This window comes from Paenibacillus canaveralius (genome assembly GCF_047238265.1).
Classification (GTDB): domain Bacteria; phylum Bacillota; class Bacilli; order Paenibacillales; family NBRC-103111; genus Paenibacillus_F.
The window spans coordinates 2,155,828-2,213,498 of the sequence record NZ_JBDFMM010000001.1 but is presented as its reverse complement, the minus strand read 5'-3'; the positions used below and the strand labels follow the sequence as shown (position 1 = coordinate 2,213,498).

The window sequence follows — 57,671 nt, the reverse complement described above, 5'->3', positions numbered from 1 at the left end:
GGAGCGTTTTCGCAAGCCCGGCATATCCTCCCTGCACATACCAGATGCCGTGGGCATGCTCCGAGTAAGGCACAAGCGAATACAGGGCCGATGTGTCTGCTGGATTGCCCCCGATGTACAAGGTTTGGAACGAATACGCCTGACGGAGGCGCGGATCGCGGAAAAATCTGGCGGCATCCCGGCTTACGCTGAGATAGGCCCGCATCCGGAGAAGCTCCGTCGTGTTTTTTATCGTAAAAAAGTCGCGCTTGCGCAGGAACGACTTTTCCAGAAACGCGGCCCGTCCCCTTTCGAAGCGGACCTTCATTTCTTTCATATAGGCCCGGTACCCGTCCGCTTCGCCCGGAAACAAGCGCTCGATTTCATCGATCTGGCGCGCTTCTTCCCGCCATTTCGTGAACACCGTTCCGTCCGCAAAATGAATGCGGTACAGCGGATCGCACGGGATTAGCGGAACCCTTCCGGCAGGGACGCCCGCCTCTTCCAGAATGCCGCGGATCATATCCGGCAGCAGGACGATAGTCGGCCCTTGGTCGATCTTGTAGGTTCCGTTTCCTTCGTACGCCAGGCGCCCGCCCAGAACCGGCTCCCGCTCGTAAAGCGAAACTTCGTGCCCGCGCCCGGCGGCATACAAAGCGGCGGTCATTCCCCCGATGCCGCCGCCAACGATGATCGTGCGGTTGCGCTCTCTCATCGTCATACCTCCCGCGCCCCGGCTGTCCGGCGGAAGCGCTCCGCCGCCGTATATTTGGCGGCGATGCCCCTGGCCGTGATGCGGGCCGACTCCATAATCGTCGGCAGTCCGCTGCCGGGATGCGTGCCGCCTCCGACCAGCCAGCAGCCTTCCGCTTCCTCGAAGCGGTTGTGAGGGCGCAAATACATCATCTGGCTGAGATTATGCGCAAGGTTGAACGTCGCGCCTTCGTAGACATGATGCTGCCGCTCCCAGTCCAGCGGGGTGATCATTTTTTCGCCGACGATATGCGACGACACCCCCGCGAACCCCGCCTGTTTTTCCAGCTTCGACAGAAGCAGCTCACGGAAGCCGTCTTTCTCCGCTTCCCAGTCGATGCCGCTCGTGTTGTTCGGAACCGGAGCCAGAACGTAAAGTCCACTGCAGCCGGCAGGCGCCAGGGTCGGGTCGGTGACCGCGGGGTTCTGCACGTAAACGGACGGATCTTCCGACAAAATTTTGGACGTGGCGATTTCATGAACGTTCCGCTTGTAATCTTCCGCGAACAGAATCGTATGATGCGCTCCTTCATATACTTTGTCCAAGGCGAGATACATCATAAAAGTCGAGCAGGAATACGACTTCTTCCCGAGACGGCGGGGCGTGTACTTTTTCAAAACACCGGGTTCAAAAAGCGTGTTCATCGCCTGGGCGAAATCCGCATTCACGATAACCTCGTCGGCCTCCACCTTTTCACCGTCCGCCAGTTCGATCCCCGTTGTCCGTCCGTTTTTCACCAGTACCCGCTTGACCGCACAATCCGTATGGATTTCTCCGCCGTATTCTTCCACGACCCGGGCCATCGCCCTTGAAATTTCGCTGACTCCGCCGATCGGATGATAAATGCCGTAGGCATGCTCAATATAAGAAAGAATCGTAAAGGCACCGGGACATTCCCATGGCGACATGCCCAAATACTTGGCCTGGAAAGTAAAAGCGAGCCGCAGCCGCTCATCCGTAAAATAAGAAGCCAGACACTGATAAAGAGACTTATGAACCGTCAGCTTCGGCAGCGCTTTAAGAAAACGGGGATGTAAATAATGAAGCAGCGAATCGTGCTTGTTCTGCAAAATAGGAGAAAGCGCCTTCAGTTTCGCTCCCTCCTCGCGCATAAACCGGTCGTATCCGGGCCCGTTTCCAGGAAAAATACGTTCGATCTGCTCCACCATCGTATCCCGGTCCCTATGAGCGTAAAATTCGGTTTCTCCGAACACGAGCCGGTACATCGGATCGATGGCCTTAAGCCGGACATAATCGTGAACGCTGCGCCCGGCATCTTCGAAAAGTTCTTCCAGAATATACGGCATATTTAAAAAAGTCGGTCCCCGGTCAAACCGGTAATCCCCGAGTGTGAGGGATGAGTTTCGTCCCCCGACGTCAGGCCGGCTTTCAAACACGCTCACTTTGTAGCCCTGACTTGCCAGAAGCATAGCGGCGCTGAGACCTCCCGGTCCCGCTCCGACAACGGCTATATGCCTGCTTTTCATCTTGTAAACGACCTCCTCTGTCTAACGTTTGGGCGGGCAAGTGGACTCGAAAATATTTTTATGTATAATGTTAGTATAATGTATTCCGTCATTTTTGAAAACAATTGAGCTTGTTTGTACAATGTTTGTTATATGTATGAGCTTTTAAAACTTCCATCTTGAGGTGATCCTGTTGCACGCTGCCGACCTGGAAAACGCTTACCAATACTGTGAAAGTATCGTCCGCAAGCATTCCTCCAGCTTCTACCGGGCCTTCTCTATTTTGCCCGAGAGCAAACGGAAGGCAGTTTGGGCCGTCTATGCCTTCTGCCGTACCGTTGACGATATCGTCGATGAAACGCCCGAGGATGCCGGGAAGATGCTGGGTGAATTTGAGCAATCTTTCAACCGGCTGCTGGAAGGGAACCCCGACAAGGGGCCCGGCTGGACCGCGCTTGCCGATGTATTCGGCCGCTATCCGATGGAGCCCGGGCCGTTCCGGGATATGATTGAGGGACAGCGCCAGGATCTGACCAAATTCCGCTACGGCAGCATGCAGGAGCTGGAGCGGTACTGTTATCTGGTCGCCGGCACGGTCGGGCTGATGCTGCTCCCCATCCTTACGGACCGGATTACGCCGGTACTCCGCGACAAAGCGATCCGGCTGGGCGTCGCGATGCAGATCACCAATATTTTGCGCGACGTCGCGGAAGACTACGGCCGGGGCCGTGTCTATCTCCCGGAAGAGCTGATGACGCGCTTCGGCTATCGTGCGGAGAACATTACGGCGGGCATGACCGCTCCGGGATGGCGTCCCCTGTTCGAGCACCTGGCCCGCCGGGCCGAACAAGACTACAGGGAAGGCTTATCCGCCCACCCGTATTACCCGCGCGACAGCCGGGCCTCTCTCTCGGCCGCCGGACTCATCTACCGAGAGATCCTGGTGCAGGCCGGAATGCGCGGCGGCGACGTGTTCAGCGGCCGCATACGCGTGTCGGGAAAGCGCAAGACGGCGATTCTGCTTACTCTCCTGCTTCAGCGCGGGACCTGGAGGAAGCCTCAGCTCCTACCGGGATCGGAGAGCAGCCTCACATGCTGAAGCCGCTTCTGTACGTCTACGCGTTCTGGTTTCTGTGCGGCTTCGTTCTGCTGCTCGCGGATCTGCTGCCTCCTTGGCTGGAGTGGGCCAACAGCGTCTACCTGATGCTCGGCGGAATCGCGGCGCTGCTCTGGGTGCGCCGGGAAGCAGGCAGTCGCCGGATGCTTCTTTTCCTCGTCCTTTGCGGCGGCTTGTCGTTCTTCTCCGAATGGTTCGGTTCTCATACCGGCCTGTGGTTCGGCCGTTATTCGTATACGGACCGTTTTGCCCCGCTTCTTTTCGGGGTCCCGCTGGCGATTCCGATGGCTTGGTGCATGATACTCGCCATCGCCAAATGGTTCGTCCGCGGCGGGGGAATACGCGCAGCCGCGGCCGCGGGCGGAATCGCGGCGATGATCGACCTCGTGCTCGATCCCGTTGCCGTACGGCAGCGGTACTGGGTGTGGGCCGATCCGGGAGCGCTGTCTTTCCACGGCGTGCCCTGGACCAACTTCGCCTGCTGGTGGATCACCGCCTCCCTGATTTACGCGTGCTGCATGCGCTGGAAGCTGCCCCGGCGCCGCCGGGAGCTTCTTTCGCCAGGCCGGACGACGGGCCGCCTAACCGCTCTAATACGTACCGCCGATGTCCAGGCCGCCGCCCCGCTCCTTCTATTCGTTACGCTTGAGCTTCTGTTTCTCGCTCTCGGCAGTTCATTCGGGCTCTGGCCGGCCGTTTTAATCAACGGAAGCGGAGCCGCTTTGCTTCTGCTGTGGAGATACGCCGCCACAGAACGGGCAGCCGGCGGAAGCCCGCAAGACCCGCCGGATCTTTTTGTTCATCCGCGTTCCTGACTGAAAGGGGAGAAACACCATGATTGTTTCGCTCATTGGCGCCGTCACGCTCTTTTTCACCGTATGGCTCCTGTGGAACATAAAGCAGTGGCCGAAGGTACGGGCGGGCGTTCCCGAGGCTTTTCCGCGGGTGTCCATCCTGGTGCCGGCACGCAACGAGGAGCGCGGCATCGTAAGATGCGTCGAAAGCCTCGCCGCCCAGAACTATCCCGACTTCGAAATCCTCGTCCTCGACGACCGCTCCGAAGACCGCACGCCTGCGCTGCTCGCCGGGCTTGCCCGGCGCCACCGGCATATTCGCGTGCTGCACGGCAGGAAGCTTCCCGAGGGCTGGGTCGGGAAAGTTCACGCCTGCCATCAGCTTTACGAAGCGTCGTCCGGGAGCTGGCTGCTTTTCGTCGACGCGGACACGGTACATACGCCTGACATGCTCCGTTCGGTCCTGCATACGGCTTTTATGCGGGAAGCCTCGTTCGTTACGGGCTTTCCGCGCGTTCTGTCCGCACATGCTTTCGGATGGCTGATCCTGCCGATGCTGCATTTTATTATCGCGCTCCATCTGCCCGTCCGCTTCGTAGCGCGTTCCCGGGATGACCGTTTTATGGCGGCTCACGGCGCTTTTATGCTTTTTTCCAGAGAAGCTTACGAGAAGATAGGCGGACACGCCGCTTTTAAGACGGAAATGGTTGAGGACATGGCCTTGGCGCGTGCCGTGAAGAAAGCGGGCTTTCAAGCGGACCTGCTTGATATAACGCCCGTGACCTCCTGCGAGATGTACGAATCGCCGCGCGATGTGGTGGAAGGGTTCACCAAAAATATTTTCCTGGGCGTCGGCCGCTCCTCCGCGGCGCTTCTTGCCCTGCTTTTTTTGTACGGGTCGCTTTATGTATGGCCGCTGTTCGGCGCCCTTTTCGCTTTTGCCCAGGGAAACCCGTATGAAGGAATCTTCTGGGCGGGGATTTACCTGCTGGGGGTCCTCCAGAAACGGACGGTCGATCACCGGTTCGGCACGAAAGGCCCGTGGCACTGGTTCCTGCCTCTTTCATTCGCGGGTCTGGGTTATATCGCGCTTCGCTCCTGGTATATCGGAATAACAAGACGGGGCTATTCTTGGAAAGGCAGGGTTTACAGATGAATCGCACACCCCAAGGTGTCATAATCGGGGGCGGAATCGGAGGGCTTGTCGCTTCGATCAAACTTGCTTCCTTAGGATACAAGATTACACTGCTTGAAAAAAACGCCTCTCTCGGAGGCAAGCTCCAGGCCCACGCTTACGGCCCTTATTCGTTTGATTTCGGGCCTTCTACCATGACGATGCCCTGGATCTTCAAACGGCTTTATACCGAGTGCGGCGAGCAGCAGGATCCTGCGCTCCAGTTCGTCAAACTTGACGTGAACTCCCGCAATTTTTTCCGGGACGGGTCCGTAATCGATTTGTCGGCGGACCCCCATTTTATGGAGGAACAGCTGAAATCTTTCTCCGCCCGCAACCGTCAGGGCTTTAAAAACTACCTGCGTGAAGTGGAACGGATTTACCAGATCGCGGAACGGCAGTTTTTCTCACGGCCCTTTACGAGATGGAGCGATTATGTGTCGCCCGCGCTCGGAATTTCCCTGCTCGGCGTCCGTCCTTTTACAACGATGAACAAATTCCACGAGACTTTTTTTGACGATCCCCGTCTGCTGGCCATGATGAACCGTTACGCGACTTACGTCGGCTCTTCCCCATACCGGACTCCGGCGACATTGTCGATGATCGCTTACCTGGAGCTGTTAAAAGGGGTCTATTACGTTCAGGGCGGCAACTACAAGCTGATCGAAGCGCTGGAAAGGCTGGCACGCAAAAAAGGAGTGGACATCAGAACGTCCATTCCGGTCGGGCATATCTCTGTGCGGGGCGGAAAAGTGCAGGGCGTGGAAACTCCCGGCAGTTTCGTTCCGGCTCAGTTTGTCGTATCGAATAACGATTATTACGCCACGCAAATAAACCTGATTCCGGATGAGTTCCGCAGTATCCCGGGAAGCATTTTCTTGGGTCAAACGTCGTCGGGCTTGTCCTCTTCGGGCTTTCTTATGCTCCTCGGCGTGCGTAAAATGTTTCCGCAGCTTCATCACCACAACCTGTTTTTTCCGGACCGGTATGAAACCGAATTTACCGAGCTTTTCGAGGACGCCGTCTGGCCGCGCAACCCGGCTCTTTACGTGTGCAACTCCTCTTATACGGAACCGCAGCGGGCCCGTCAGGGCAGAGGAAGCAATCTGTATATTCTTGCCAATGTTCCGGCCGCCGTTCCCGGCAGACTCGGAAGCCATCGTTCGGAACTCGCCTCCGTGGCGGATTTGTACAGAAGCCGTCTGACCGGCCTCCTGGAGAGACAGTGGGGCCTGCAGGGATTGTCCGCGGACACGGAAGTCGAACGCGTCTTCCATCCGGGAGACATTGCCGAAATGAGCGGTTCCATGTACGGTGCCCTCTACGGGCGGGCGTCCCACGGGCTGAAACCGACCTTCTTCCGGCCGTCCATCGCGGACCGCCGGATTGAAGGCCTTTATTATGCGGGCGGAACCACACATCCCGGAGGAGGAACGCCGATGGTCGCGCTAAGCGGTATGCTGGCGGCAGAGGCCGTATCACGCAATTACCCGGTTCTTGAAGGTTACGCGAGATCGGACGAATCGTCATAATCGTAGCGGATGCCATCCCCAGCGGCGGTTGTGAAGGCGCTCTGCTCCTGCAGAGCCTGCATGGAACTAAGCTGGAGCTTATGAAGCACCTCGCGGTATTCCTCGGCTTTCGTCTCCTTCGTCTCGCTGCGGATGGCAAGCTGAAGGGCTCTTTCAATCACAATGATATCCTGGCTTGTAAAGTTCATGTTCAGCACCCCCATTTTGTTAAAAAGAAGCTGTACTAGCATGCCCTGTTTTTTCCTCTGTCATACGCAGGTTTGTTTAGAATTCGCCGTTTGCGTCCAAATAAAGAGGTGTACCGTTTTTTGATATCGTCACTCAAAAGACAGGAGGAATGGTCATGCCGGAACATCGTTTCGACGTACAAAATGAGCGTCATGCCGCCTATGACATCAATCCGATCTTTCTTAACCGCTGGTCGTCGCGGGCTTTTCTCGAAAAGGAAATCTCGGACGACATTCTGATGAGCCTGTTCGAAGCGGCCCGCTGGGCCCCGTCCGCCAGCAATCTTCAGCCATGGCGTTATATTGTCGCACGTACGGACGAAGAGAAACGGGTATTCGCCGAATTTATTTCCCCTTCCAACAAATCCTGGTGCCTGAAAGCGCCCGTGCTGGCTCTCCTGCTTTCCCACACGCCTTCCCCTGCCGGAGGGGTGAACGGTTCCCATGCGTTCGACGCGGGTGCTTCCTGGAGTTATCTGGCACTGGAGGCGGTCCGTCAAGGGCTGATTTCCCACGCCATGGCCGGTTTTGACAGGGAAAGTGCCCGCCGGCTGCTTGGTGTCCCTGACGATTACGATATCCATACCGTTATCGCCATCGGCTATCACGGCAACACGGACACTCTCTCCGAACAGCATCTGCAGCGCGAGCAGCCGTCGGGACGGCGCGGGCTTGACGAGTTGTTATATGCGGGAAAATTCGGAAACTCTTTTGAATAAGTTCAAACCTCAGGCCGGTCTTCAAAGTCTGGGACCTCTCTTTTATACATAGGGAGGCTCCCAGGCTTTTTTCGTCCATCCCAAATGTTCGGACAGCACTTTCATTTCTCTATCCAGCGTCACATCTATGCCGAACGGCAGCTTGTGCTCATGCCAAAATCTCACTTCGCGCCATTTCACCACATATCCTTCCTCGTGCGTATCCCAGCTTACATGGCTGCTCTGCGCAAAAGCCAGAAATGCCCGGACACCTTCGGCAGCCATCGCCGCCTCGACAACCGGATGCGACCGGTCCTTGACGTAGGTATCTTTCAAAACGATTCTCGCTCCCCGCACCGTTCCGCTGTGAAAGCTGTCTTCCGTTTCCGCCGCAAACTGCCAGCTTCTCCAGGTCAAACCCGGGACCAGCAGCAGCGGACCGGATGCTCCGAACCGGTCTTTCACATACCCGCTCAACCGGCGGAAAAGAATCCGCTTATGAATCCATCTCGCGATTACATAAAAGAAACTTGCCGCATATACGGCGGCCATCCACAATCCCGGATTTACGGCTCCCGCCGCCCACAGCAGTGCCCCGCCTCCATGCAGCGCCAAGAGAAACGGATCGGTAAGAGGCAGAATATCTAGATGGAGCCAGCGAGAGGAAAAAGGCCTTAAACACTGCACGCCGTATGCGTTCAGCAAATCCAGCCCGACGTGAAGTATTACGGCCGCGGCCGCCCAGCCGAAGAGCAGAACGTAATGGTCCCACGTGCCGAAAACAGCGGCGGCCAGAGCGCTCAGCAAAGCGGGCCAGACCAGCAGGGCAGGCAGCGAATGCGTGATTCCACGATGATGCTTGAGGTAGACGGCATACCCTTTGAGGCGGGCGACCGTATCCAAATCCGGCGCATGCGAACCCGCTACGGTTGCGGCCAGCACCGCCTGAAGAAGCAGCGGATTTTGCGCGACTTCCGGCTGCAGTGCGGCCAATCCCGCCAGCGTGACTCCGAAAAGCAGATGACTGCCCGTATCCATGCTTATACCCTCCCTGGACTGCTGAACTCGGGACATCGGGCTGCGGGGCTTTTTGCAGCAGTGTCAGCGGCCGAAGTTACTGCGGAGGCCCACGCTGCAAGATTCTCCAAACCGCCGATTCACGGCGTGATCGAATGCCCGCCCGGACCATGGCATTCTCCGCATGGCACTCTTCGCATGGCACCGTTATGGCACCCTGATGGCACCGTTATGACACCGCCGGCACGCCGGCAGGAGCATCGGCAAGTACGGCTCCCGTTGTTTAACCGGGACTCCCGTTCAGCGAAGCGGACAGCCGCCTGTCATGCGTAGTCGCCGCCTCGTACGGCCGTTAAGCCTCCATCCCGCCGCTTGCCTCCCGGCGCCCGATCCCCTGGGTTCAGCCTAGCAAGCCCGCGTCATTGGAACGTTAGCAGAAGATGAAGATTTTATGAATACGCTCTGCGCCAAAAGCGAATCGTAGGAGATGGAAAGGAGGGATACCGATGGCCAAAAAAGATAACCGCGGGGATAATGCCGTTCATCTGAAAAACAGCATCCGGAACACGGAAGCCCGCCTTCATGAATCTCAGGAATATTTGGACGAGCATGCGGACGAAATTTCCGCAACGGAACAAGCGACGCTCGAAGCCAAGAACGAACGCCGCCGCCAAAGCGTGAGCAGCTTCAAAAGCGAACTTCAGGACGAAGCTAAGTTCGATACGACCGAGTGATTCCGGCACCCGCCGGTGGAGCGGAAGTAACCAGCGGCTCATGAAAAAGCTAACGCATAGAAAAAAGTCCCGGCTGGTGTGATCCCGCCGGGACTTTTTTCTATGCGTTTGTGTCTTGCGGGCCCGGACAGCCCGCCTCAGCTCTGCTTGCGCGGAACAACGTGGCTGTAGAAGTCTTCGGCCAGCCACGAATCCGGATGAATCGCTCTCGCTTCCTCCAGAAGACGATCGGCTCCCTCCCCTTGATAGCGCGAGGAGATGTGCGTCATGATCAGCGCGCCGACGCCGCCTTCCGAGGCCGTACGCGCCGCCTGTTCCGTCGTCGAATGGTCGTACGCCGCGGCAAGGTCTTCCCGCTCCGCTCCGAACGTCGCCTCGTGAACGAGCACATCGGCGCCCTCCGCCAGCAGGGCCGAATTGCCGCACGGCTTCGTGTCGCCGAGAATCGTCACCGTCCGGCCCTTGATCGAAGGCCCGACGAAATCGCTTCCGCGCAGCTCTCGGCCGTCCTCCAGCTTGACCGTCTGGCCCTGTTTCAGACGCCCGTAAAGCGGCCCGGCGGTGATGCCCAGCTCGTGCAGCTTCTCCTGCTGGAGCTTGCCCGGAAGGTCTTTCTCGACGACGCGGAAGCCGAAGCACTCGATCCGGTGCTCCAGGGGCGCGGCCTCGACCCGGAACGTCTCGTCTTCGAAGACAATTCCGCCTTCGGACGGGATTTCCCGGATAGCCAGCTCATAGTCGAGATGAACCTGGCTCAGCTGCAGGGACATGTCCACATACGCTTTAATGCCCTTGGGTCCGTAAATCGTAAAAGGCGTATCCCCGCCTTGATAAGAACGGCTGCTCAGAAGTCCCGGCAGGCCGAATATATGATCGCCGTGAAGATGCGTTACGAACAGCTTCTCTGACTTGCTCAGCTTGACGGGCGATCTCAAGATCTGATGCTGCGTTCCTTCCCCGCAGTCAAAAAACCAGATGCTCCCCCGCTCCGGCAGCAAATTCAGCACAATGGATGTCACATTACGGTGTCTGGCAGGCATGCCTGCGCCCGTTCCGAGAAAATACAATTCCACGACCCTGTTCCTCGTTTCTGCAGATGTCAGTTCCCTGCTTTTTAACATGCTATAAAAATTCGTTCCGGAAGTCAAACGGCCCCGTGTTCCGCGGAAAAGCTCCTCTAAAGTCTCCCCGTGATTCTTTCGCGAAAAGTAATTCCGTCCGGGACTGGGTTCCCCCGATTCCCTTCGCCCTGCTTCCCGCTTCCGATCCGCAAGAGGGCAAAAAAGACGGTTCTTCTCGGAAGAACCGTCCTGCTTTTCGCAGCCTGCCGGCCGAACCGGTGTTCAGCCGTCTGTTTATTCTTATATTTATAATCATTTTGCGGGCGGGACGAAACGTTAAACTTTATCGACGTTAAAATACCGCGCTTGAGGATGGGAGAACACGATGGCCGATACGGACGCCTCAGGCTCCATCATGCAGCCTTCGGTCAGCTCGATTCCGATATCCTCCGGCTTCATGAGCTCAAACAGCGGCTCCTGATCCTCCAGATTCGGACAAGCCGGATAACCGAACGAGAACCGCTGGCCGGTATACTTCGCCCCGAAACGCTCCTGCATCGTCATTTCCGCACTATCCGGAATGCCCCACACGTCGCGCATAATATGATGCACGCGCTCCGCGAAACCTTCCGCGACTTCGAGAGCGGTCGACTGCAGCGCATGGGAGCGAAGATAATCGCCCTGCTCGCGCCATTCGCGCGCCAGCTCGCTCACGCCCTGCCCCGCCGTGACGACGAGGAAGCCGATGTAATCCATAACGCCGCTGTCTACCGGCTTGAGGTAATCGGCCAGACACAGGAACGGCTCCGTTCCCTGACGCGGGAAGGTGAACCGCTTGAGCACTTTCGTCGTGTCCGCGGGATCGTAGACGACGACATCGTTTCCGTCCCCTTGGGCCGGGAAGAACCGGTACATCCCCTGGGCGCGGATGATGCCGTTCTTCTGCGCTTCGTACAGGATGGTGTCCACGGTGTCTTTCAGCTGCAAGGCCTTCGGGTCCTGCTCGGCGATGAGCTTATCGACCTTGCCTTTCAGACCGAGGTGATGCCCGAGGAGCATCTGCATGTTCACGTACGGCATGAGATGGCCGATCGGATAATCCCGCAGAACGTGGCGGTCCAGATCCGGCGGCACCGCCACCGGCAGTGTGCGGTCAACCGTGGACGAGAACACGCGCGTCAGCACCGGCATTTCCGTCCCTTCCTTGCGGCCGGCTTCCATCACATCGGAATCTTTGGCTTCCCGAAGTTCCTGGACAAGACGCTCCCGCTGCACGGGGTCGCTCAATTTGTTCGCGATGTCGAGACCGTCCATCGCGTCTTTCGCATACAGCACGAGGCCGTCATACTCCGGCGAGATGCGCGTCTTGGTGAACTTCCGCGTCAGAGCGGCGCCGCCCACCATGATCGGAACGTCGATTCCCGCGGTGCGCAAATCCTGCGCCGTGACAATCATCTGCTGGGCCGACTTCACAAGCAGACCCGAGAGACCGATTGCATCCGGCTTTTCTTTGCGGAAAGCCTCGATCAGCTGCTCCGGCGGAACCTTGATGCCGAGGTTCACGATCTGGTAGCCGTTGTTGGATAAAATAATTTCCACGAGGTTTTTGCCGATATCGTGGACGTCGCCTTTTACGGTGGCCAGAATGATTTTTCCTTTCACCGCAGACTCGTTCTTCTCCATAAACTGCTCCAGATAAGCCACGGACGCTTTCATCACTTCCGCGCTTTGAAGCACTTCCGCAACGATCAGCTCATTGTTGTTGAACAGGCGTCCGACTTCCGCCATGCCTTCCATAAGCGGACCGTTGATCACTTCCAGCGGGGAGTATTTCTGAAGCGCCTGCTCCAGATCGGGAAGAAGCCCTTCCTTCGTTCCCTCGACCACGTAAGAGGCCAGCCGCTCTTCGAGCGAAAGGGTCGAGATCTTTTCCTTCTTCTCAACCTTCTTTACCCGGAAATGAGCCACAAATTCGGCCAAAGTCTCGTCGTTCGTCTCATAAATGAGCCGCTCGGCAAGCGTTCTTTCCTCTTCGGGGATAGACGCGTAACGCTCCAGCTTCTCCGTGTTCACGATGGCGTAATCCAGGCCCGCTTTCGTGCAGTGGTACAAGTAAACGGCATTCAGCACCTCGCGACCGGCTTCGGGAAGACCGAACGAAACGTTGCTGAGACCGAGAATGGTTTTGGTTTGGGGCATCGCTTCTTTGATAAGCCGGATGCCTTCGATCGTTTCTTTGGCGGAACCGATATACTGCTGGTCTCCGGTACCGACCGGGAATACGAGCGGGTCGAAAATGATATCTTCGGCGTTCATTCCGTACTTGTGTACGAGCAGATCGTGAGAACGCTGCGCGACTTCCAGCTTGTCTTCGCGCGTAATCGCCTGGCCGCGCTCGTCGATCGTACCGACTACCGCCGCCGCACCGTAGCGGTGAATAAGCGGAAGCACCTTCTCGAACTTCTCTTCCCCGTCCTCCAGGTTAATGGAGTTGATGATCGCTTTGCCCTGCGAATGCTTCAGCCCCAGCTCGATGACACGCGTATCCGTCGAGTCGATCATGAGCGGAACCTTGATTTTTTTAACGACAAGCTCCAGGAACTTGGTCATGTCTTCCGTCTCGTCCCGGTCCGGGTCCTGCAGACAGACGTCGATGACGTGGGCGCCGCCCTTAACCTGGGCACGGGCGATCTCGGAAGCTTCTTCATACTTGCCTTCGGCAATCAGACGCTTGAACTTCCGGGAACCGAGCACGTTCGTGCGCTCGCCGACCATGTAAGGGCGGTTCTCCGGCTCGATGTATACCGTTTCGATACCGGACACGGCCGAGGGGTGCGTCCCAAGTTCGGTACGCGGTTTGTAAGCGCTCAGCGTTTCGGCCAGCGCACGGATATGAGCGGGAGTCGTGCCGCAGCAGCCCCCTGCGATGTTCAGCCAGCCCTGCTCGGCAAAAGCGGCCATTTTCTTGGCCAGGGATTCGGGCGACTCATGATAATGACCGTTCTCGTCGGGAAGACCCGCATTCGGATAACAAGAGATATACGTGCCCGCAAGCCCGGACAAGGTACGGATATGATCCCGCATGAATTCCGGTCCCGTCGCGCAGTTCAGACCGATCGAAATCGGATTGAGATGCTCCAGGGAAATATAGAAAGATTCGATATTTTGTCCGGCCAGCGTCGTGCCCATCGGCTCGATCGTACCGGAAATCATAATCGGCAGTTCGATACCCGTCGTCTTAAAAGCCCGCTGAATCGCGATTCCGCCCGCTTTTACGTTAAGCGTATCCTGGGAAGTTTCCAGCAGGATGGCGTCGACGCCCGATTCGATCAAGGCGACTGTCTGCTCGTAGTAGCTCTCTTCAAGCTCCTCGAACGTAACGCCTCCGGTTACCGAAAGCGTCTTCGTCGTAGGTCCGAGTGCGCCGGCGACATAACGCGGCCATTCGGGAGTTGAATATTTCCGGGCGGCTTCGACGGCCAGCTTGGCGGCGGCCACGTTAATTTCGCGCGCCTTCTCCGGTATATCGTATTCGGCCAGCACGACGCTCGTTGCCCCGAACGTATTCGTTTCAACGATATCGGAACCGGCTTCGAAATATTTTTCATGGATGCGCTGAATAACATCCGGACGCGTAAGAACGAGCATTTCATTACAGCCGTCGAGCTCTTCTCCTCCGAAATCGTCGGCCGACAAATCTTCCTGCTGGATCATCGTACCCATGGCACCGTCCAGAATGAGAATTTTTTTCTGTAGTTGTTCTTTCAAACTAGGTTTCATCGTCCACCCTACCCTTTCCACGAACCTCCTGCTAGAACGCGCCCTTTAACCTAGAAAAGCGCACAAGTTAAGAAATAGTTTAGCAGATACGTGGGGGGAAGAAAAGAAATTTGTCGTTTTTCCGCCGCAATACGCAGCGGATTGCAAAAGCCTTCGTGTTCGTCGTGCGAGAATAAGAATATCTCCGGGACACGGACGCCAAACTATAGGCGGGAAACTTTTACTGAATGTAATCGAACGGAGGTGATTACCATGAACAAACGGATGACAGTCCTGACCGGCATCCTGCTCGTGACCGCTGCACTGGCGGCCTGCGGCCAAAAGGAAACCGCGCCTACGCCTCAACCGACGACTCCTGCCGCAACGGCGTCGCCGACCGCTTCACCGGGCGCCGCTGCGGGCGGCAACGCTGCCGAAGGCGAAGGCAGCGGAAGCCAGACGGCTCAGGCCGAATCTCTCTATAAGGCCCAGTGTATCGCCTGCCATGGCGTCGATATGGGCGGCGGCGTAGGCCCGAACCTGCAAAAAGCGGGCAGCCGCCTAAGCGAAGCGGACGTGAAGAACATTCTTCTGAACGGAAGAGGCGGAATGCCCGCTTTCAAGGGCAATCTGAGCGACACGGATATCCAGGCACTGGCCGCATGGCTCGCCGCCAAGAAATAAGCCGCTTTTTCCACGCTAAACTATTCAACGAGTTATTGACCGACAAGCATACGCATCCGCTTCAGAAAACGGAATCTTCCGAAAGATTCCGTTTTTTCTTTTTCCTTACATACAAATCGACAAAAAGGTGATACTTGGATATAACACACATCTCGAAAAACTCCACTTCTCTTACAGGAGGAACATCATGGCAGAAAATCAGCAGACCAAGCAGCCCCGGGACGAATCCCGGCGAAAGTTTCTGAAACTGTCCGGCGTGGCGCTCGGCGGAATTGTGGCGGGCGGAGTCGTCGGCGGTATCGTCGGCAATTCCATGGCCAAGAACAAACAGGCCGCTCCGGGCAGCCCTCAGGGTCAGGGGCAGGCACAGGCGGGCAACGCCAAGGACTACAATCAGGCTCCCATGTTTTTCAATCAGGAGCAGCTGCGTATTACAGAAGCCGCGACGGAGCGCATTTTTCCGAAGGACGAGCTCGGTCCGGGAGCCAAAGAGCTGGGTGTCGCTTATTATATCGACCATCAGCTTGCCGGCCAGTGGGGAATGAACGCCCGCGATTATATGATGGGGCCTTTCTTTAAAGCCGAGGCGACCCAGGGCTATCAGGCAAGCTACAAGCGGCATGAGCTGTTTGTGATGGGCCTTACGGTCATGAACGACTACGGCAGGAAAAAGTACCAGAAAGCCTTCGCGGATCTCGCCGAAAACGAACAGGACGAAGTGCTGAAAGCGTTCGAAAGCGGCAAAGACGTGCAGCTGAACGGCGTACCGAGCCAGACGTTCTTCGAAATGCTCCGCAGCCTGACCATCGAAGGCGCTTATGCGGACCCGCTCTACGGCGGCAACAAAAACATGGCGGGCTGGAGGATGCGCAAGTACCCCGGCGATCAGATGAGTTACACGGCGATCATTGACAAAAAAGAGTTTGCCGTCATGGAACCGCTCAGCTTGCATGACCACACGAATCATTCCTGACAAGGAGGAGCAACGAAGAATGGCAACCAAACTTCCCAAAGTACCCATCCTGATCGTCGGAATGGGCTGGTCCGGCGGTATTCTGGCCGCAGAGTTAACGAAAGCCGGGCATAAAGTCGTCGCGCTCGAACGCGGCAAAAGCCGCAAAACCGAAGACTACTACATGGCTCACGACGAACTCCGCTATTCCCAGCGCTACGAGCTGATGCAGGACTTGTCGAAGGAGACGGTGACGTTCCGCAGCAGCGAGAAAGTACGCGCCCTTCCGATGCGTTCCTACGGTTCCTTCCTGATGGGAGACGGCGTCGGCGGGGCCGGCGTGCACTGGAACGGACAAAATTACCGTTTTCTGCCCTACGATTTCCAGATCCGCACCAAAACGATCGAACGTTACGGCAAAAATAAAATTCCGCAGGGCATGATGCTGCAGGACTGGGGCATCACTTACGACCAGTTGGAACCGTACTTCGACAAGTACGAGAAAATGGCGGGAATCTCCGGCGAAAAGGAACAAAACGAAATGGTCGGCAAACGTTCCGCCCCCTTCCCGACGGGACCGATGAAAAAGACGCCGGGGATGGTCCTTTTTGAAGATGCCGCCAAGAAGCTCGGCTATCACCCGTATGTCATCCCGTCCGCCAACTTGTCGGAGAACTATACGAATCCCGACGGAATCGCCCGTGCGGCCTGCCAGTACTGCGCCTTCTGCGAAAGGTACGGGTGCGAGTACGGGGCGAAAGCCGATCCGGTCGTCACGGTGATCCCCGTTGCCGAGAAGACCGGCAACCTCGAAATCCGTACCAATTCGAACGTCACCAAGCTGCTGCACACCGGCGGAAAAGTGACGGGCGTCGTGTATGTCAATACGCCTACCGGCGAAGAATTCGAGCAGCCCGCCGACCTTGTCATCCTGGCGAGTTATGTGTTCAACAACGTCCGGCTTCTGCTTACGTCCAATCTGGGCAAACCCTACGATCCGAAAAGCGGTACGGGCGTCATCGGCAAAAATTACGCCTATCAGATTACAGGCGGGGGCGCAGTGGGGTTTTACGACGATCAGGAGTTTAACATCTTCGCGGGTGCGGGCGCGCTGGGGAGCTGCTTCGATGACTTTAACGGCGACAACTTCGACCACAGCTCCCTTAATTTTCTGCACGGGGCGAACATCCGCTTTACCCAGGCCGGACTGCGTCCCATTGCCCATAACCCCGCTCCCCAAGGCACGCCGAGGTGGGGCAAAGATTTTAAGCAGACCACGATCAAATACGCCAACCGGTTCCTGAACGTCAGCACGCAGGGCGCCAACATGCCTTGGCAGCATCACTACCTGGACCTGGATCCGACCTACAAGGATATTTACGGCCTGCCCCTGCTCCGCCTGACCTACGATTTCGAAGATCAGGATAAGGAAATGGTCAAATATCTCGCCGAAAAAACGACGGCCGTGATGAAGGGGATGAATCCGACCAAGGTCGAGACGTCCAACACGATCAGCACCTATAACATCGTGCCTTATCAGTCCACCCATAACACGGGAGGCGTCATCATGGGTGCCGATCCTTCAACCTCCGCCGTCAACAGCTATCTGCAGATGTGGGATGTCGAAAATCTGTTTGTGGTCGGTGCTTCCGCCTTCCCTCACAACAGCGGATACAATCCGACCGGAACGCTGGGAGCACTCGCTTACCGCGCCGCAGAAGGAATTTTGACCTATTTGAAAAAAAGCGGCCCGCTGGTCTGAACCGTCAAGGCTTCGGGCAAGGAAATGAGGTGACTGCTTATGGACCGGCCATCCGAAATGATCGGTCATCTGGAGGAGCTGCGCAAACGGCTGATTCTGGTGGCCTCATGGTTTTTGCTGGCTCTGATCGGAGGGCTTTACGTCTCCCCCGTTATTCTAAGCGCGGTAAAAGAGTCTCCGGCGGCGCTTTCGTTTCACTGGAACGTGTTCGCTCTTCCGGACGGTTTGGCGATATACATGAAATGCGCCGTTTTGTTCGCCGTCCTGCTCACGCTGCCATTGCTTCTGTATCAGCTCTGGGCGTTTGTCAGACCGGGTCTGAGCGAGCAGGAAGCCAGGGGGACGCTGGTCTATGTTCCCGCTTCCTTCGCGCTTTTCCTGTCCGGCGCCGCCTTCGGCTACACGGTCGTGCTTCCGATGATGATCCGGTTCATGCAGACCATCAACCGCAGTATCGGAGCCGCCGAGACCTACGGCATCGACCGTTTTTTCGGGCTCGTCTTCAACGTCGTGTTCCCGCTCGGGATCGCATTCGAGCTGCCTTTGCTCGTGCTGTTTCTGACAAGGCTCGGTCTGCTGACGCCCGAAAACTTGCGTAAAACACGCAAATATACGTACATCGGACTTGCAATCGTGGGAGCTTCAATCTCGCCTCCCGACTTCTTCTCCCACATTGCCGTCACGATTCCGCTGATCGCGCTGTTTGAATGCAGCATCCTTCTCTCAGCCCGTTATGTCCGCAGGATGAACCTGTCCGCCGGACCAAGCTGAAGTCCGATTGTACACCATAACAACCGCGAAAGGAGACATACCTATGCTCAACAATATCGGCATATCGGGACTGCTCATCATCTTGATGCTGGCCCTCATTCTGTTCGGCCCTTCCAAGCTGCCGCAGCTCGGACGCGCTTTCGGGGACACGCTTCGCGAATTCCGCACATCGACCAAAGAAATGGTGGACGATGTGGAGAAAAGCATCGAAACGACAGAGCGGGATAAACAATCCTGACGGTTTGACAGGTACAACGGGAAACGGCGGCGTTTCTCCTTCTCCAAAAGAGACGCATGACGCTTTCCTTCGCCCTATGAATTTGACTTCTCAACCGGATACTTCGCGGATTACCGCCTGCTCCCATTAGAGCGGCATCGCGTACAGGAAGAGCGCCTCTCCCGCCGGAGAAGCGCTCTTTTCAAATCCCATCGGAAAAGTTGTATTTTTTGCCGGGAATCATCGACAGCCGGGAGTTTATCCTCTATAATCAGGTATAAACCTATTCCGACCTACGGGCGGCTATTATTTCCGAGAAAGAAAGAGGGATGAGAAATGGCTGAAATTCATATTCGCAACACGGGTGAACGCATTTCCGGAGAGGAGAATGTCCGGGCGTTTCTGGACCGCCAGGAAGTTCTTTACGAGCACTGGAATCCGACCAAGCTGCCTGCCGACATTCAGGAGAAATTTATTTTGTCCGACGAGGAGAAAGCTCAAATTTTGAGCACGTACGACGAGGAAATCCGCGATCTTGCCAAACGCCGCGGTTACCAGACGTGGGACATCATCGCTCTTTCCGACGCGACACCTAATCTGGACGAGCTTCTCAAAAAGTTCGAGCAGGTGCACACGCACACCGAAGACGAAGTCCGCGCCATTACGGCCGGTAAAGGAATCTTTATCATCAAGGGTTCCGACGATGTCGGTTACTTCAACGTAGAGCTGGAAGCCGGCGATGTCATTTCCGTACCGGAACACAAGCCGCACTTCTTCACTCTGATGGACAATCGCCAAATCGTCGCGGTCCGTCTCTTTATCGAAACGGAAGGCTGGATTGCCCACCCGTTTGAGGATCCGACTTTTCAGAAAGCTTAAGACGCCTGAAGCCGGACAACGGCACTTAATCTTTTCCCTCATAGAAAAAGAGAAACCCGCCGCTCGTTTTAAACGAGAGACGGGTTTTCTTTTACCCGGATATTTGAACTTCCCGTTCCGCTTCCAGAATTCCCCGGATGTCGCGAAGAGAAGTAATTTCAAACGTCGGCTTGGCTTCTCCGTTAAAGAGCATGCCGTGCCGGTTAATCCACATGTTCTTCATCCCGCAGCGGAACGACCCGAGAATATCGGTCGTCAACTTATCGCCGACCATTACACATTCCTCGGCTTTCAGACCGAGCAGCTCCATGGCGTGGTTGAAAATCGTGACGGCCGGCTTACCGTCGCCGAAATCGCCGGAGATGACGATGTGATCGAAGTAAGGAGCCAGTTCGGGGACTCCCGCCAGTTTTTCGCGCTGCAGATCAGGGGATCCGTTCGTCAGCAGCAGCAATTTGTAAGACTTCTTGAGCTCGGCGAGCACTTCGAACGTCTCTTCATAGACGATGGGACGCGATCTCCGCTCGGCGGGAAACTGCTCGGCTAGCCGCGCTCCAAGCTCCGGATCGTTAACGCCGAGAGCGGCGAGTCCGCGGGTCCACGCTTCTTTGCGGTAACCGGGCGCCAAAGCCTGCAGCTTGCGGAACTCTTCCTGCTTTCCCTCCGTAAAGTTGGCCCACAGCCCTTCAAACGGGTTGATTCCGATATGCTGGGTGAACGGAAACGTTTCGTAAGCTTCGTACAAAGCGCGTGCTTCCTTGCGCACGGAAGCTTCCAGCTCTTCGGGCTTTACATCCGCATGGCGGGCCGCCTCCTCACAGGTAGCCTGGAACGCTTCCTTCACACTCCGGTCATCCCATAACAGAGTGTCGTCCAAGTCGAACAAAATTGCTTTTACCGTCATCTTATAGATCCCCTTTACTGCCTCAGGCGGCCGATGATTTTATTGTTCATCCGTATAATGGATGGAGTCCAGCTGACCTCTTAGCTGTGATTTCATTGCTGCAATATATTCTTTACGCAATTCGTTGCGCTCCTCAAGCTCAGCCTCGGACAATCCGACGCTTTTTGCTTTGCGGGCCAACTCGTTAATGCGCTGTACTTTAAGTTGGAAATTGTCGCTCATTCGTATTCCTCCTATCCAGCCGTTCAATATCTATTACTTTGCCATCCGCTATGTGGATTGTCAAGAAGCCGTCTGACTTAAACAGACACGAAAAACGAAAAAAAGACATATCCCGCCAGGACATGTCTTTCGCAAAATAGCTATTTTGGATTTGGTTCGTCAGAGAAGCCGGATAGAGCTGACAGAGCTGCCTTTCTAATAGAAGAAAGAGTTACGGCAGCTTGATGACATCTCCCTCTTTCAGGACGTCTCCCGCGGACAAATCATTGATCTTGCGCAGCTTGTATATATACGTCCGGACATCGGAACCCTCCGGAGCTTGATTCACAGCGATACTCCAAAGCGTGTCGCCCCTCTGTACGATGACGGAAGGCTCCGCGGTCTCCTGCTTGTTAAGTGCCGAAGCCTGACGCTCTCCGGCTGCCGTGCCGTTCTCGCCGCTCGCGAACGCCCGGACCATAATACCGCAGCTGAAAGCGATGAGAAGGACAACCGCAATTACAGATGTACGAACGATATTTCGATTGGAATTTTTTGCACCAGGAACACTTGTTCTCTCCTCTGCTGTCCGGACATGCCTTCCGGCTTTGGAGTCGGAAGTACGCGCCGTTAAACGGCCGCTATTGTCGCGGGGAGCGTTCGCCTCATTAACTGCCTGAGTATGGGTTGAAGCCTTGTCTGCCGGGGACGATTCCCCGTCTTGTGTATGTAAGGATAATTCCGGATTGGCAAAGTATGCATTCATTAATAACGCCTCCAAACATTTGTTCTGTTTTGAATTTAACACGAACGAATGTTTGTGTCAACGCATTTTTTCGAACTTATGTTTGTACGAACTCCGGTTCTGTGCTATACTCTAGGTAATTTATACATATTGGAGTGATACGTAATGGGCAAGGTCTCGCAGCGCCAACTGGCCATCCTTGAATTTATCAAGAATGAAGTGAAAGATAAAGGCTACCCGCCATCCGTCAGAGAAATCGGAGAAGCCGTAGGTCTGGCATCCAGCTCGACGGTGCACGGGCATCTTGAACGCCTGGAGAAGAAGGGTCTGATCCGCCGGGATCCCACGAAACCGAGAGCCATCGAGATTACGGACGGTGATTCCGATTTCGCCCTTTCCATCGCTCAAGTCCCTCTCATCGGTAAAGTAACGGCCGGTGTGCCGATTACAGCTACCGAGAACATCGAAGACTACTTCCCTCTTCCGATGCACCTCGTCAGCGATTATAACGTCTTTATGCTCAATGTCGTGGGCGAGAGCATGATCGAAGCCGGCATTCACAACGGCGACATGGTGATTGTCCGCCAGCAGCAGACGGCGAACAACGGAGATATCGTCGTCGCCATGACCGATGAAGACGAAGCGACGGTGAAGCGTTTCTACAAAGAACGCGACCATATCCGTCTGCAGCCCGAGAATTCCACCATGGATCCGCTTTTGCTCAACAATGTCACGATTCTGGGCAAAGTGATTGGTCTGTTCCGCAATTTCCATTAATCCGGCCTTGGCAATGAAGCTGCCCGTTACGCTGAACATATAGAAGAACCCGCAGAAATTACTTTCTGCGGGTTCTTTTTTCGTGAACCGGCCCGGAGGCCGGCTTCACGTTTTTCGGAATACCCCGATCCTAAGACAGACTTGTGATCCGCCTTAGCCGGTTATTCTAGTAAAGCGTCATGTACTGCTCACGTTCCCATGCGTGAACTTGAGTGCGGTACATGTCGTACTCGATTTCTTTCAGTTCCACGAAGTGCGCCAGCGCGTGTTCGCCCAGTGCGTCGCGGATCACTTCGCTTTTGAGCAGCTCGTCAAGAGCTTCTCTGAGGTTACCCGGCAGGCTAGGAATGCCTTCCTCGATACGCTCTTCTTCGGTCATCACATAGATGTTGCGGTCAGTCGGAGGCGGCAGCTTAGTTTTGTTCTTGATGCCGTCCAGACCCGCTCTCAGCAGAACCGCCAGAGCCAGGTAAGGGTTAGCCGCCGGATCCGGGTTACGGACTTCAACGCGCGTGCTGAGGCCGCGGGAAGCCGGGATACGGATCATCGGGCTGCGGTTGCTCGCAGACCAGGCTACATAACAAGGAGCTTCGTAACCGGGCACGAGACGCTTGTAAGAGTTGACGGTCGGGTTTGTGATCGCTGCAAATGCGCGTGCATGGTGCAGGACACCGGCCATGAAGTGACGAGCGTCTTCGCTGAGGCCCAGCGGATCTTTCTCGTCTACAAACGCGTTCTCTCCGCCTTTGAACAGAGACTGGTTGCAGTGCATGCCGGAACCGTTTACGCCGAAGAGCGGCTTCGGCATGAACGTAGCGTGCAGGCCGTGCTGTCTGGCGATCGTTTTAACGACAAGTTTAAACGTCTGGATCTGGTCGGAAGCTTTAATCGCGTCCGCATATTTAAAGTCGATTTCGTGCTGTCCCGGAGCCACTTCGTGGTGGGAAGCCTCGATCTCGAAGCCCATTTCTTCAAGCTTAAGTACGATTTCACGGCGGCAGTTCTCGCCAAGATCCGTAGGAGCCAGGTCAAAGTATCCGCCTTGGTCGTTCAGTTCGAGGGTCGGGTTGCCTTTCTCGTCGGTTTTGAACAGGAAGAATTCCGGCTCGGGACCGACGTTCATCGAAGTATAGCCCATTTCCTCGGCTTCCTTCAGCGCACGCTTCAGAATTCCGCGGGGATCGCCAGGGAACGGATTTCCGTCCGGAAGGTAAACGTCGCAGATCAGGCGGGCGACTTTACTTTCCGTAACCCAAGGGAAGATGACCCACGTATCCAGATCGGGATACAGATACATATCGGATTCCTCGATACGCACGTAACCTTCAATGGACGAACCGTCGAACATCATTTTGTTATCAAGCGCTTTTTGAAGCTGACTGACCGGGATTTCCACGTTTTTGATCGTTCCAAGGAGATCGGTGAATTGAAGACGGATAAAACGGACGTTCTCTTCTTTGGCGATTCGTAGAATATCCTCTTTCGTGTAAGAAACTGTCATGAACTTCTCCTCCTCTTACCCCATGCTTTTTATTTTGGAAAAAATCGGGATAACTCACCTTGAATCAGCGATACCTGGCCCGGACGCTTGCCTCCGCCGAGCAGCTGCTGCTTCAGCATTTTGTGCAGCTGGGTGTCTGTCAGCTCTTTGCGTTTCACTTCGGTTTGTTCGGTAATGACGGTAGCTTCCTCGGAGTCTTTGGAGATCGGCAGCAGCACTTGTTTAATGCCCGCAATGTTAACGCCTTTCTCAATCAGATCCTTGATCTCGAGCAGTCTCTCCACATCGTTGAACGAATACAACCGCTGGTTGCCGGAGGTTCTGGCCGGGATCACGAGTTCGTGCTGCTCATAGTAACGAATTTGTCTGGCTGTCAAATCGGTCAGTTTCATTACAATACCGATTGGAAAAAGAGCCATATTTCTGCGGATATCATCACTCATGATCGATTCACTCCTGAACGTTAAGTTCTGATCTTATTGTAATGGAAAGTACGGAAACATGTCAAGTCATGTTAGATTAATTTACAAGAGAAAATAAAACAGACATTCCGGCGCTCTAAAACGTCGAAATGTCTGTTATTTTTCTGTTTTCGGCGGTTTGCACGCCTTTTCATGACCGAACCTCACATGGCACCTTATAGCAGGCCCCGCTCCTTCATATGCTGCAAAGCCGTCAGCACGCCCAGCTTGCAGTGGGAATAGGTCAGACCGCCCTGCATGTAAGCGATATACGGCTCGCGGATCGGAGCGTCAGCGGACAATTCCAGGCTTCCCCCTTGAATGAACGTGCCCGCCGCCATAATAACGGGATGCTCGTACCCCGGCATGTCCCACGGCTCGGGCGTCACGTGCGCATCTACCGCCGAAGCCCGCTGAACCCCCTGCACGAATGTGATCAGATGCTCGGCGCTCGTAAACTCGATCGCCTGAATCAGATCCGTGCGCGGATCTTCCGGTCTCGGACGGGTTTTGAAGCCGAGCTGCTCAAAAACCGCCGCGGCGACGACCGAGCCCTTTACGGCTTGTCCGACGAGATGCGGGGCCAGAAACAGCCCCTGATAAATCGAGCGCGTCGTTCCCAGCATGGCGCCGACCTCGCCGCCGATTCCCGGTGCCGTCAGCCGGTAGGCCGCCATCTCGACTAGCTCCTTGCGCCCGGCGATATAACCGCCCGACGCCGCAAGTCCGCCTCCGGGATTTTTGATCAGAGACCCCGCGATGAGATCCGCTCCCACCTGATTGGGCTCCAGCCGTTCGGTAAATTCGCCGTAGCAGTTGTCGACGAATACGATCAGATCCGGGCGGATGCTTTTCACAAATTCCACCATCTCCCCGATGGCCGCAACGGTAAACGAAGCCCGCCAGTCGTATCCTCTCGAACGCTGGATGCCGATGACTTTTGTTTTCGGCGTAATAGCCGCGCGGATGCCCGCTTCGTCCAGAGAACCGTCCGCCAGAAGAGGAACCTCCCTGTAACCGATCCCGAAGTCCTGAAGAGAACCGGTCCCGTCTCCCGGTTTCCCGATCACTTTATGCAGCGTATCGTAAGGCTTGCCCGTGATATAAACCAGTTCGTCTCCCGGCCGTAATACGCCGAAAAGCGCCGTACCGATCGTATGAGTTCCCGATACGAAATGAGGACGAACGAGCGCAGCCTCCGCGCCGAACACTTCCGCGTACACAAGATCAAGCAGTTCCCGCCCTCTGTCGTTGTAGCCGTAACCGGTGGAAGAAGCGAAATGGTAATCGCTTATGCCTTGATTTTGAAAGGCGGCGATAACCTTCCACTGGTTGTGGTCGATCGTCCGTTCAATCTCACGGAAGCGCGGCTGAACGCTTTCTTCCGCCTGCTCCATAATAGCCATGATGTCTGAATCAAATTGCATATCGTCCGTTCCCTCTCCCTTATTCTCCCTGCTGATCCTGCATGTCCTGCTTGTTCTTGTCTTCCTTAACCTCGTAAGGAGAAAGCAGGTACTGCACTTTATCGTAATCATCCTTATTGATGTTAACCCGGAACGTCAGAACATCTTCGTCCGCTCCGCTTTCGGCCACGTCGCCGATCCGGTACACGAGAGCGATGATATCTCCCTTATCCGCAGGAATGCGGAACGTGCGGCTGTCGCCCATAAGCGTTTCCTGAATGAGCAGCCGTACTCTTTCCTGGTCTTTCTCGTCATAGGCGGAAATCCGCAAGTGCGGCAGGTTCGTCGTGAGCATCTGCAACTCCTGCTCCGTACACAGGTCGATCTTGTTGAAAAGCACCGCCTGGGGTTTGCCGCTCGCCCCCAGTTCTCCGAGCACTTCATTCACTACGCGCATTTGCTCCTCGCGCATCGGGCTGGAGCTGTCCACGACATGAAGCAGAAAATCGGCCTCGCAGGCTTCCTCCAGCGTCGCCCGGAATGCCGCCACGACATCGTGAGGCAAATTCTGGATAAAGCCGACCGTATCGGTCAGCACGACTTCTTTGCCGCTCGGAAGCTCCAGCGTGCGGGAGGTCGGATCGAGCGTCGCAAACAGCTCGTTCTGGACGTACACGTCCGCGTTCGTCAGTTGGCGCAGCAGCGTCGACTTGCCCGAGTTTGTATACCCCACGAGGGCAACCTGGTAGACGCCGGTTTTGCGCCGGCGTTCGCGGTGCAGCGTGCGGTGGCGGACCATCTCCGAAAGGTGCGCCTTCAGCTCGCCGATGCGGCCGCGGATATGACGGCGGTCCGTCTCCAGCTTGGACTCGCCGGGCCCTCTCGTCCCGATGCCTCCGCCGAGACGGGACAAGTTTTTCCCGTGTCCCGAAAGCCGCGGAAGCAGGTAGCTCAGCTGTGCCAGCTCCACCTGCACAATCCCTTCGCGGGTACGTGCGCGTCCGGCAAAAATATCGAGGATGAGTTGTGTCCGGTCGATAATTTTGACGTCCAGCGCTTCCTCCAGGTTGCGCACCTGCGCGCCGGAAAGCTCCTGGTCGAAGATCGCGGTCGTCGCCTCATGCTCGTCGATCAGCGCTTTCAGCTCTTCGACCTTGCCTTTGCCGATAAACCATTTCGTATCGGCGCTTTCACGGTTTTGCGTCAGCGTTTCCAGCACTTCGACGCCGGCCGTTTCCGCCAGCTGGATCAGTTCCTGGAGCGAGTAAGCCACGAGTTCTTCGTGTTTTTTCATATTATCCGTGACCATACTTACAAGAATAGCCCGGTCTTTCATTCCGGTTCTGACTTCATGACCTGTTTGTTTCATGCAGCGTCTCCTTCTGGGTATATGTATCCGCCATGCCGGCGGGAATTGTAGGCTCGTTGGAGGATCTAAAACATCATTATCTCTCATTATTACCTTTTTTACAAAGGTATTCACCAATTTCTTTTACGTCCGGCGAACTCCGTTCCTTCCGCGTTTTTTAAAGGGACCTTTCCTGCGTCGTTCAGGAGCGCGCAAAGCCGCTTTAAACAAAAAAACTCATCCTTTTTGGATAAGTTTTTAGCCTAGGCAGAACGGAAGGATAGCCCGTAATCCATTATCCGTGTTCCCAGTCCGATTAGGGGTTTTCCATTTTTCGTTTTCGGGTTTCGGGTTTTCCGTTTTTCGGGTTTTCGGGTTTTCCGTTTTCCGTTTTCGTCCACCTTCATTCCTTTTCCCGTTCAGTCCGCGCATTTCATGCGGGTTGCCGGCTCCGCCGCCCAAATGCCTGTGCCTCTTAAGCTGTTTAAGAAACGCCGTATTCCATCTTAAGTTTGTTTTCCGCCGCCGTCACATCCTGAGGCAGAATCTCCATCAGATCCTGCTTGGACGGCTTTTTGTACCGGCTTAATAACCGGACCGCCTGATTCCGTATCGACTTCTCGATCACATTGCGCACAAAGCGCGCGTTATTAAAGTTAAGGCTCGTTTCTTTCTCCATAATAATGATGTCCCTCAGTTTATTGACCGATTCGAAACGCATGGTGTAATCACGCTCGTTAATCATCAATTCCGCAATTTGAATAAGCTGATCCACATTGTAGTCCGTGAAATCAACTTGAATCGGAAAACGCGAAGGCAGCCCCGGATTCGTCGATAAAAAATAATCGATTTCATCCGGATATCCGGCGAGAATCAAAATAAAATCATTTTTATGGTCTTCCAGGCTTTTAACGAGACAATCGATCGCCTCCTTGCCGAAATCCTTCTCCCCGCCCCTGGCCAAACTGTAGGCTTCATCGATAAAAAGGATGCCGCCGAGCGCTTTTTTGATCAAATCCCTCGTCTTGATAGCCGTATGCCCGATATATTCTCCGACCAGATCCGCACGCTCCACCTCGATCAGATGGCCTTTGCTCAGAACCCCCAGACTCTTGAACAACTTGGCCAGTATTCTCGCCACCGTTGTTTTCCCGGTCCCCGGATTGCCCTTAAAAATCATATGGTATACTTGTGAATTATCTTTAAGTCCGGCTGCGCTCCTTAGCTTGTTGATATGCAGCGTGGCGTACATTTGATAAATAAGATCTTTCACTTCCTGCAGACCGATCATCGTGTTCAGTTCCTTCAATGTTTCGTTGAACGTTTCCGACTGGATATCCAAAGTCGTACTTTCCGTTTCCTGTATAAGTGGCGCAGCCTCTTGACTGTTGAACACAATATTGATCTGCGAATTGCTCCTGACCGTGATTCGTCTTGAAGTTGCGTCCATTCTCCTCACCTCTTTCGTAATTATATGCAGAGAAGGAACGGGGTCATGCAACAAACTTGGCGTCGGGACAGGCGCGTTATTTGAGATAACAGCGGGCTCTTTGCCGTACCTCATTTCCATTGTTATATTTTGGAATATATGGTAGTGTCGCTTTATATCTAATCATTTTTCGGGAAAAGGTGAAACAGTGAATAAATTCGTTCGTGTATTGCTATCCGCAGCCGCTGCGGCAGCTTCTACGATCCCTGCGGCTAATGCGGCGGCTGTAGATTCCGCCTATGTAGATCCCGCTTCCGGTATTCGCTTCAGCACGTTCCATGTTGTCTCCGAGCAGCAGGGAGTTCAAGAAGCGGCGGTTCAGTATGCGGATCCTCAACATATTCCGAAGGACCCGTCCCTGCAAAATAAATTTTCTCTCTCACCAACCGATCAAATTTACGAAGTATACGATCACTCCGTCTATTCCGATGGGGGAACGAGCGTAACCGGTTTGAACACCGGCTCCCGGGAAAAGGATATATTTCTTGGATCTTCCGCCCGCGGAAGCAGCTTTACCATAACCGGACGTAAGCAATTAAGCGCCTCTATGCAAATCAACGGAACCTATAACAGCGGTATAACCCGTCTTGTAAAGCTGGCCGTAGCCGGCAATATTTCCGGAGAGTTCCGGTATGTATGGCCGGAATCCATCGTATACACGGCTCCCGAAACCGTACCTTATCATCGCGATTATTATGGAGCCATCCAGTACGACACCTATTCAACGCAGGTTCGCCAGACCGATATTTATAAACAATATTACAGATCCATATATGTAAGAGAGATTCAGTATGACCGGGGGATTGCCGGGACTGTTTCTTCCACCGCCCCTAAAGGTGTAGAATACTCTATCGATTTTTAGAAAGCCTCTATAACCGGGTAAACGTCCGCTTGCTCATCTTGGTTTGGCAACCCCGACACAGGAGCCACAATCATGATCGCTTGAAGCAAAAAAGAGAGGCTTCTCCGCCTCTCCTATTCCTATAAACATCTCAAAATCCGGCTTACCTGCATCCTGCACGAGTTGATTTCGATCACTCGCGCTCTTCCGCATCCTTCATCTTCTCCGCCTCTCCGGAATCTTCCTCCGCCGAAACAGCGTCATTCTCGTCTTCTCCCGCAGCCGCAGGTATTCGGGCTGACGATCCGCCATCCTCCGCGTCCAAATAAAGCGAATCCAGATCGGTCCGCCAATCCGCCACAAAGTAAAGGATATGCTCCGAAGGCACGCCTGCCATGTCCGCCTGATCCCAGTCCCCGGCCAAGTCCGTGAGCTTCAAATCTTCTCCCTTATACGGCCCCGAGGCAAAAAAATCGTTCGCCCAGTTGAGCTGGAAAAGATGGCCGTCAGGCGCTTGAACCGCGGTGGGCGCGTAGCCCATCCGAATTTCTGCGGCCCGGGACGTCGCCAGCCGGACTTCGGCCGGAAGCGTATACGGAGAGGGCTCCACGCTCGCAACCTCGTCGCAAAAACGGATACGGCGGCCGTCCTGCCACAAATCAATCGGGGGCCGGCTTTGAAAGCTGACATACGCCATATCGAACGTCTCGCCGCGCACGGTTGTTACCCGGCAGGGAACTTCCGCGGAAGTCCGGCCGCCCGCAATGCTGCTCTGCGCGGTAGCCCCGATTTTGCCGAGCTCATCCCAAATTTCATCGGACACCTCGTAAGTACCCGCATTCCAATGCTCCACCAGTCCGGCTTTCGACGGATGGATATAAGACATCATAATGCCGTCCCTGCCCAGGTACCACCTGCTGCCGCAGTTTACGCACGCGTATTCCCAGCCGTGCTTGAGCTGTCTTTCGATCTTGAGCGCCCGCTGCACCTGCTTCGATTCGGCGTCGCTGCCGTGCTGAAACCTGGCCCAGTTGAAAGAAATGTACCTCTTGCCGCTGCACTGGGGACATGCCGCCGGAGGCGATGAATTACGTGAGAGACGAGGCATTATGCCTCCTCTCCTTTCAAGGTCAGCAGCCCGATAAATTCTTCCTTGCCGACCGCTCCGAAATAGGCGGTAATGTCCGTTCCTTCCAAGGCCCGTTTCAGCGACTGCGTATCGTACTTCACGCCGGTAAGCAGACGCTCGATTTCTTCGACGTCTTTTACTCCGAAGAAGTCCCCGTAAATCTTCATTTTGCCGATCCGGCCTTCTTCAAGATTCATCCGCACATCAATCGTCCCTATCGGAAAACGTTTGGAGTTGACGAGTTCGCTTTTCGGGGATTTGCCGTAATTCCATTCCCAGTTGCCGTAACGTTCCGCGGAAAGCTCGTGGATGGCCTCCCAGTCCTTCTCCGTTAAAACGTATTGAGGCACTTCCGATGCCTTCATGCCGAAAATATTTTCCAGAAGCTCTTGTCTGAATTCTTCAACCGTCATAGGCTTCTTCAGAAATTCCGTAATATTGGCGACACGGCTGCGGATGGATTTGATCCCTTTCGATTGGATTTTATCCGCTTTGACCCGCAGTGCCGAAACGACATGCTCAATATCGGACTGAAAAAGCAGCGTCCCGTGGCTGAACAGGCGCCCTTTCGTCGCGAACATGGCGTTCCCCGAAATTTTTCGCTCGCCCACTTGAATATCGTTGCGTCCGCTTAGCTCGGCGTCTACCCCCAGCTTGCGCAAGGCCTGGACGACGGGCTCCGTAAACTTGCGGAAGTTATGGAACGATTCGCCGTCATCTTTAGTGATGAAGCTGAAATTCAGATTCCCGTGATCGTGATAAACGGCCCCGCCTCCCGACAATCGTCTGACGACGTGAATTCCGTTCTGTTCCACATACTCCGTGTTGATTTCCTCAACCGTGTTCTGGTTTTTTCCAATAATGATCGAAGGCTCGTTTATGTAAAAAAGCAGATAAGTTTCGTCTGCAGGCAAATTCTTAAGCGCATATTCCTCAATCGCCAAATTGATCTGCGGTTTTGTGATGGATTGATTGTCGATAAACAGCATAGGGACCTCCACAGCGTTTTTCTTTTATTTTAAATCATTTTTGTCGAAAAAGATATTTTCATGCCGTTGGCGGATTCCATCACGAAAGAGCTTGAATAAAAATTAAGAGTCATGTATTTTTATACATATTTATGCATGTTTATAATTTGCCGGCTCGTTTAACAGTTTCCCCTGCGTGGTAAAGACGAGTTAGGTCAAGGAGATGACCCGATGAATACGAAGACAGATATCATTGCGTTGGAAAAATGGGCCGCCGACCAGTGGCCCCCGGAAGAAACGGAAGAGCTCGGCCCTTGGCGCCTGAGAGCGGCGGGCGGGTTTACTAAACGCGCGAACAGCGTGCTTGCCGTCGGGGACCTGCCGGACGATCCCGGCTGGTTCGGGCGGATACGCCGCTTCTATTCGGACCGCGGACTGCCCGCTGCGTTTCATATCAGCGATTCGTCACCGCCGGAGCTGGATCTCATACTGGAGAACAAGGGAGCCATTATAACGGCCCCCTGCTTCGGAATGATTGCTCCGGCAGCGGAAATGCTTGCGGGACTGCGCCTGCATCAAGACCGTGCCGGCGTCAACGCCGAGCTGTTTACGGCCCCCGATCCGGCATGGATGGAAGACTTCATAGCGCTGGAAGGGTTTGCCGCGGAAGCCCGACCCTTCTACGAAGGTTTGCTGGCACGCATGCCCGCTCCGAAGGCGTTCGTCCGTCTGATGACGGACGACGGAGAGACCGTCGCGCTGGGTACGGCCCATGCTTTCGACAAACAGGCGATTCTGTCCAATATCATTGTGCGGAAAGACCGGCGGGGACAAGGCTTTGCGAAAGCGCTGCTGTCTTATTTGGCTGCCTGGTGTGCCGATAACGGCGCTCGATGTGTTTTTTTGCAAGTCCTGCAGGACAACGTGCCCGCACTTCATTTGTATGAGAGCGCAGGGTTCCACCCCCTTTTCCGGTACCATTACAGGGTTTTCGCGCAAGCATGATTTTTTCGGAGCAAGGTAAGCTAGAACAGAAAGGAGACGGTTTTCATGACGACGAATAATGAGCAGAAGCAAACATTTCCACCCCAGCATCAGAACAACCAACCCGGTATTGAAACGCAAATGACTCCCCAGCCGCAATTCGAGGACAGCAAATACAGGCCGGCCGGCAAGCTTAAAGGCAAGGTCGCGATCATTACCGGAGGTGACAGCGGAATCGGCCGGGCGGTAGCCGTGGCTTACGCCCAGGAAGGAGCGGACGTGGCCATCGTTTACTTAAGCGAGCATTCGGACGCGGAAAAAACGAAGTCCCTTGTAGAGCAGGAAGGCCGCAAATGCCTTCTCATCCCCGGAGACCTCGGAGACGAATCTTTCTGTAAACAAGTAATCGACCGGACCGTCAGCGGACTGGGCAAGCTCGATATTCTGGTCAACAACGCGGCCGAGCAGCATCCGCAGAACAGCCTGGAAGATATTACGGCGGAACAGCTGGAAAAAACATTCCGGACCAACATTTTCTCGATGTTCTTCCTTACGAAGGCCGCTCTCCCTCATTTGAAAAAAGGAAGTGCCGTCATTAATACGGCATCCATTACCGCATATAAAGGAAATCCGACGCTGATCGACTATTCATCGACCAAAGGGGCCATCGTCTCCTTTACGCGCGCACTTTCCCAATCCGTTGTTGAAAAAGGGATCCGCGTAAACGGCGTAGCTCCGGGGCCTATTTGGACCCCGCTTATTCCTTCGACCTTTTCGGAGGACAAGGTAGCGTCTTTCGGTTCCGATACGCCTATGAAGAGAGCCGGACAACCCGAGGAGCTCGCTCCGAGTTACGTTTTCCTTGCTTCGGACGACTCTTCTTACATGTCGGGACAAATTCTTCATGTCAACGGCGGCACCGTCGTCAATGGCTGAGCCAAGCCTAACGGCTCTATAACGATAAAAACTGACGCAGAGACGTTCTCTCGTCAGTTTTTTACTGTCCGGGCCGGGGATTTTGACAATTTTGTTAAAAACCAAAAAAAGACAGAAATTTTTCTGTCGAATTTGCCGATATGACTTGCCTTTTATTGGTAAATGGGGTATCTTACTAGAGTAGTAAAAAATTGATAGAGAAAGGAGGCGACCAAAATGGAAAAAATGTGCATGCAAATGATGATGACCATGTGTATGGATGAAATGATGTGCAAAATGAACAACATGAAGTGCATGATGGACAGCATGATGCAAATGAACATGATGTCTGAAATGAACATGGATATGGACATGATGATGGGCAAGATGCAAGAGTGCGACGAGAAAATGACGATGATGATGAAGATGATGAGCGAAATGAAACAAATGTCTATGTAATTCGGACTCTTTCTAACTGAATCCCCTATTCATCCCACAATGAGTAGGAGCATCATCCCGGCAGAGCGGACGACCGCATGTCTTTTTTTTTGCCTTTTGCCTTCACAAAACATTTGCGGTAAGAATCCCGTAACCTTTAAACCTGTCAATCTTACTTGACCGCCAATATCTTCTTCGAAATTTCAATCCTCTGCGATTTAAGCACCCATACCTGCTCCCGGATCGTTTCAATCTGCGTGCTGTCCTTGCTCTGCCTGAGCTGTTCGAACAATTCCAGCATTTTCAGATTGATCGAATCATACATCTTCCAAAGATCTTGTTTCAGCTTCGCGCGGATTTCCTGCTGGACGTAATTGTCCCGGAACTTAAGCGATTCCTTTATGGCTTCCTGCCATTCTGTGTCTCCAAGGGAGCCGGCGTAATTATACAAATCAAGATGATCATCTACCCATTTACGGGACCATTCTTGTACAGAGGGTATTCGCATGACCATCAGCTCCTTCAGCACCTTATACCTAGTATTATACTGGGATTAATAAGAAATACAAGAGGGTAATTGAAATAATTTACAACTTTTTTCAGCCCGTAAAAAAAGCACCCCTCACCTATCAGGTAAGGGGTGCTGAATATAGGGCAGCTATCCGTTGTTCTGCTGCCTGTCGTCGTCTCTGGAACCCGAGGTTCCCGTGCCGCCCGGTTCGGACGGAGTTGGAGTTGGGGTCGGGGTCGGAGAAGCCGTTCCGCCGGAAGCGCCGCCGCTTCCTGTGCCGCCGCTCGTATTGCCCGGGTTCTTTTCTTTGTCCTTGTCCTTGTCTTTGTCTTTATCTTTACCGGTATTGCCGTTTCCATTGCCATTACCGTTGCCGTTGTTATTTCCATTAGTACCATTGCCGTTGTTGCCGTTATCGCTGCCGTTCCCGTTATTATCTCCATTACCGTTATTTCCGTTGTCGCCGTTCGGATCGGCAGGCGGCGAAGTCGGGTCCGTCCCCGGAACGGTTACGGACGCAACGTTCGATTGGATTCCTGCCGCGTCTCCGTTGGCCGGAACGACGTAGTACTCATACGTCCCGCCGGGCTGAACGGTTTGGTCCATGTATTCCGTAGAGTTGGAAGGCGTCAGCTGACCGAAGTCGGTTTCTCCCGGGCCTTTGCGGAAGACCTGGTAGGCACTCGTGCCTTCAGCAGCCGTCCAGCTCAAGCGAACGCCGCTGTTTTGCCAGCCTGCTCTCAAGTCCGTCACGCTCTTCTTCTCCTGGACCGGAGGTTTCTCCTGCTCGATTGGTTTGCCTCCGCTCGGACGCTCGAAATCTTTTACAGGAATGCCTTTCATCGCCTCGGCCATAACGGCGCTGAAGACCATGTTGGCGCGGTCCGAATAATTTTTGCGGATATAATGCTTCGAATCCGTCTTGTCGAAACCGGCCCAGACGGCTCCCGTCCACTGCGGCGTATAACCGACGAACCAGATATCGCGGTAGTGCGATTCCAGTCCTTTCAAATCAAGCTGAGTCGAACCTGTTTTACCGGCAAGAGGACGGCCGAAATCGGCTTTCGTACCCGTACCGCCGCTCGTAACGACTTCCTTCATCATTTGAGTCATGTACCAGGAAGTTTTCTCGCTCATCACTTTCTTAGGCTCTGCTTTATAATCGATTATGGTTCCGTCGCTTTTCTCGATTTTCAAGATCGCGTGTCCCTGATTATAAACGCCGTTGTTCGCGAAGGCCGCATAAGCTTGCGCCATTTGCAGCGGAGACTCCCCTTTGGTCATGCCGCCCAGGGCGATGGCCAGGTTGTTGTCGTTTTCGTCGAACGTGATGCCGAGCTGCTTGGCGAAATCTTTACCGGTGTTGATGCCGATTTTACTTAACGTCCATACGGCCGGAATGTTTTTGGATTTCTTGATCGCATAGGTCATATCGACTTGACCCAGATACTGCCCATCATAGTTTCTCGGGGCGTATTTGCCGAATTCCTGCTTCGTGTCGTCCAGAATGGACGTAGGCAGGTAACCCTTCTTCTCGATCGCCGGCGCATAAACAACGAGCGGTTTGAACGAGGAGCCCGGCTGCCGCGGTTTAAATGAACGGTTCCACGTTCCCGATTTATAATCCCGGCCGCCGATCATCGCGACGATTCCGCCGCTGGCGTTATCGAGAATAACCATCGAACTCTGCATCGGCTGCTCCGGTCCGTCCGGCTGGAATAGCTTCGCATTCGTGTATGCCTTATCCATCGCCTTCTGAGCCGTACTGTTCAGCGTCGTATAAATTTTATATCCGCCGTTGGAAATCTGCTCGTCCGTAACCCCATATAGATCGTAAGCTTCTTTGATCACATAGTCACGGAAACTCGGGAACAAGTCGCTTTGCGCAACCGGTGTCTGCTTCTTCGGATCGTAATCGACGGCTGCCGCCTGGGCGCGTTCCTCTTCGGTGATCAAGCCTTGATCCGTCATAAGTCTGAGAACAACGGCTCTGCGGTCTTTCGAAGCCTCGGGATCGGAAATCGGCGAATACTTCGAAGGTGCTTTCGGAAGACCGGCCAATGTTGCGATTTGCCACAGCTGCAGGTCTTTCAAATCAGTCACGCCGAAATACCGCTTCGCCGCCGCTTTCACCCCGTAAGCCTGACTGCCAAAGTAAATCCGGTTAAGATATTTCTCAAGAATTTCATTTTTGGTGAACCGGTTATCAATGGCCAGGGCAATGGACATCTCGGTCCCTTTGCGGAAGAACGTTTTATCCGAGTTCAGGAAGACGTTCTTCGCAAGCTGCTGGGTGATCGTGCTGCCCCCCTCGACTGCGCTGCGTGCGATAATATCTTTGACGACCGCACGGCCGAGCGACCAGAAATCAACCCCGGCATGCTCGAAAAAGCGCCGGTCTTCCGTCGCTACGAAAGCATCCACAAGCTGCTTCGGAAACTGCTCGAACTTCACGTTCTCCCGGTTCTCCTTGATGACCTTGGCGATTTCCTGTTTATCGGCATCATAAATAACCGATGCTCCCAGGGCATCGTCCAGTTTGTCTATGTTCGCGGTAAGAATTTTAAGACCATTCAAATAAACGACTAAATAAATGCTCATCGCGCATATGAGCGCGAGAAGGGCGGCAATAATCACACCCAATATAACCTTCGCCGCATTCCCCTTTTTTTTCGGTTTTTTGCCTTTCGAAGGCGTTTTACTGCTTGCTGCCATTAACGCTCCCTCTCTTTCTGTGCATGGCTCTCTCTGGGGCAGGCTGCCTTGCAAAAAGTATCAACTAGTAAAAGAACAACCCTATAAAATAAGGTTGTTCCGGACGGTTCTTTAATTTAGACGAAGCAGGTAAACAAAAAGTTGCCGACCGGTTATTCGGCAGCGGACTGTTCAGGCGCCGGCATCAAAGATACGGAACGCTGAGGCGTAAACGTGGAGATCGCGTGCTTGTACACCATTTGCTGTCTGCCGTCGCTGTCGATAATGATCGTAAAGTTGTCAAAAGCGCGGATCAACCCTCTGATTTGAAACCCGTTGGTTAAGTAAACGGTAACGGGAATGCTTTCTTTACGGAGCTGGTTCAGAAAATTGTCCTGAATATTGATCGATTGTTTCATCAGAAGGTCCCCCTTAACATAATCAAACTGAGCCAAGTCTAAAAGCAAGCGTTTGCTTATGCATTATATTCGTTATCGTGTACAAACTTTCCTGTTATTATATCATGGAAATGTTCGAGATGCCCAGAAAAGTTTGCGGTATCCGTGACGTCTATCCACTGGATATCCTTCATATGACGGAACCAGGAAAGCTGCCTTTTGGCAAAATGTCTCGTGTCCCGCTTCAAGAGTTCGACCGCTCTCTCCAAGGAGATCTCCCCGTCCAGGTAAGAGACCATTTCCTTGTAACCGAGTCCCTGCATCGCGACAGATTGGCGGGGCACTCCGCTTTCAAGCAGCCTTGTCACTTCATCGACAAGCCCTTCGGCCATCATGATGTCGATTCTCTCTTCGATACGCTTGTACAGCAGACTGACGGTCCATGGTCAGTCCGACTATACATAGTTCGTATGGGGATTCTTTTTTCTGGGCGGCATTATGGGCCGATAACGGTTTTCCCGTCAGATGATACACTTCCAGCGCCCGGATGACGCGCCGCCGGTCGTTGGGATGCAGCTTAAGCGCGGAATCGGGGTCCACCTCGGCAAGCGTCCGGTGGAGAGCTTCATCTCCATGTTCCTCGGCGAACCGGTTCTTCTCCTGGCGGAATTCTTCGTCCGCCCCGGCTTCCAGAAACTGATACTCGTAGCAGACGGATTCCACGTAGAGTCCCGTTCCGCCGACAAGGAAAGGAAGCTTGCCGCGCTCCGTAATCTCAGGCACTAACTGCCTGACGCGCTGTTGAAACTCCGCGACGGAGTACGGGTAACCGGGGTCGTGAATATCGATCATATGATGAGGGATTGCGGCCCTCTCTTCGGAAGTCGCTTTCGCGGTCCCGATATCCATCCCCCTGTACACCTGCATGGAGTCCCCGGAAAGGATCTCGCAGTTCCACCTCTCCGCGATTTCAAGGCTCAGCTTCGTTTTGCCGACCGCGGTAGGGCCGATCAGAACGAGCAGCTTCGGTTTCACGCCAGGGTTTTTCAGCATCGGATCACCCCGTATGCCAGTTTGCTGCCCGTAGGAACGGTCTCGCGGAAACCGAGCCGGTCGAATTCACCGCTCTGCCGGCCTTCCTTGAGGATGACGCAGCGGCGGGCCACACGACGTGCTTCTTCCACGGCCGCGGCTTCCAGAGGGCGGTCGTCCGCCGCACTGCGCAGAGGCGACAAACCCGATGATTCCTGGATCGGGGCCCGGAACATCGGATCGAAATACACGATGTCGCAGCTGTTGTCCTCCATGGCGCGCAGCCCGTCAAGATGATCTCCCTGCCGGATGGCAACGCGTCTCATGGCAGCGTCGAATTCAGCTTCTCCCGTCCGGTAGGACTCCAGGCCCCGTTCGAGCAAATAGGCCAGCACCCGGCCGTGTTCCCAAGCCGTTACGGAGCCTTCTTCCCCTACTGCGAAAGAAAAAAGGATCGAATCGGAAGCGAGTCCCGCCGTGCAGTCAACGACGGCGTCGCCCCGGCCGGCTCCCGACAATTGAAGAAGCGGGTCGGCCGAACCCTGACGCAGCCGTTTGTAGCGGACCAGGGCCATGCTCGGATGAAAAAAGAGCGCGTGAGGGCCGCCGAAGTCATATTTTAAGCCTTCCTTCGTAATCAGAAGGATTTCGTTTTCTCCGAAGCGCGAACGCATTCCGGAAAGCGTCAGCCGTTTTCGCGGTATAAAGCGGCCGCCCAGCGTCCGGGCTGCGGCGATCGCTTTATCCACGTCTTCGGAGGCTGGGTCGTAAGATGTGGTTACAAGCACAACATTCCCTCATTATCCGTTAGCGAGTTTTAAGCCGATGACGGGACGGTCGCCCGTTTCCGCCAAAGGACATGTACACCATATCACAAAGTCTTTCCGCACGTCAAAACGCGTGTTCGTATCCTTTCGGAGCGGCCGCAGAGCGTAAAACTACGCCCTGTAAAGGCTTCCCCCGCTTGAACCAGGCGCTGGGATGCCAACTTTTACATGACGCGTTTGAACATTTTCTCCAGCTCATAGGTCGAAAACGAAATGACGATCGGTCTGCCGTGCGGGCACGTGTAAGGATTGCCGCATCCGCCCAAGCGGTCAAGCAGCGCTTCCATTTCCGCGGTACTCAGACTCTGGTTGGCTTTGATCGAGGCTTTGCAGGAACAAAGGGTGGACGATTTTTCCCGGAGCTTGGACAGGTCCACTCCCTTGCGCTCCGTCAAAATCCATTCGCACATTTCCTCGACGATTGCCTGCTCGTCTCCAGCCGGAAACCAGTGCGGATAGGCTCTCACCAGGTACGTATTACCCCCAAAGGCTTCCAGATAAACGCCTACCTGCTCCAAAAGCGGCAGCTTGTCCCGGAGCGCTTGAAAATCCGCCGATGTAAACTCCAGCGGGATCGGAACGAGGAGCTCCTGGCTGGCTTCCTGTGGTTCCCCGAACTTGGTGTAGTAGTATTCGTAATTAATCCGCTCGTGGGCGGCATGCTGGTCGATCATATAAAAGCCCGCTTCGTTCTGGGCGAGCAAATACGTGCCGTGCAGCTGGCCGATCGGCGAAAGCGACGGAAAATCCGGCCGCTTGAGCGCTTCCTTGTCGCTGCGCGTCGGCAGCGCGGCGAGCAGGCTGCCCGCCGCCTCGCGGGAGTACGGCCGGTCGTCCTGCGCGGATGCGCGGCCGGCCCGGCCTCCCGCGGCGGCTGCCCCGCCTCGCGGCTGGCCGCCGCCGTAAGCCCCGGCGCCGTAAGGCGCGCCGGATGGCTCGGCAGCGGGCGGCCGGAACTGCGGCCCGCGCAGCTGCGAAGCCGCAGCTTCCCGCGCGGCTGACGCCGGCACGCCGCCGGGAGCTCTGGCGCCTGCGGCGAAGCCGGAGCGCCGGTCGTCCGCCGCGTGCGGCGCGGACGAGCCCGCAAAGCCGCTGCCGGCTTGCGCTTCCGCGCCGCCCGGCGCCTGATGCGGCGCCGCTTCCGCGCCGGCCCGCAAGCCCGCCGTTCCGGCAGCGGGAGACTGCCGCTCCCGCCCGACGTCGCCGCCGGGAGCGGACGCCTCCGCCGCGGAGCCGGCTCCGTTTTCGCCTGCGGCGTCCGGCGGAGCAAGCGAATCGAGCGAAGCCAGGCTGCGCAGGCGCTCGTCCTCTTCGCTTACTCGGGCGGCGCCCCGCTCTTCCCCGGCCCCTTCGCGGGTTTCCGCGGAAGCCGGACCTTGTCCGTCCTCAGGGACGGACAACTGTTCTCTCCACTGGGCCGGGGTAGTTCCCTGCTTCAGCAAAGGGTCCGCCTCCGGCCGGTACAGCGTCATCGTTTCCTGAACGAACGATTCCTTGATCCGTGCGGAGGCCTGAACGCCTTTTGGAATAAGAACCTGGCGTCCCAAAGCTTCCTTGATCATATCCTCGATCATTTTTACCAGCTCGGGCTCTTTGCTGAAACGGACTTCAAGCTTGGACGGATGCACGTTCACATCCACAAGCGAAGGGTCCATCTCGATGTGCAGAACGACCACCGGAAAGCGGTTGATCGGAAGAAGCGTATGAAATCCGCTCATGATGGCATGCTGGACGGCGAAGCTCCGCACGTACCGGCCGTTCACCATAATGGAAATGGCGCTGCGGTTCGCCCGGTTCAGCTCGGGACGGGAAATATAGCCCGAAATTTTGTAATCCAGACTCTCTCCTCCGACCGCGATCATCTGTTTGCCGACGGCGGATCCGTACACTCCCGCGATAACCTGCAGCAGATCGCCTCCTCCGAGCGTCTGAAGCAGACTGTTGCCGTTATGTTTCAATGTAAAAGCGATGTCCGGATGCGCCAGGGCGAGCCGGTACATATAGTCTGAAATATGCCCCAGCTCCGTCTGGATGGTCTTCATGTATTTCAGGCGGGCAGGCGTATTGTAAAAAAGCTCTTTGACCGAAATGTCGGTCCCTTTGCGTGCGGACGTTTCTTCCTGCGTAACGACGTCCCCGCCTTCCACGGCAAGCTTGCGCCCCAGACCGCTGCCGTCCGTCGACGTCACGAATTCCGTTTTGGAAACGGCCGCGATACTCGGAAGGGCCTCACCGCGAAATCCCAAGGTCCGGATGGAAAAGAGATCTTTGCCCGACTGGATTTTGCTCGTCGCATGACGGTAGAAAGCCAGCTCGCAATCCTCGCTCTCGATACCTGATCCGTTATCGGTTACGCGGATGAGCTGCAACCCCCCTTCTTCCGCCACGACATCGATGCGGCTGCTTCCGGCGTCAATGGAGTTCTCTACCAGTTCCTTCACGACCGATGCCGGACGCTCTACTACTTCGCCAGCTGCGATTTGGTTGGCGATATGCTCGTCAAGAAGCCGAATTTTGCCCATCTTAATCTACTCCTTCTCCGTCTCCAACTGCAAAAGATTGTCGGCATCTTCCCAATGCAGCTGCGGATAGATATCGTCGAATTTATCCAGATTGATGTAGCTCGTCCCGTTCTTAAGCAGAAGGGTGTCAGGCGACATCGCGAATGTGTGACTTCCTTTACCGGTGCTTATGTTAACCGCCTGTGCGGTCTGATTCCACTTGATATCGGCGCCGATCAAGGCCGCCAGCGTACGGGAAGCGACGAAAACGCGGCCTCCTTCGCGGATCGGTCTGTACGGCTCCGTCACTTCCACCTGATTGACGGTTACGTCATGCTTGGTCACCCGTACCTGGAACGAGTTCGTTCCCGCTTTGCGCAGGGCCGTAATGAGCTGGGCCGTGTAGCCGTCCGCTTCAACGTCGGGCACAATGCCCACTCCGTTGACCGGTTTCATTTTGGGAGTCAAATATTCCTCAAAAGTCACCTTTACGGCGCTTTCATCGGAAAGACTGTGCAGACTCTGCATACTTCCCTTGCCGTAGCTCTTCATGCCGATAACCTCGGCCACTCCGTAGTCCCTCAGGGCTCCGGCAAGCATCTCGGATGCGCTGGCGCTGTTCTCGTTCATAAGCATGAACACCGGAAGGTCCTGGGTCGTTCCTCCTTTGATTTGAAGGGGCGTATCTTCGTTGTTACGGTTTTTCGTATGGGCGAAGACGCCTTCCTTCACAAATTTGGAGGCGATATTCTGCGCCGATTCCACGAGTCCGCCCGGATTATCGCGCAAATCGATAACGAGCGATTTCATGCCCATTTTTTGCAGAGCCGAAAAGGTCGCGTCGAAAATTTCATCCGCATCGCTCGAGAAGCTGTCGATTTTGATATAACCGGTGCTCGGCGTGATGAGGTAGCCTTCTACGTTAGGCATGTGGATTTTCGCCCGTGTGAAGGCCAGTTTCACTTCTTTGCCGTCACGCTTAACCGTCAGTTCGACTTTGGTTCCTTCGGGACCGAGAACCCCGCTCACCACTTCGCTTACATTTTTACCTTGAGTGGAAACGCCGGCGACTTTCAAAACGTAATCGCCTTTCTTAAGTCCGCCCTTCTCCGCCGGAGATCCTTCGAAAACCTTGTCCACATACACGCCGATATCGTCATTGCCCATCTGGGCGCCGATGCCGTAATAATTGTTTTCCAGGCTGTCCGTGAATTTTTCCAGCTGCTCTTTGGTGAAGTAGGTTGTGTACGGATCCTTGGCGTTAATTTTTTTCAGCATGTCCGCAATGCTCAGACCTTTAAGCTCACCGGCCGTAACGCCGCTTACGTGATACTGGCCGAGCACTTGTCTCACTTCGTCCGTAATCTTCGCGCTTTCCTGAGCCCAAGCGGAAGCCGGAAGGACCGCGCCGAACACCAATGCGGCGGCTGCGGCCGTTTTGAAAATACGAATACCGGGAAAACCCATTCATAATCACCCTTTTATTAAGATACGATGCGGCAGGAAAACGGAGGCGGACCCCCAGGTATCGCTTAATCCCGGCTTCGTGCTTCATTTTTGTTTGGAACTGTTCATCTGGAAAAGACCATTTTTCCGCTGTCAGCTCTGTAATTTTTTCTTAAGCTCATATAAAACGTTAATCGCCTGAAGCGGCGTAATATTCAGCAAATCCAGCGCTTTGAGCTCTTCGATGGCCGCCCGTGTCTGCGGATCGGGTTTGGTCGCAGGCGTCTGAGCATGCTCGCGGGCCGGCTTCGCCTCTTCAAAGAAGCTCAGCTGTTCCACGGGCGATCCCGGTAACCCGGGGGATGCCGCTTCCTTCGGCGTATCGTAAGGAGCGCGGGCCTCTCCGATGTCGGCCGCCGCTTTCGCGGACATTTGGGGTATCGCAGCTCCCGCCGGAACGGCCTCGCCGGACGATCCGGCTCCCGGTTCCGGCGCATCTGCCGCCGCACGCGCTTCGAATGCCTGCAGCAGCTCGTAGGAACGGGAGATGATCCCGTCCGGCAAACCCGCGATCTGGGCGCAGTAGATGCCATAGCTCGTACTGGCCGCCCCCCGGATCAGCTTGCGCAGGAACGTAACCTGCTGACCGCTTTCCTTAACGGCCATGCAGTAATTCCGCAAGCTGCGGCAAACTCTCCTCCAGGTGGGCCAGCTCGTGAAAGTGAGTGGAAACGAGCGTTTTGCACCCGATCTCGTGATGAAGGAACTCGATGACCGCCTGGGCAATCGCCATGCCTTCGCCTGTCGAGGTTCCACGGCCCAGCTCGTCGATAATGACGAGGCTGCGCTCCGTCGCTTTCTCCGTCATGACCTGGATGTCCATCATCTCGACCATGAACGTGCTCTGGCCGCCGATCAAGTCGTCGGCTGCGCCGATCCGCGTGAAAATACGGTCGATGATCGGAATTTTCGCACTGCTTGCCGGTACGAAACAGCCGATCTGCGCCATCAGGCAAATAACGGCAACCTGGCGCATATACGTGCTTTTACCCGCCATATTCGGGCCGGTAATCAGCAGCATGCTTCCGTCTCCGGCGGAAAGCTTCGTCTCGTTCTCGATGAACGCTCCGCTTTCAAGCACCGCCTCGACGACCGGATGCCTGCCTTCTTCGATGAGCAGATCGTAGCCGTCGCCGATCTCCGGACGGATAAACCGGTTGGACGCGCTCACCGCAGCCAGCGACTGGTACACATCCAGCTCGGCTATCGCCTCGGCCAGCTTCTGAAGCCGTCCGATCTGCGAGGAAATCCGCTCCCGGAGCTCAACGAAAAGCTGGTATTCCAGATCGGTGCGTTTGTCCTCCGCCTCAAGGATAAGCGCTTCTTTCTCCTTCAATTCGGGGGTGACGAAGCGTTCGGCGTTGGCGAGTGTCTGCTTGCGCTCGTAGCGCCCCTCGGGAAGGGAGCCGACGTTGGCTTTGGTTACCTCGATATAATAACCGAACACTTTGTTGTAGCCGACCTTGAGTGATTTGATGCCGGTCGCCTCACGCTCGCTTCTTTCCAGCTCGGCGATCCATTTCTTCCCGTTAGTGCTCGCTTCGCGGAGCTGATCCAAATAATCGTGATAGCCTTCGCGGATCATGCCTCCGTCTCTGACCGATACGGGCGGCTCGTCTTCGATGGCTCCGAGAATCATGTCCGAGATGTCGGAGCACGGGTCCATTTCGTCGACAAGCCGCTCGAGTACGCGGGCGCCCGCACCTGCACAGACGTCCTTCAGCCGGGGCACTTGCTCCAGCGAAACCCGGAGCGCGATCATGTCCCGGGCGTTGGCGCTTCCGTAGGCCATCCGGGCAACGAGCCGTTCCAGATCGTAGACTTCTTTCAAAACGGTGCGAAGATCGTCGCGCAAAATAAACTGTTTGTACAGGGTCTCCACCGCGTCGTGCCGGTTGCGGATCGCCTCGGCCTGCATCAGCGGCTTCTCGATCCAACGGCGCAGCATGCGGGCGCCCATCGCGGTAACCGTTTCGTCCAGCAGCCATAGGAGCGAGCCTTTGCGGCTGCGTTCCCGGACCGTCTCCACGAGTTCCAGATTGCGGCGCGTGAAAGGATCCATCGTCATATACTGCTGGGGCGAGTATGCGCGGATTTCTTTGATATGCGTCAAGCTCTGCTTCTGCGTTTCATGCAAATAGGCAAGCAGAAGGGAAACGACGCGTCTTGCGGAGTCGTCCAGTTTACCGGCCGCTCCTTCGCCGAACTGCGGAGCGAGCTTGTCGTCCGCCGCCTGCTCCCACGCCGTAAACACCGTGGATTTCGCCGTAAGCGGAATTTGACCGCGGACCCGGTCAAGAAGCGGGCCGTCCCCGATAATCTCCGCCGGTGCGTACGCGTTCAACTCGTCGATCAGCAATTGGAACGAGTCCGACAGGGAAGTCGCGTACAATTCCCCCGTAGACACGTCGCAGGCGCTGAAGCCGTACCGGCCGCCGACCTGTGCGACGGCCGCTATGTAGTTGTTGCTGGCGTCACCGAGCGTCTTACCGTCCATTACGGTGCCCGGCGTCACGATCCGGACAATTTCCCGGCGGACGACGCCTTTGGCTGCGGAAGGGTCCTCCACCTGTTCGCAGATGGCGGCCTTGTAGCCTTTTTCTATGAGACGGGAAATATAATTGTCGGCGGAATGATAGGGAACCCCGCACATGGGAATTCGTTCCTCCGTACCGCCGCCGCGTCCCGTCAAAGTTATCTCCAGCTCGCGGGAAGCGTTGATGGCGTCTTCGAAAAACAATTCATAGAAATCTCCCAAACGGAAAAACAAAAAAGCATCCGGCACCTGAGCCTTGATTGCCAGATACTGTTGGATCATGGGTGTGTATTGAGTCATTCTAAACCTCCGACGAAACGTTCAGCGGATAAGGCTGTCTATGATTCTTCTATTATAGCATGTTTTCCCGCGCGGCATCCTGTTTCCGTCCGTAGGGACCGATTTTCCAGCTCCGCCGGAAATCGGCAAGTTCCTGCCAGCCTTCCATGCGCAGGGACTGTTCCCTCAGCGGACGCAAATACCTGGCGAATTCCCCGTACATGGGCTGTTTCTCAAGATCCGCCCACAAGCTCTCCACGGCACCCGCCAGGGCCGGCTTATTGCCGGCATAATAGTTCTCCTGCGCCTCCAGGTCGTCCAGCGGCCTTTGGTCAAGTTCGTAATAGCGGTCCGCGATAATCCGCGCAAGCGAGAAAACGCCGAGGGCGATTTCGGGCGAAACGAGCCAGCTCGGAAGCGTCCGGTACTCGAACCCGCCGTGCCGCTGCCGGCGGTAATCCCCGAGCAGCCCGTAGCGGGGCCGGCGCAGCGCGGTCGTCTCTCCCTCGATCATCATGAGAGGGAGCGCCAGGTAGTTATCCAAGGCGCGCAGCAGGTGTGAATTCAGCCAGCAGCGGCTGAAATGAACATGCCCGCCAAGCGGAAAGCCCGGCAGCGGCATGCCGCCGGCGATCCAGGCGAGGCTGTCGTCGCCGATCTTGCGGGCGGCCGTGCGCATCGTCCGGCGCAGATTGGCGGCCAGCTGCGCCGGTTCGCTGCTCGGCTGCGGCCGCAGCTCGGCCAAGGGCAGAATGACGCGGTGGCCGCTGAGCACAATCGCGTCGCAGCCGACCTGCCCTTCCCGCTCCAAATACTTGGAGGCGGACACGACTTTGCCGCGCGGATTAACGAGCAGAAACTCGGGATCGCTCCCGAGTACCGCAGGCTCCGTCCGCGCCAGCTCCTGCGAGAGCTGCGCGCCGTAGCGCCCGATGGCTTGCGCGAAGAGTGCCGCGAGCGGCCGGTCCGGCTCCGGCGCTGGATCCACGCGCAGGACGAGCGTCCTGCCGGACGGCTCGATCGCGACATGCACGAGGCCGTAATCGAGACCGAGAGCGTACACCGCTTTGACCGACTCGCGGACGGCGCGCTGGGTGTGGAACGTCTGCTGCTCCAGGCTCACTTCCTGAAAGCCGGACGGCTCTGTTCCGGCCGAGCCCGGAAGGAGCAGCAGGTTGTTTTTCTGCCGGTAAACGGCGAGGGCCTCCATATGGAAAACCGGAATCCGGTATTCGTAGGAATAAGGCACGCCGCTCCGGCGGATGACGCGATCGCGCCGGTCGGCATTCATGCTTCCCGGGTAACCGTGGACGGTCCGGATGCCGTGTACGGCAAGCTGCATCCTCGCGTCCTCTTCCCTCTCCGCCAGAGAGACCGCTTCCGGAGTCTGCAGCAGGTTGCGCCGGGGCATCGCGGCTAAGTCCCGCGCCTGCTCAGCCGAAAGTTTGCCCCAGGCTGCGATTCTCGCAGGCGTTTTGACCGGGAGCTTTTCCCCATGCGGTATATTAAGAAAATCCAGTTCCCGGCTTATGACGGAAGCCGCCCGCTTATCCCGCCCGGAGTACAGCACGAAGAGCTGCATAGACGTCCTCCTCCCGGCTGCCCATTTTTATCCGGAGAAACAAAAAAGAGGGCAAACGCCCTCTGCCCCAGCTTCTTCCGGTGCATAAGATGAATTATCCTTTAACTTAAATCATCTTCCAGCAGATCGGGGTTTAAATCTTCGAAATCTCCATCATCGCTGATGAGATCGAAGTCTACATGCTTCTCTTCGAAATCTCCGCCGCTTGGATCCACGATCACGTGCACCTTCGTTTCCGCCGTCAGCTCCACATGAAATTCGCGCTCTACGCGGATCAGCACGTTCCCGCCTCCGGAGATGCTCGCTTCCACACAGTTCGGTTCCTGCGTTGCGACCGCAGAAACTTCCGCCGTGGCAGACTTGTGCCGCTTGTCGAGGTACGACAAGCCGACTACCTCCGCATAAGATACCGTTTCTTTCGCGACATCGGTTTTCGTATTCCGATCATACGAATACCAGATGTTGATATCGTAAGTACCGACGACCTCGACTCCCTCTCCAGACTTGACGGCTTCGTACTGATTGTTGATAATCCAGGCGCCTAAGATACTGGTTGGAGCATGAGGCGGAGTCACGGTATGACTTACGTGCGAAAATTTGCGTCCTTTGCCGCAGACAGCTTTCACGATGATCTCTCTGCTTTGCAAATTTCTATCTATTGACATCCTTTCAACCTCCTCCATGCAATCATTCATTACAAGTGTATGCAGGACATAGGCGATTGTTGATTGAACGGACGCAATCCAATTAAGATAATTTGTAAAAACCGCATTAAATCAAGCTGCGTCTTCTTATAATAGTTAAATGGCAACAAACCGATTGAGATGAAAACGGGCCGGATTACGGCCACTCTTCAATAACCGGCTGCGGTAGAACGCAGCCGGTTTTCTTTTTGTTCGGTTTCGTGGACGGGCTTTTAGCCGTGTCATGGTTGAGCTGGAACAAACCTCCAAATCGTCGGCAACTATATCCATTGTTTGGATCCACTGCTTTTGCCCGCTTCAACCGAAATCCCATCTGTCAATATGCCAGATATCATCATGAAGGACCGCCAGGATTACTATCGTTAACCGGCCTTTCCACGATCTCCGTTCCTCCACGGCTTGATGATTCAAATGCGTTCATAAATAAAGTCATAAAAACAGCGTGCCTATTGTTAGACCCGTTCTAAGGAGAACCCAATTGGTTTAATTCGATTATGGAGACTTCCTATATAGATGAACAATTATGGAACCGAAGACGAAAATCCACTCCCCCCACCCCCTCACGGAATTCCAGCCCTGAAGAGTGATTTTTTTCACAATTCTAAGAAAAGTGACTAAGAGCGGTCGAACCAAAAAAGAGATTTAAGAAAGGCCGTCTGCATTCCAACGGGATTAGTAGGCCTTGTTATCGTATACGGCCGGGTTTTGAGGCTGACAAAAAACTCGTTGAGCGCATTTTCCCAATAAAAAAAAGCCCCCGTAAAGGGACCTTAAATAGAAAGGTATCTCATTGTCCACTATCACTTTATGTAACCTATAAAAGTTTGATTGGACTTAATTGATAGACACTAAACGGATGCCCCTCCGCACGTACCTCTTTTTCCAACAATAGGTTATCGTCCTTTCATACCTTGGATTCCTGTCATAGGATGACTTTGTATAAAAATTCCGAGGAGGTATCTCAAATGAGTTGTCCACAGAGAAAAAGATGTCACAAAAAAACAGTTATCGTGTGTAAACCGAAGAGAAAAAATAAAGTCGTTATCGTAAAAAAGAAAATCGTCCGTGTATCCTGTCCCCCGCCCAACGTAAACGTAACGCCCCTTCCGGGACCTCAAGGACCCCAAGGACTCCCCGGTTTAACGGGTCCCCAAGGCCCGCAAGGACCTCAAGGTCTTACCGGCTTAACCGGCCCGCAGGGAATCCAAGGTCCGGCCGGACCTCAAGGACCCGCAGGCGGAATTTCATCCTTTGCCTTTTTGTGCAGCACAGAGGCGCAGACGATAGCCGCGGCAGCCGTACCGGGAGGGCAAGGCGGGGCCGTATCCTTTAACGGCTTCGTCATCAACGCTACAGCCGTCACATTCGCGCCTCCGTCCAGCATTGTTATAAACGAGAGCGGATTTTATAAAATAACGTACGAAGTGTTCCCTACCCCCGGAAATAACGCTTTCGGCTTGTTCTTCGATCCCGACGCGGCCGGTCCCCTCCCTCCAGCTTTAGTGCCATGCAGCAACTACGGAACCAATGCCGGAAACAACCCGTACACCGGGCAGGTACTCGTTCAATTAACGGCCGGCGGAGTATTGACTTTAAACCGGATAGACAATATGGGTGCGTTAACTTTACAAAACGCAATCGGCGGAGGAACTCCGACCGTAAGCGCTTCTCTTTCCATCGAAAAGCTGGCATAGTCTCCCTGTCAACGATACAAAAAACCGGCCGTCAGGCGCGGGGAATCACCGGAGATAACCATAGGATCAGGAGCGCGCGGACGCGGGCTTCTGTTTTTTTTGTTTTTTTGCGATGTTCAAATAATGACTCAATTCCCGGGTTAACTGCTGGAGAGCCGCTCTCGCCTCAAACTCGGAAAGCGTCTGGGGCAGCGTCTCCATCTTGAAGTTCGCCTGCAGGGCGGCCAGCTTCTTCTCCGAACGTCCGGTGTAGTGTTCCACCTTGCAGTCTTTGCTCAGCTCTTCGAAAATGGAAGCGAGACTCTCCCCGAGAGGCAGCTCCCGGCTTACCTGGGATACCAAGAGCGCCATCCGCTGGATGGATTCGAACTGCTCGTTGCGCATGTAAAAATACAGCTGCATGTCCGTATAGGTATGAGTGCCGAAAAGCAGCGCGTTCTCAAGCGAGCGGCTGGCGGTCTCGGTGCCCGTTTGCAGCACTTCGTCCAGCTCCAGGAGTTCCTTACCTCCCCAGACGACCGATGTATCCCGCAGATGCTCGGCGATATGCAGAAAGACGTCGGAGAAAAGTCCTTCGACTTTGGCCCGGTAAAATTCGATTTCTTTATCCGCCTTGGGCATATACGAAATGTTGATCAGTGTGGCGGTGCCGAGTCCTACGATAAGAAGGATGATTTCATTTAAAATAAGCGGCGCGCTGATCAACTGCGCATTGTACAGATGGAACATGGTTACGGACGCCGTGACGGCCCCGTCGCTCAGCTTGATCCGGTGGAGGACCGGAAACACAAGAAGCACGAAAAGACTGAGCACCCACACGTGGAAGCCGAGCAGGCTGAACAGCACGGAGCCGAAAAGAACGGCCAGAATGGACGCCGCGATCCGCTGGAACGCGTTATTTATGCCGCGGCGTTTCGTCACCTGAACACCGAGAATGGCAAGAAGCCCTGCGGAATTGGGGCTGGTTAAGCCGATCCACTGGGCCAGGGTAATCGAAACGATGACGGCCAAAGCCGTTTTTAAAACGCGAATGCCGATGAAAGGAATATTCATAGATGTCTGCTCCGTCATGTGGATATTTTCTGCTTCGATTATTCCATGTTCGGCGCTCCAATTCAAGTCTGCCGGTCACAGGGTCCGTAAGTTACAGGCTTCTATCAGGCTTACCGCCGGGACATCAGTTTATTCTCCAGGTAGACGACAGCCTGATACATAAAGGTCGCGACAATTGCAATAACGACCAGGCTTGCGATGACCAGAGTGAAGTTAAACACCTGGAATCCGTAAACGATGAGATACCCGAGCCCCATTTTGGAAACCAGAAATTCGCCCACAATGACGCCGACCCAGGCAAGACCGACATTCGCCTTCAAGGTCGCCACGATCGTGGGGAAAGAAGCGGGAAGGATCACTTTGCGGAGTACCTCGCCCCGGCTTCCCCCGAAAATACGGACGACTTTCACATAGTTGTCGTCGACCTCCTTGAAACTCCCGTACACCACAAGCGTCGTAATGATGACCGTCACCGACAATGTCGTCGCGATAATGGACAGCATGCCGGGACCGAAGCCGACGATAAAGAGCGGACCCAGGGCCACTTTCGGCATGCTGTTCAGCACGACGATGTAAGGATCGAGCACGCGCGACAGGAAGGGCGACCACCAGAGCAGCATCGCCAGCGCCGTCCCGAACAGCGTGCCCAGCACGAAGCCTACAACCGTCTCATAGACGGTATAGCCCGTATGGGGAAAAATGGAGCCGTCCGCGATTTTGGAAGCCAGGAGCACAAAAACTTTGCTCGGATAGCTGAACAGAAGCACATCGATCCATTTCAGCCGGCCCGCGGCTTCCCACAGGCCCAAACTGACCGCCAGGATAAGCAGCTGGGTCACCCGGACGCGGACCGTCGTTTTGCGCTTGCTTTCCAGATGGGCCGCATGGATCGTTTGCGCAAGCGTTCCGCCGCCCGTAGGATCCGAATCGCGCGCCGCCGGACCGGTACCGGCTTCTTTATGTCGTGCAGGTCCACCTGCCGGATCGTGACTCATACTTCCGCCCCCTTTCCGCTCATGCGCTCAAATTCCTGCCAAATCTCGTGGAAAAGCTCATGAAAGCCCGGCTTCTCTCTCGCTTCGAAAGGCAGCGTCCGCCGGATGTGCTCCGGAACGGCGATTTCCCGCCGGATCCGCCCCGGATGCGGTTCAAGCAGAATAATCCGGTCGCTCATGGCGATGGCTTCCGTAATGTCGTGCGTAACGAGCAGCGCCGTTTTGCCCCGCGAACGGAGCGTCTGCACGACGAGATCCTCCAGCTGCAGCTTCGTCTGGTAATCGAGCGCGGAAAACGGCTCATCCAGCAGGAGCAGTTCGGGCCTCGCGGCCAGCGTCCGGACGAGCGCGACACGCTGTCTCATCCCGCCCGATAACTGGGCGGGCCGGTAATCCCGGTAGGCGGACAGCCCCATCTCCTCCAGTAGATGATCGACGTACGCCTCCGTTTCCTTGTTCAGCCTGCCCAGCAGCTCGAGTCCGATAACGGCATTGCCGTAGATCGTCCTCCACGGAAACAGATAATCCTGCTGGAGCATATACCCCACCCGGGAAGTAGGCGCATCGATTTCCCGGCCGTTAATCAGCACCTGTCCCCGGGTCGGCTTGATCAATCCGGCGATTACGGACAAAAGCGTCGTTTTGCCGCATCCGCTCGGGCCGATCAGGCTGACGAATTCGCCGGGACGGATGGTCAGTCCGATGTTTTCCAAAGCCGGGTTTGCCTGGGCGTCCGACACGTACACATGCGTCATGCCGCTAACTTGGACCGTAGCCGCCGTATCCATCATCGCATCCCTCCTTATCCGCTTGCACGGGAAAGGCCCCGCAGCCCGAACGAGCCGCAGCGGCACTAAGCAGGCCCCGCCTGCTCACTTCACATTCCCCTTGGCCTTCTCGGCAAAACTGTTGTCCACCAGCTTGCTCCAGTCGGCCTTCGTTTTCAGCTCACCCGCCTGGAGCATGACGTCCTGTAGATTGTTCCATTCCGCCTCGTCTATGACGGGGTCGCCGGCGTAGGTATTCTGCTCTTTATACCGTTTGACCACGCTCTTGACGATTTCCGGATCGGTATCTTCAAAATAAGGCAGGACCGCAGCCGCGATTTCGTTTACGCTTTTCGTCTGCATCCAGTTCTGGGCCCGCTGTACGGCATTCGTAAACTTCTGAACCGCATTCGGGTTTTTCTTGATAAAACTTTGTTTCGCCATGTAAACGGTGTACGGCAGTTTACCGCTCTCGACTCCGAACGAAGCGAGGACGTACCCTCTCCCCTCTTTCTCGAACACGGAAGCCTGGGGCTCGAAAAGCTGGACATACTCTCCGGTACCGGACGAAAAAGCGGATGCGATGTTCGCGAAGTCGACATTCTGAATCAGGTTCAAATCCTTATGGGGCTCGATGCCGTGCTTGCGCAGCGCAAACTCACCGGCCATTTGCGGCATTCCGCCCTTGCGCTGGCCGAGGAACGTTGTTCCTTTAAGCTCGTTCCAGTCGAAATTTCCGGCCGGTTTCGAACGCGAGACGAGAAAGGTGCCGTCCGTCTGCGTAAGCTGGGCAAAGTTGATGACAGGGTCTCCGCTTCCCTGCTGATGCACGTAAATCGACGTTTCCGATCCGACGAGCGCCACGTCGATGCCGCCGGAGAGCAGCGCAGTCATCGTTTTGTCCCCTCCCGCCGTAGTTGTCAAGTCCACCTCCAGCCCCTCATCCTTGAAAAAGCCTTGCGAAAGCGCGACATATTGAGGCGCGTAAAAAATCGATCTCGTCACTTCACCGATACGGATTTTGCTGACTTCTTCCTGTTTCGAGCAGCCCGGCAGAATCAACCCCGCCAACAGCACCGACAGCAGGAGGAAGACGATGGGTTTGCGTAACACGGGCGTCTCCTCCATTCCTCTTGATTGCTATCAGCATATGCACAAGCAGGCGGGCGGGTTAACGGACGGAGGGCCTTACGCACAAAAAAAACGCCCCGAAAGGCGGTGGCCGAAGCGGCCAACGTCATCCGGGGCGTTTTACAACTTCTATCAGCTTAAGCCGTAGAGCGGCTTATATTTGTCCTTCAGGTAATCCACCAGATACTGCGGATTGAGATCTTCGCCCGTCACGCGGCGGACGATCTCGTTAGGCGTCTGGGATTTTCCGTAGCGGTAAATGTGCTCGACCAGGAACTCCTTGATCGGTGCGAAATCGCCTTTGGCAAGCAGCTCGTCAAATGCCGGAATCTCTTTGCGCAGCGTGTTGGTGAACTGCGCGGCGTACATGTTTCCGAGCGCATAGGACGGGAAGTACCCGAAGGAGCCGCCTGCCCAGTGCACATCCTGAAGCACGCCTTCCGCGTTCGTGTCCGCCTCGATGCCCAGGTACTCGCGGTATTTCGCGTTCCAGGCCCCGGGCAGGTCGGCGACTTTGAGCTCGCCGCTGAACAGCGCTTTTTCAAGCTCGTAGCGGATCATGATGTGAAGATTGTAAGTAAGCTCATCCGCTTCGATCCGGATCAGAGAAGGCTCGGTATGGTTAATCGCCCGGTAAAACGCGTCTTCGCTCACGTTATCGAACTGTCCGGGGAAGGTGCGCTGCAGGTCGGCGTAATAGCGGGACCAGAACTCGCGGCTTCTACCTACCATATTCTCCCAGAAACGGGATTGTGACTCGTGAATGCCCATCGACGTTCCGGTGCAGAGATTCGTGCCGATCAAGTCTTCGGAAATGTTCTGCTCGTAGAGGGCATGGCCGCACTCGTGAATCGTGCCGAAAAGCGCGCTTGTCGCGTCTTCGGGCAGATAGCGGGTCGTAATCCGGACGTCGCCCGGGTTCAGACCGGTCGCGAACGGATGAACGGTTTCATCCAGCCGTCCCGCATCGAAGTCGTAGCCCAGTTCTTTTAAGATGAACATGGAGAAATGCTTCTGCTTTTCCTTGTCGAACGTCTGGCGCAGGAACGAGCGGTCCGGCTGCGGGGCCTTCTTGATTTCGGCCAGAAGAGGCACCACTTCGCTGCGGAGAGCACCGAACACTTCGTCCAGCTTCTCGACGGTCATGCCCGGCTCATACATATCGAGAAGGGTATCGTACTTGTGACCTTTGTAGCCCCACAGCTCGACGAACTCCAGATTCGTCTCCACGATTTGTTCCAGATAAGGCTGGAACATGGCGAAATCGTTCTTCTCTTTCGCTTCTTCCCAGACGCTTTCCGCTTTGGAGGTCAGGACGACGTATTCCTGATATTTCTCGGGCGGAATTTTTTTGCTGCGGTCAAATTCCTTCTTCGCTTCCTGAACGATACGGCGGTTCGTTTCGTCCAGCTCCTCGATGCGTGCCGTATCGGACAGAAAATCCAGGTATTCGCCCATCTGGTCGGATACCGACAGCCGGAACGCTTCGGTGGACAGCTCGCCGAGTACTTCGGAACGCTCGGATACCCCCTTCTTGGGAGCGCCGGTGCGCAAGTCCCAATAAATGAGGCCGACTGCTTCTTCATAATGTTTGATTTTGCGTATGTATTTGCGGAATTCATCCAGTTTGCCCTGATAGTCTGTCTGGCTCATGGTGGATTCTCCTTTCACTAAGCAGGTATAATGTCATCATACTTTCTATGCGGGAGATAATCAAATTCTTCCGTTTGTGATACAATTGATAAAAAGGAGGGAGCTTACGAATGTATATTCACTTTAGCGAAGCGGCCGTCGAAGCCCTTACGAACCGCCTGCCGCAGGACGCGATCCTCAGGCTGTTTTACGATACGGAAGGCTGCGGATGCGCGCTGGCCGGGGTAGCCGCTCTTCAAATCCAGGCCGCCCACACCGAAGGCGACGTGGATGCGAGCAGCAACGCCTTCACCGTGCAGTACGATCCTCGCAAAGAAGTCTTCTTCGAGGAAAATCTGTCGGTCGACTATATGCCCCAGCGGGGAACCTACGTCCTGAAAAGCAGCCAGCAGACCTACAATCCGGCCATGAGACTGGTCAACTGCGTGAATTAGCACTAGGCGGCCGTCAGGCTGTCTTTGCCATAAAAAAGAAACCATATAAAAGAAGCGGAGGACATATGCTATGAGCTTGATATCCGAAATTCTCAATTACAATGAATCGTTTGTGGAATCCAAAGAGTACGAACAGTATATGACAACGAAGTTTCCCGACAAACGGATGGTTATTCTGACCTGTATGGATACCCGTCTGGTGGAGCTGCTTCCCAAGGCGATGAACCTGCGCAACGGCGATTCCAAGATTATTAAAAACGCCGGCGCTCTCGTCTCCCACCCTTTCGGAAGTATTATGCGGAGCATTATCGTGGCCGTATACGAGCTGGACGCCGATGAAGTACTCGTAATCGGACACCGCGACTGCGGCATGACCGGCCTGAACTCCGAGAAGGTCCTGAGCAAGGCGCGGGATCGCGGCGTGCAGAGCGAAGTGCTGGACACCCTTCATAACTCCGGCATCAACCTCGACAAGTGGCTGACGGGCTTCGAGCATATCGACGAAGCGGTCGTCGGAAGCGTGAATATTATCCGCAATCACCCGCTCCTGCCGAAAAATCTACCGGTACACGGCCTGGTCATGAACCCACAGACGGGTAAACTCGACCTGCTTACGGAAGGATACGACGCTACTCCTGTAAAAACGAATCCCGAAGAGTATCCGTTCATTTAATTTCCGGAACGTTACTCCTCCACCTGTTTTTACATACAAAAAACCGCCTTTCGGCGGCAGGCGCTGCAAACGCATTGCGCCCGCCCGAAGGCGGTTTTTTTTACTGTCGGCAGCCGTCAACGCCGGATTGCCCCATTAGGAAGCCGGCGCGGAACGGTCCGGTCTACGCGTTTTTTTGTAGACCGCCTCGATCACGGCAAGACCGAGCAGGTAAAAGACGGCGAAACCGACCGTCATCCAGAGCGCCCGGGAAGTGCCCGCATGGTCCATGACGTAGCCGATCAATGCCGGAAAAACGGCTCCTCCGAGACCCGCCAGTCCGGTAATCAGACTGGTCACAAGCCGGGCAAGACCCGGAAACGTATGGTTGGCGTACACCATCGTAATCGAATACACGCCGGAGAGCAGCAAGCCGAGCGCGACAATCAGGATATACCCGGTCCAAATGTTCTGCAGCACGATGAAGGCGGCCAGCACGAGCAGGCTGCTTGCCATACTGATAAACAGAAACCGGCTGTAAGTCACCTTCCGGATTATCCAGCCTGTCACAAGACGTCCCAGGACCATCGCCCCCCAGAACAGACCGACGCTTAGTGCCGCAAGGAAAGGCGCCGCATCCAGGTACGAGATAAAGATAGAAGACAGGAAGTTGTTCATGCTTCCTTCGATCCCGCAGTACATAAAAATCATAAATCCGAAGAAAACGAGCAGCAGCCATTTCACACGGGCCGACATGTTTTCAGGCGGCGCCATGTTGCTCGCGTCTTTTGCGGCGTTGTCGTCGAGATCCGTTTTGGAGTAGGTGATAAACACCCACACTCCCGTCATCGCAAGAGCCATGACTCCCGTAACCACGAACGAGTATCTCCATAAATCCATCGAGATCAGCAGACTGGAGATGACGGGCATCAGCAGAGCCCCTAGCCCGAACGAGACTTCAAGGTAGCTCATCACGACCGCCCGGCGACCCACAAAAACCTCCATCATAAGCGTCGCCACAATCGTTTCGACGGCGGC

Annotated in this window: 50 protein-coding genes and 2 pseudogenes (2 of these 52 only partly in view); 20 read left to right on the top strand and 32 right to left on the bottom strand. The window is 55.1% G+C overall.

Features of this window, described 5'->3' with window-relative positions; all coding sequences use genetic code 11:
* Positions 1-694, bottom strand: the beginning of a protein-coding gene (locus tag ABC395_RS10450) for a phytoene desaturase family protein (RefSeq protein WP_413002793.1). It extends 809 nt beyond the left edge of the window; 694 of the gene's 1,503 nt are visible here — the first part of the coding sequence; the start codon lies at positions 692-694; the stop codon falls past the left edge of the window.
* 2 nt (positions 695-696) lie between these two features.
* Positions 697-2,220: a phytoene desaturase family protein gene (locus ABC395_RS10445; protein ID WP_413002791.1), complete on the bottom strand. Its 1,524-nt coding sequence runs from the start codon at positions 2,218-2,220 to the stop codon at positions 697-699.
* A gap of 172 nt (positions 2,221-2,392) precedes the next feature.
* Here ABC395_RS10445 and ABC395_RS10440 point away from each other — a divergent pair, with 172 nt between their 5' ends.
* From ABC395_RS10440 to ABC395_RS10425, 4 genes are read left to right on the top strand one after another with little or no spacing between them, the layout of a single operon-like run.
* Positions 2,393-3,298 carry a phytoene/squalene synthase family protein gene (locus ABC395_RS10440; RefSeq protein ID WP_413002789.1) on the top strand — a complete coding sequence of 302 codons (906 nt, stop codon included), beginning with the start codon at positions 2,393-2,395 and terminating at the stop codon, positions 3,296-3,298.
* A complete protein-coding gene (locus ABC395_RS10435) occupies positions 3,292-4,131 on the top strand; it encodes a carotenoid biosynthesis protein (RefSeq protein WP_413002787.1) in 840 nt (279 codons plus the stop codon). Before ABC395_RS10440 ends, ABC395_RS10435 begins: the two co-directional genes overlap by 7 nt.
* 19 nt (positions 4,132-4,150) lie before the next feature.
* On the top strand, positions 4,151-5,266 hold the full coding sequence (locus tag ABC395_RS10430; RefSeq protein ID WP_413002785.1) for a glycosyltransferase family 2 protein: 1,116 nt from the start codon (positions 4,151-4,153) through the stop codon (positions 5,264-5,266).
* Positions 5,263-6,816: a phytoene desaturase family protein gene (locus tag ABC395_RS10425; protein ID WP_413002783.1), complete on the top strand. Its 1,554-nt coding sequence runs from the start codon at positions 5,263-5,265 to the stop codon at positions 6,814-6,816. Before ABC395_RS10430 ends, ABC395_RS10425 begins: the two co-directional genes overlap by 4 nt.
* Here ABC395_RS10425 and ABC395_RS10420 read toward each other — a convergent pair.
* Positions 6,789-7,046 (bottom strand): hypothetical protein, encoded by a 258-nt coding sequence (locus tag ABC395_RS10420; protein ID WP_413002781.1) that lies wholly within the window; start codon positions 7,044-7,046, stop codon positions 6,789-6,791. The genes ABC395_RS10425 and ABC395_RS10420 overlap by 28 nt on opposite strands.
* 113 nt (positions 7,047-7,159) lie before the next feature.
* On the opposite strand from ABC395_RS10420, the gene ABC395_RS10415 reads away from it, so the two are divergent.
* On the top strand, positions 7,160-7,762 hold the full coding sequence (locus ABC395_RS10415) for a nitroreductase family protein (RefSeq protein ID WP_413002779.1): 603 nt from the start codon (positions 7,160-7,162) through the stop codon (positions 7,760-7,762).
* Between the two features lie 42 nt (positions 7,763-7,804).
* On the opposite strand, the gene ABC395_RS10410 is transcribed toward ABC395_RS10415, so the two are convergent.
* Positions 7,805-8,779 carry a metal-dependent hydrolase gene (locus ABC395_RS10410; RefSeq protein ID WP_413002777.1) on the bottom strand — a complete coding sequence of 325 codons (975 nt, stop codon included), beginning with the start codon at positions 8,777-8,779 and terminating at the stop codon, positions 7,805-7,807.
* A 485-nt stretch (positions 8,780-9,264) separates the two neighbouring features.
* Here ABC395_RS10410 and tlp point away from each other — a divergent pair, with 485 nt between their 5' ends.
* A complete protein-coding gene (tlp, locus tag ABC395_RS10405) occupies positions 9,265-9,492 on the top strand; it encodes a small acid-soluble spore protein Tlp (RefSeq protein WP_413002775.1) in 228 nt (75 codons plus the stop codon).
* Between the two features lie 137 nt (positions 9,493-9,629).
* On the opposite strand, the gene rnz is transcribed toward tlp, so the two are convergent.
* Both rnz and metH read right to left on the bottom strand, forming a co-directional pair.
* Positions 9,630-10,565 carry a ribonuclease Z gene (rnz, locus tag ABC395_RS10400; protein WP_413002773.1) on the bottom strand — a complete coding sequence of 312 codons (936 nt, stop codon included), beginning with the start codon at positions 10,563-10,565 and terminating at the stop codon, positions 9,630-9,632.
* A 324-nt stretch (positions 10,566-10,889) separates the two neighbouring features.
* The gene (metH, locus tag ABC395_RS10395; protein WP_413002772.1) at positions 10,890-14,333 is read right to left on the bottom strand and encodes a methionine synthase; all 3,444 of its coding nucleotides are present in this window, start codon (positions 14,331-14,333) and stop codon (positions 10,890-10,892) included.
* A gap of 252 nt (positions 14,334-14,585) precedes the next feature.
* Between metH and ABC395_RS10390 the strand changes: the two genes are divergently transcribed.
* The 6 genes from ABC395_RS10390 (at position 14,586) to ABC395_RS10365 (ending at position 19,577) form a co-directional block, all read left to right on the top strand.
* Positions 14,586-14,996, top strand: coding sequence for a c-type cytochrome (locus ABC395_RS10390; protein WP_413002770.1), 411 nt, complete (start codon positions 14,586-14,588; stop codon positions 14,994-14,996).
* 187 nt (positions 14,997-15,183) lie between these two features.
* On the top strand, positions 15,184-15,969 hold the full coding sequence (locus ABC395_RS10385) for a gluconate 2-dehydrogenase subunit 3 family protein (protein ID WP_413002768.1): 786 nt from the start codon (positions 15,184-15,186) through the stop codon (positions 15,967-15,969).
* A 19-nt stretch (positions 15,970-15,988) separates the two neighbouring features.
* The gene (locus tag ABC395_RS10380) at positions 15,989-17,710 is read left to right on the top strand and encodes a GMC family oxidoreductase (protein ID WP_413002766.1); all 1,722 of its coding nucleotides are present in this window, start codon (positions 15,989-15,991) and stop codon (positions 17,708-17,710) included.
* A 39-nt stretch (positions 17,711-17,749) separates the two neighbouring features.
* Positions 17,750-18,481 carry a twin-arginine translocase subunit TatC gene (gene tatC, locus ABC395_RS10375; RefSeq protein WP_413002764.1) on the top strand — a complete coding sequence of 244 codons (732 nt, stop codon included), beginning with the start codon at positions 17,750-17,752 and terminating at the stop codon, positions 18,479-18,481.
* A gap of 43 nt (positions 18,482-18,524) precedes the next feature.
* Complete coding sequence (gene tatA, locus ABC395_RS10370; protein WP_217556517.1) at positions 18,525-18,719, top strand: twin-arginine translocase TatA/TatE family subunit; 195 nt, start codon at positions 18,525-18,527, stop codon at positions 18,717-18,719.
* 315 nt (positions 18,720-19,034) lie between these two features.
* Positions 19,035-19,577 (top strand): 1,2-dihydroxy-3-keto-5-methylthiopentene dioxygenase, encoded by a 543-nt coding sequence (locus tag ABC395_RS10365; RefSeq protein ID WP_009674340.1) that lies wholly within the window; start codon positions 19,035-19,037, stop codon positions 19,575-19,577.
* 91 nt (positions 19,578-19,668) lie between these two features.
* Here ABC395_RS10365 and ABC395_RS10360 read toward each other — a convergent pair whose 3' ends face one another.
* The 3 genes from ABC395_RS10360 to ABC395_RS10350 form a co-directional block, all read right to left on the bottom strand.
* On the bottom strand, positions 19,669-20,481 hold the full coding sequence (locus ABC395_RS10360; RefSeq protein ID WP_413002761.1) for an HAD family hydrolase: 813 nt from the start codon (positions 20,479-20,481) through the stop codon (positions 19,669-19,671).
* A 39-nt stretch (positions 20,482-20,520) separates the two neighbouring features.
* The gene (locus ABC395_RS10355; protein WP_103994908.1) at positions 20,521-20,703 is read right to left on the bottom strand and encodes a DUF896 domain-containing protein; all 183 of its coding nucleotides are present in this window, start codon (positions 20,701-20,703) and stop codon (positions 20,521-20,523) included.
* A gap of 211 nt (positions 20,704-20,914) precedes the next feature.
* Positions 20,915-21,448, bottom strand: a complete 534-nt coding sequence (locus ABC395_RS10350; protein WP_413002759.1) for a LysM peptidoglycan-binding domain-containing protein — start codon at positions 21,446-21,448, stop codon at positions 20,915-20,917.
* A gap of 144 nt (positions 21,449-21,592) precedes the next feature.
* Here ABC395_RS10350 and lexA point away from each other — a divergent pair, with 144 nt between their 5' ends.
* Positions 21,593-22,204, top strand: a complete 612-nt coding sequence (gene lexA / locus ABC395_RS10345; RefSeq protein ID WP_413002757.1) for a transcriptional repressor LexA — start codon at positions 21,593-21,595, stop codon at positions 22,202-22,204.
* Between the two features lie 166 nt (positions 22,205-22,370).
* Here lexA and glnA read toward each other — a convergent pair whose 3' ends face one another.
* From glnA to ABC395_RS10320, 5 genes are all read right to left on the bottom strand, one after another.
* Positions 22,371-23,705 carry a type I glutamate--ammonia ligase gene (gene glnA / locus ABC395_RS10340; RefSeq protein WP_413002755.1) on the bottom strand — a complete coding sequence of 445 codons (1,335 nt, stop codon included), beginning with the start codon at positions 23,703-23,705 and terminating at the stop codon, positions 22,371-22,373.
* A gap of 29 nt (positions 23,706-23,734) precedes the next feature.
* Positions 23,735-24,148 carry a MerR family transcriptional regulator gene (locus tag ABC395_RS10335; protein WP_009674344.1) on the bottom strand — a complete coding sequence of 138 codons (414 nt, stop codon included), beginning with the start codon at positions 24,146-24,148 and terminating at the stop codon, positions 23,735-23,737.
* A 194-nt stretch (positions 24,149-24,342) separates the two neighbouring features.
* The gene (locus ABC395_RS10330; RefSeq protein ID WP_413002753.1) at positions 24,343-25,593 is read right to left on the bottom strand and encodes a methionine gamma-lyase family protein; all 1,251 of its coding nucleotides are present in this window, start codon (positions 25,591-25,593) and stop codon (positions 24,343-24,345) included.
* A gap of 19 nt (positions 25,594-25,612) precedes the next feature.
* Positions 25,613-26,941, bottom strand: coding sequence for a GTPase HflX (gene hflX / locus ABC395_RS10325; RefSeq protein WP_413002751.1), 1,329 nt, complete (start codon positions 26,939-26,941; stop codon positions 25,613-25,615).
* 463 nt (positions 26,942-27,404) lie between these two features.
* Positions 27,405-28,370, bottom strand: a complete 966-nt coding sequence (locus ABC395_RS10320) for an AAA family ATPase (RefSeq protein WP_413002750.1) — start codon at positions 28,368-28,370, stop codon at positions 27,405-27,407.
* 187 nt (positions 28,371-28,557) lie between these two features.
* Between ABC395_RS10320 and ABC395_RS10315 the strand changes: the two genes are divergently transcribed.
* On the top strand, positions 28,558-29,271 hold the full coding sequence (locus ABC395_RS10315; protein WP_413002748.1) for a hypothetical protein: 714 nt from the start codon (positions 28,558-28,560) through the stop codon (positions 29,269-29,271).
* A 172-nt stretch (positions 29,272-29,443) separates the two neighbouring features.
* On the opposite strand, the gene ABC395_RS10310 is transcribed toward ABC395_RS10315, so the two are convergent.
* A complete protein-coding gene (locus tag ABC395_RS10310; protein WP_413002747.1) occupies positions 29,444-30,358 on the bottom strand; it encodes a hypothetical protein in 915 nt (304 codons plus the stop codon).
* Positions 30,358-31,368, bottom strand: coding sequence for a lipoate--protein ligase (gene lplA / locus ABC395_RS10305; RefSeq protein ID WP_413002746.1), 1,011 nt, complete (start codon positions 31,366-31,368; stop codon positions 30,358-30,360). Before lplA ends, ABC395_RS10310 begins: the two co-directional genes overlap by 1 nt.
* Before the next feature lie 210 nt (positions 31,369-31,578).
* On the opposite strand from lplA, the gene ABC395_RS10300 reads away from it, so the two are divergent.
* The 3 genes from ABC395_RS10300 (at position 31,579) to ABC395_RS10290 (ending at position 33,705) form a co-directional block, all read left to right on the top strand.
* Positions 31,579-32,352 carry a GNAT family N-acetyltransferase gene (locus ABC395_RS10300; RefSeq protein ID WP_413002744.1) on the top strand — a complete coding sequence of 258 codons (774 nt, stop codon included), beginning with the start codon at positions 31,579-31,581 and terminating at the stop codon, positions 32,350-32,352.
* Between the two features lie 45 nt (positions 32,353-32,397).
* Positions 32,398-33,267 carry an SDR family oxidoreductase gene (locus ABC395_RS10295; RefSeq protein ID WP_413002742.1) on the top strand — a complete coding sequence of 290 codons (870 nt, stop codon included), beginning with the start codon at positions 32,398-32,400 and terminating at the stop codon, positions 33,265-33,267.
* A gap of 216 nt (positions 33,268-33,483) precedes the next feature.
* Positions 33,484-33,705, top strand: coding sequence for a hypothetical protein (locus tag ABC395_RS10290; RefSeq protein WP_413002740.1), 222 nt, complete (start codon positions 33,484-33,486; stop codon positions 33,703-33,705).
* Positions 33,706-33,856: 151 nt separating this feature from the next.
* On the opposite strand, the gene ABC395_RS10285 is transcribed toward ABC395_RS10290, so the two are convergent.
* From ABC395_RS10285 to ABC395_RS10240, 10 genes and pseudogenes are all read right to left on the bottom strand, one after another.
* Positions 33,857-34,192, bottom strand: a complete 336-nt coding sequence (locus tag ABC395_RS10285) for a hypothetical protein (protein ID WP_413002738.1) — start codon at positions 34,190-34,192, stop codon at positions 33,857-33,859.
* 150 nt (positions 34,193-34,342) lie between these two features.
* A complete protein-coding gene (locus ABC395_RS10280) occupies positions 34,343-36,910 on the bottom strand; it encodes a transglycosylase domain-containing protein (RefSeq protein ID WP_413002736.1) in 2,568 nt (855 codons plus the stop codon).
* A gap of 152 nt (positions 36,911-37,062) precedes the next feature.
* Complete coding sequence (gene hfq / locus ABC395_RS10275; protein ID WP_009674373.1) at positions 37,063-37,308, bottom strand: RNA chaperone Hfq; 246 nt, start codon at positions 37,306-37,308, stop codon at positions 37,063-37,065.
* A gap of 56 nt (positions 37,309-37,364) precedes the next feature.
* Positions 37,365-38,340: pseudogene (gene miaA, locus ABC395_RS10270) on the bottom strand (tRNA (adenosine(37)-N6)-dimethylallyltransferase MiaA).
* A complete protein-coding gene (locus ABC395_RS10265; RefSeq protein ID WP_413002734.1) occupies positions 38,334-39,107 on the bottom strand; it encodes a class I SAM-dependent methyltransferase in 774 nt (257 codons plus the stop codon). The pseudogene miaA and the gene ABC395_RS10265 overlap by 7 nt, the downstream one beginning before the upstream one ends.
* Positions 39,108-39,310: 203 nt before the next feature.
* Positions 39,311-41,668 (bottom strand): DNA mismatch repair endonuclease MutL, encoded by a 2,358-nt coding sequence (gene mutL / locus ABC395_RS10260; protein WP_413002732.1) that lies wholly within the window; start codon positions 41,666-41,668, stop codon positions 39,311-39,313.
* A 6-nt stretch (positions 41,669-41,674) separates the two neighbouring features.
* A complete protein-coding gene (locus ABC395_RS10255) occupies positions 41,675-43,114 on the bottom strand; it encodes a S41 family peptidase (protein WP_413002730.1) in 1,440 nt (479 codons plus the stop codon).
* A 132-nt stretch (positions 43,115-43,246) separates the two neighbouring features.
* A pseudogene (gene mutS, locus ABC395_RS10250) lies at positions 43,247-45,989 on the bottom strand (DNA mismatch repair protein MutS).
* A 52-nt stretch (positions 45,990-46,041) separates the two neighbouring features.
* Positions 46,042-47,550, bottom strand: coding sequence for a putative amidoligase domain-containing protein (locus ABC395_RS10245; RefSeq protein WP_413002728.1), 1,509 nt, complete (start codon positions 47,548-47,550; stop codon positions 46,042-46,044).
* 101 nt (positions 47,551-47,651) lie between these two features.
* Positions 47,652-48,215: an outer spore coat protein CotE gene (locus tag ABC395_RS10240; protein WP_326056552.1), complete on the bottom strand. Its 564-nt coding sequence runs from the start codon at positions 48,213-48,215 to the stop codon at positions 47,652-47,654.
* Positions 48,216-49,219: 1,004 nt separating this feature from the next.
* On the opposite strand from ABC395_RS10240, the gene ABC395_RS10235 reads away from it, so the two are divergent.
* Positions 49,220-49,948, top strand: coding sequence for a collagen-like protein (locus ABC395_RS10235; RefSeq protein WP_413002726.1), 729 nt, complete (start codon positions 49,220-49,222; stop codon positions 49,946-49,948).
* Between the two features lie 66 nt (positions 49,949-50,014).
* Here ABC395_RS10235 and ABC395_RS10230 read toward each other — a convergent pair whose 3' ends face one another.
* The 5 genes from ABC395_RS10230 to ABC395_RS10210 all read right to left on the bottom strand — a co-directional run bounded on the left by ABC395_RS10230 (position 50,015) and on the right by ABC395_RS10210 (position 55,547).
* Entirely contained in the window at positions 50,015-51,001 is a 987-nt protein-coding gene (locus tag ABC395_RS10230) for an aromatic acid exporter family protein (RefSeq protein ID WP_413002724.1), read from the bottom strand.
* Between the two features lie 110 nt (positions 51,002-51,111).
* Positions 51,112-51,996 carry an ABC transporter permease gene (locus tag ABC395_RS10225; protein WP_413002722.1) on the bottom strand — a complete coding sequence of 295 codons (885 nt, stop codon included), beginning with the start codon at positions 51,994-51,996 and terminating at the stop codon, positions 51,112-51,114.
* Positions 51,993-52,784, bottom strand: coding sequence for an ABC transporter ATP-binding protein (locus tag ABC395_RS10220; protein ID WP_413006720.1), 792 nt, complete (start codon positions 52,782-52,784; stop codon positions 51,993-51,995). The genes ABC395_RS10225 and ABC395_RS10220 overlap by 4 nt, the downstream gene beginning before the upstream one ends.
* Positions 52,785-52,868: 84 nt before the next feature.
* Positions 52,869-53,876: an ABC transporter substrate-binding protein gene (locus ABC395_RS10215; protein WP_413002720.1), complete on the bottom strand. Its 1,008-nt coding sequence runs from the start codon at positions 53,874-53,876 to the stop codon at positions 52,869-52,871.
* A gap of 150 nt (positions 53,877-54,026) precedes the next feature.
* Positions 54,027-55,547: a carboxypeptidase M32 gene (locus ABC395_RS10210; protein WP_413002718.1), complete on the bottom strand. Its 1,521-nt coding sequence runs from the start codon at positions 55,545-55,547 to the stop codon at positions 54,027-54,029.
* A gap of 110 nt (positions 55,548-55,657) precedes the next feature.
* Between ABC395_RS10210 and ABC395_RS10205 the strand changes: the two genes are divergently transcribed.
* Together ABC395_RS10205 and ABC395_RS10200 are read left to right on the top strand one after the other, a co-directional pair.
* On the top strand, positions 55,658-55,981 hold the full coding sequence (locus ABC395_RS10205) for an iron-sulfur cluster biosynthesis family protein (RefSeq protein WP_413002716.1): 324 nt from the start codon (positions 55,658-55,660) through the stop codon (positions 55,979-55,981).
* A gap of 70 nt (positions 55,982-56,051) precedes the next feature.
* Positions 56,052-56,654 carry a beta-class carbonic anhydrase gene (locus ABC395_RS10200; protein ID WP_413002714.1) on the top strand — a complete coding sequence of 201 codons (603 nt, stop codon included), beginning with the start codon at positions 56,052-56,054 and terminating at the stop codon, positions 56,652-56,654.
* Between the two features lie 135 nt (positions 56,655-56,789).
* On the opposite strand, the gene ABC395_RS10195 is transcribed toward ABC395_RS10200, so the two are convergent.
* Positions 56,790-57,671, bottom strand: the 3' portion of a protein-coding gene (locus ABC395_RS10195) for an MFS transporter (RefSeq protein ID WP_413002712.1). The gene runs 315 nt beyond the window's last position; the window shows 882 of its 1,197 coding nt (coding positions 316-1,197); the start codon falls outside the window, past its right edge — the gene reads right to left on this strand; the stop codon is at positions 56,790-56,792.

Coding starts and splice junctions, on each gene's coding strand:
- ABC395_RS10240 (WP_326056552.1), bottom strand. CDS start 48,215: ATGTCAATAGATAGAAATTTGCAAAGCAGAGAGATCATCGTGAAAGCT.
- tatC (WP_413002764.1), top strand. CDS start 17,750: ATGGACCGGCCATCCGAAATGATCGGTCATCTGGAGGAGCTGCGCAAA.
- ABC395_RS10290 (WP_413002740.1), top strand. CDS start 33,484: ATGGAAAAAATGTGCATGCAAATGATGATGACCATGTGTATGGATGAA.
- ABC395_RS10255 (WP_413002730.1), bottom strand. CDS start 43,114: ATGGGTTTTCCCGGTATTCGTATTTTCAAAACGGCCGCAGCCGCCGCA.
- ABC395_RS10330 (WP_413002753.1), bottom strand. CDS start 25,593: ATGCAATTTGATTCAGACATCATGGCTATTATGGAGCAGGCGGAAGAA.
- ABC395_RS10415 (WP_413002779.1), top strand. CDS start 7,160: ATGCCGGAACATCGTTTCGACGTACAAAATGAGCGTCATGCCGCCTAT.
- ABC395_RS10220 (WP_413006720.1), bottom strand. CDS start 52,784: ATGGATACGGCGGCTACGGTCCAAGTTAGCGGCATGACGCATGTGTAC.
- hfq (WP_009674373.1), bottom strand. CDS start 37,308: ATGAAACAATCGATCAATATTCAGGACAATTTTCTGAACCAGCTCCGT.
- ABC395_RS10310 (WP_413002747.1), bottom strand. CDS start 30,358: ATGCCTCGTCTCTCACGTAATTCATCGCCTCCGGCGGCATGTCCCCAG.
- glnA (WP_413002755.1), bottom strand. CDS start 23,705: ATGACAGTTTCTTACACGAAAGAGGATATTCTACGAATCGCCAAAGAA.
- ABC395_RS10380 (WP_413002766.1), top strand. CDS start 15,989: ATGGCAACCAAACTTCCCAAAGTACCCATCCTGATCGTCGGAATGGGC.
- metH (WP_413002772.1), bottom strand. CDS start 14,333: ATGAAACCTAGTTTGAAAGAACAACTACAGAAAAAAATTCTCATTCTG.
- ABC395_RS10360 (WP_413002761.1), bottom strand. CDS start 20,481: ATGACGGTAAAAGCAATTTTGTTCGACTTGGACGACACTCTGTTATGG.
- ABC395_RS10355 (WP_103994908.1), bottom strand. CDS start 20,703: ATGAGCGACAATTTCCAACTTAAAGTACAGCGCATTAACGAGTTGGCC.
- lexA (WP_413002757.1), top strand. CDS start 21,593: ATGGGCAAGGTCTCGCAGCGCCAACTGGCCATCCTTGAATTTATCAAG.
- ABC395_RS10235 (WP_413002726.1), top strand. CDS start 49,220: ATGAGTTGTCCACAGAGAAAAAGATGTCACAAAAAAACAGTTATCGTG.
- tatA (WP_217556517.1), top strand. CDS start 18,525: ATGCTCAACAATATCGGCATATCGGGACTGCTCATCATCTTGATGCTG.
- tlp (WP_413002775.1), top strand. CDS start 9,265: ATGGCCAAAAAAGATAACCGCGGGGATAATGCCGTTCATCTGAAAAAC.
- ABC395_RS10420 (WP_413002781.1), bottom strand. CDS start 7,046: ATGCTAGTACAGCTTCTTTTTAACAAAATGGGGGTGCTGAACATGAAC.
- ABC395_RS10390 (WP_413002770.1), top strand. CDS start 14,586: ATGAACAAACGGATGACAGTCCTGACCGGCATCCTGCTCGTGACCGCT.
- ABC395_RS10205 (WP_413002716.1), top strand. CDS start 55,658: ATGTATATTCACTTTAGCGAAGCGGCCGTCGAAGCCCTTACGAACCGC.
- ABC395_RS10225 (WP_413002722.1), bottom strand. CDS start 51,996: ATGAGTCACGATCCGGCAGGTGGACCTGCACGACATAAAGAAGCCGGT.
- ABC395_RS10300 (WP_413002744.1), top strand. CDS start 31,579: ATGAATACGAAGACAGATATCATTGCGTTGGAAAAATGGGCCGCCGAC.
- ABC395_RS10245 (WP_413002728.1), bottom strand. CDS start 47,550: ATGCAGCTCTTCGTGCTGTACTCCGGGCGGGATAAGCGGGCGGCTTCC.
- ABC395_RS10280 (WP_413002736.1), bottom strand. CDS start 36,910: ATGGCAGCAAGCAGTAAAACGCCTTCGAAAGGCAAAAAACCGAAAAAA.
- ABC395_RS10200 (WP_413002714.1), top strand. CDS start 56,052: ATGAGCTTGATATCCGAAATTCTCAATTACAATGAATCGTTTGTGGAA.
- ABC395_RS10320 (WP_413002750.1), bottom strand. CDS start 28,370: ATGGACGCAACTTCAAGACGAATCACGGTCAGGAGCAATTCGCAGATC.
- ABC395_RS10445 (WP_413002791.1), bottom strand. CDS start 2,220: ATGAAAAGCAGGCATATAGCCGTTGTCGGAGCGGGACCGGGAGGTCTC.
- ABC395_RS10430 (WP_413002785.1), top strand. CDS start 4,151: ATGATTGTTTCGCTCATTGGCGCCGTCACGCTCTTTTTCACCGTATGG.
- ABC395_RS10350 (WP_413002759.1), bottom strand. CDS start 21,448: ATGAATGCATACTTTGCCAATCCGGAATTATCCTTACATACACAAGAC.
- ABC395_RS10285 (WP_413002738.1), bottom strand. CDS start 34,192: ATGCGAATACCCTCTGTACAAGAATGGTCCCGTAAATGGGTAGATGAT.
- ABC395_RS10365 (WP_009674340.1), top strand. CDS start 19,035: ATGGCTGAAATTCATATTCGCAACACGGGTGAACGCATTTCCGGAGAG.
- ABC395_RS10385 (WP_413002768.1), top strand. CDS start 15,184: ATGGCAGAAAATCAGCAGACCAAGCAGCCCCGGGACGAATCCCGGCGA.
- ABC395_RS10295 (WP_413002742.1), top strand. CDS start 32,398: ATGACGACGAATAATGAGCAGAAGCAAACATTTCCACCCCAGCATCAG.
- lplA (WP_413002746.1), bottom strand. CDS start 31,368: ATGCTGTTTATCGACAATCAATCCATCACAAAACCGCAGATCAATTTG.
- ABC395_RS10335 (WP_009674344.1), bottom strand. CDS start 24,148: ATGAGTGATGATATCCGCAGAAATATGGCTCTTTTTCCAATCGGTATT.
- ABC395_RS10410 (WP_413002777.1), bottom strand. CDS start 8,779: ATGGATACGGGCAGTCATCTGCTTTTCGGAGTCACGCTGGCGGGATTG.
- ABC395_RS10210 (WP_413002718.1), bottom strand. CDS start 55,547: ATGAGCCAGACAGACTATCAGGGCAAACTGGATGAATTCCGCAAATAC.
- hflX (WP_413002751.1), bottom strand. CDS start 26,941: ATGAAACAAACAGGTCATGAAGTCAGAACCGGAATGAAAGACCGGGCT.
- ABC395_RS10425 (WP_413002783.1), top strand. CDS start 5,263: ATGAATCGCACACCCCAAGGTGTCATAATCGGGGGCGGAATCGGAGGG.
- mutL (WP_413002732.1), bottom strand. CDS start 41,668: ATGGGCAAAATTCGGCTTCTTGACGAGCATATCGCCAACCAAATCGCA.
- ABC395_RS10435 (WP_413002787.1), top strand. CDS start 3,292: ATGCTGAAGCCGCTTCTGTACGTCTACGCGTTCTGGTTTCTGTGCGGC.
- ABC395_RS10230 (WP_413002724.1), bottom strand. CDS start 51,001: ATGAATATTCCTTTCATCGGCATTCGCGTTTTAAAAACGGCTTTGGCC.